This window comes from Sporosarcina aquimarina (assembly GCF_019748715.1).
Taxonomy (GTDB): domain Bacteria; phylum Bacillota; class Bacilli; order Bacillales_A; family Planococcaceae; genus Sporosarcina; species Sporosarcina newyorkensis.
Genome location: NZ_JACLBZ010000008.1, coordinates 173,015 through 230,685, shown reverse-complemented (window position 1 = coordinate 230,685; position 57,671 = coordinate 173,015). Strand labels below are relative to the sequence as shown.

Genomic DNA, 57,671 nt, shown 5'->3' with positions numbered 1-57,671 from the left:
GCTAAGGCGTTTTGACTATTTGAATCAAATTGTTTTGTCGCATCATCTATTCGTTTCTGCGTTGATTCTAACTGTTCTTTCAGCTGATTCAATAAATGGAGGCTAGGCGTCTCTCCCTTGTCAATACCTGCCTGAATGGCATTTACAATTTGCTGTGTTTTTTGAAGTTGAGACTGTAGCGCAAGGAACTTATTTTCCAGGTTTGCGATTTTTTCACTGCCGGTCAAATTTCCTGCGACTTTTAGTAAAGAGATGACCGTATCCATTTTCTCCAAATTACTCTCAAGACTGGAGGAGATACGATCCAATTCATCTTGGAATCCACTCAAATCCAATGATTCTCTTTGGTCAATCAAATGTTGTACAGATTTCAATGCGTTTTGGTTCACTTTACTTGCACGATCCAATAGACCGGTCAACTCACCGGAAAGCTCAGTCAACTGTTCAATCAGTTTTTGAGTCTGTGGATACAAAACGTTTTCATAGCTGTCGCTCATACGATCTAGATCCTCGGCTAGTTTATCAGAAAGTTTTTGAGTCTGTTGGATCAAATCGACAGCGGGATTCTCACCCTTTTTCAAGTCTGTGATAAGCGTTTGCACATTCTTTTTCAGTTGTGTTAGATCGTCGACACTTTCGTTCAATGAGCCTTGAAGATCCTTTATTTTGGTAGAGTTTTTCATTTTTTTGTCTTGTTCTTTTAGATAATCATAGATTTCGTCTAAACGAGTATTTACATCATCCAATTTGTCTTGTTTGTCACGAAGTGAATTTACAATTCGGTCTAGATCATCGCCTTTTTTAGAAAGATCACTGGTCAAATCAGGTATTTTTCTAAATGCATTTTGTGCACTCTCTAAATTTGTCGTGATTGCGTTAAGAGTACTCTCGACTGCTTTTTCATTATCTTGCAGTTTTGACACCAACCGCTCATTTAAGCGTTTGGCGTTTGCGTGGACACTATCTACCTCATCCAATGCAAGCCCTACTTTATCAATAGATGTATCTGCAAAATTCAAACCACGATCTACTGTATTGAGTTTGGAATAGATCTCTGGAATATTTTCTTCCAAGTCGTAGATTATATCGCGCATTCTTTCGATATTCGCTCGGTTATTCTCTAGTTTAATACCTGCATTATTAAACACTTTTAAAACCGCATTGTTCGCTTCTTCAACAAAGGTACTTTGAATGTTTTCAACGATGGCAGAAGCACCCTTGCTTGCTACTTTAGGTGAAATCGCGTTAATTTTTTCATTTATATAGTAATCCAGCTTCGGCTGGACCAGGTTATCAGTAGTTACACTACTCAGGTTTTCAGAAAAGTCTTTGGGAATAATAATTGCTGCATAGTAATCGCCATGCTCCACACCTTTGATTGCTTCTTCTTCAGAAACAAATTGCCAACCTAAGTCATCATTTTTCGTCAACGAAACGATGACCTCATCTCCGACGTTAAAATCTTTATCTTCTATAGTGGCTCCTTCATCCAGACTTGCTACAGCGACCGAAACCCCTTTTGTATTTGAATAAGGGTCCCAGGAAGCAAGAATATTCATCCAAGCATAAAGGGAAGGCAAAAATGCGAGAGCCGCAATTACAACCAACGCCGCCTTGTTCCTCTTTATATTTCGAATATCACGCCTAACGATAAAAAGGATATTTTTCATCTAACACAAAACCTCACTTTAGGATTACGTCTCCCTCGTAATCTATTAATCCAATTCGCCCTACATAATAAGGAATGATGATCCATCTTATACAAGGATGCTTGAGAAAATCGTCTCACTTATTAACTCCGTAATTTGTCCCTCTGTCAGCGGAACGGTATAAGTTTTATTCCAATCTACAACTAATGCAATATATGACTTGAATAATAGATAGGACACTAACTTGCTATCACATGGCTTTAATTCACCTTTTGCAATTCCTCGTTTGATCTTCTCCTCGATAAATTTAAGGATTTCTTTCTCGATAGATGCTAGAACTTCACTCACAGTAGGTGTACGTAGCTCTTTTTCCTCCTCGATCAGCTTAATATATAATTGATGAGTTTCCCGAAATGCTAACAATTGCATGAGTCGGGCATGCGCGTTTACTTCAAACGAGGCTCCCTTCACACTACATTGTTCAGAAACCAGTTTCATTTCTTCCACCATCTTCAAAACGATTGAATGAAAAAGTTCTTCTTTATTAGAAAAAAACGTATAGATTGTCCCTTTTCCTACATTCGCTATCTTTGCTACTTGATCCATTGTAGTAGCCTTATAGCCGAATAACGTGAACGACTTTTCAGCTGCTAACATAATTTCTTGCTTGCGATCCATTTTTGCACCTCATTTAATATTGACTATAATACTATAACGTTCTTTCGGTCACTACGTTACACAATTCTATTAAGAAATGCAAGCCTAACAGAATTTGTGTTAGACAGTTTATCCGCAATTCACAGTAAGAAGAACATCATTATCGAAATCCGAAACGGGTTGAATCAGCGACTAAGGCAAACCATAAGGAAGAGGCGGGAGAAACTCGGCGTCGGATAAACTATGTACTATACTCATCATGTTGCAATTATGCTAGACTAAGAGTAAATGCAGATGGCGCTTGATCTCCCTTGAGATTGGGCTCCACTTAACATGAGTTATAGAGGCTAAGGAGTGGAAAGATGATGTTGAAAAATGCGTTAGGTCGTTTTCGTTTGATGGGCATTTTGGAAGGTAGCTCACTGCTGATCCTGTTGTTCATTGCCATGCCAATGAAATACTTTATGGATATACCAGAAGCGGTACGTCTAGTAGGCATGATCCATGGTATATTGTTTACCATATACTGTGTGATGATTTTGTATGCGACGTTTGCGGTGAAATGGCCTTTACGATTTTCACTCGGGGCCTTCGTGGCGGCATTCATCCCATTTGGCAACTTTATTTTAGATATTCGTTTGAAAAAGTGGGCAGGGGAATCAGGTAGACAATTAGTCCGGATATAGAAAATTACCTAGTGCGTACTCCCTGTCGGGGAATGCTGATTCATTATAATGATAAAGGATTATTTCGTACATAGTGAAGTTACAAAGGAAAGTCTACTAATGTTCGTCCTTAAAACAAACTGCAAGGTTGATAAGAAGTGGCGAGAGGTTCAAGTAGGACTATTAACAGGCTGAAAGCAGGAGGAAGGCAAAAATGAGCAAAAAAAGAAAAATTGATAAACGATTTCTCGCAAGTGCAGTGGCGGTGGTGATTACCACGACAGCTGTTGTGCCTGTGGCAAGTGCAGCGTCCAGCTTTTCCGATGTATCATCTCAAAGTTCACATGCTGAAAATATTGAACAGGCAGTCGAAATGGGATTCATCAAAGGACAAAATGGAAAGTTTCATCCGAATGATTCCATTACTCGTGGTCAAGTAGTGAAAATTCTTGCACGTTATCTGGAAAATAAACATGGCAAAACAAGCACTTCGAAAGTAGAGCCTTTTGCGGATGTTTCCTCTAAATCAAAAGATAAAGAGTTGTACAATGCTTCGCGTGTAGTCAAATATCATGAAGCTTTTTTAGGAGATAGCAATTTTCTAAGACCAGGTGAGGTCATGACGCGTGAACAAATGGCAAGTGTGCTTGTCCGTGCTTTCGGATTAGAACGGGATGGGCGGAATGTGGAGATCAAGGATTTGAACCAAGCGGGTCCCCAGCACGCACCCAATGTCCAAACGCTCGCCAATTTAGGCATCACGAAGCCTGCAGATGGGCGATTTTTACCTAAAAATGCTGTAACACGTGCTCAATTTGCAAGCTTTTTTGTAAGGACGGCTGATAGTTATGGAGGCATACCGAACTCGTTAAAAAAACTAAAAATCAACAAAGTCGTTACACTGAACGATGCCAATCAATTTGTTCGGATCGAATTCAGCCATTCAGTTCCTAAGCTGGCGCCTGAAGATGTCGATATCCGTCATGCGAAGACGGGTGCCAATTATCCGGTGAAAGAAGTGAAGCTTGCGGAAAATGGTAAGAGTGTCGACATTGAGCTGTTTGATAATCCAAAGGTTGGTTCTGTTGATGTAGATGACTACCATCTGACTGTCAACATAGCGGGTGATGAATTAACCTACTCATTCAATCGTTCCACATACGCAAAAAGTTTTGTGACTGATGTGGACGTGCTGAAAAACAAGTTCACCATTTTTACGGACAAAGGTTCTACGAAGACATATGACGTGCCTGCTTCTATGAAGAAACAGGATCTTCAAGAATTGCTGGGTGAAACAGTCGGTATTTGGTATGACAACAAAAATAAACCGACTGATGTGGAACTGGTAACTCGGAAAGCGAAATACGATGCCATTGAGATTACGAAGATCGATGAAATCCGATTGCTCTCGGAGGGCAAGACATATAATGTATCGACAGCCATGTTTGAAGGTTCTTCTACTAAGAAACAATTTACCTTTTATTTAGATGGGAAGAAAGTAGAAATCGCTGATCGGGATGATCTGAAGAAAAAGGTAAAAGTGAAAGATCGATTTACGCATGCTAAAATCAGCTTTGACAATTTGGGAAATATCGTATTTATCAGTGCGTACAACTTACATGACTTTTTAATCGTCGATCGAGTGAAGGACCAGGAAGTAATCGGCTATGCTGGAGAAGGAACGGGGGGCATCTTCAACGCAAAAGATGCGCTGATCATGAAAGATGGCCGTGTGATCGAACTTTCTGACTTACGCCGCGGGGACGTTATGTTCTTTAATGAAAAAGGAAACAAAGGAAAAGGGATTGCAGAAGTAGTACAGCCGGCAGCCAAAGGAACAATCGATTCCGTCTCCTCTAAAGATATTCGAATCACCGGTATGACCTATCGCTTTAACGATACGGATTATGCAGAGGATTATAAGGTGAACTATGGAGCGGCGGTTTATCTCCATCCGGATGGTAAAACGGAATTTATTGATTCGGATGTAGCAAAGGAACTTCAGAAGTCTGGAACGGTAGAAGTCTATGCAGACCGAGCAGGGAATATGGTGTATATTGCGGGCGGTCCAGTTACTGTTGGACGGAAACAATCTGTTGCTATTTTGATCGATGATATTATTGGCGACAGGGAAGGAAGTAGAGAATTCCTTGAAGTTGAGGCTTTACTCGCGACAGGTGAAAAAAAGTGGTATACATCGGAGTTAGAAAACCTGAAAACGATCATAGTCGATGATGTCGTCTATACTATTAATCATAACGGACGATCCGATTGGAAGATAGAATTCGAATATAAAGATAAGAAAAACAGAAAAGATCCAACTGCTATTCTATTGACTGCTAAAACAGACAAGAAAACAGTAAAGGTACCACTCACTAAAACAAAAGGCAGTCTTGTCCGACTTCACATGGATCGAAGCAATGGGAAACTAGAAACAATTGAGTTCTTTAAAAAACGTTCTGCGAAGAAAAAAGTAGTCGTCAAATCTAGTGATAGCCAAATTTCAGGGAAACGATTGAATCCCGAAACAATTATATTTGACACAGAATACTTTTCGAACCATTCAAATGATATCCGAATTACTAAGTGGGGCGAACACAAAGGTTCTATACAAGTCACATTCATGATTTTTGATGAAAACAATAACATTCTTGCATTGATTACTGATTAACGACCGGAAACTTCCATTAGATATCTTGGTGTAGAACGCCTGGAAATGGTAGATTGCTACTCGTTGCAGAGAATATGACAACAACACCTTTCACGTCCTTTTGGACTTGAAAGGTGTTTTGCTGTCTGCGAAAATATGAAATTATCCTGCAATCTAGTCAGTCCTTACGAACATTCTGCGGATATCCATTTGAGAAGACTATATTCTCTCAGTGTGGTTGTTTCGTTGGAGTGACTATGATACTATCATTCTAGTGACCAGAGAACCGCTTTATAATTTTGGTCAAAACCAGGAGGTGGAAAAAGTGGATGAACGAAAAAAAATAATAATGGAAGCGGCGAAAAAGTCGTTTGCTCTTTTTGGCTATAAAGGGACAACCGTGGATCAGATTGCAAAGATTGCGGGGATTGGAAAAGGGTCTGTTTATATCTCATTTAATAATAAAGAAGAAATTTTGCGTGAAATTATTGTTTCTTTAATAGAAGAAATGAAACAACTTGCAAGTGAGTCCATTCGACCGGAACGGGAATTCTATGCAAATCTTCATAGCACGATCTACAATGTACTCATTTTCCGGAAAGAGCATCAACTTCTAAGGAAACTGCTAGATGAAATAGATAGCATTGGCACAAAAGTGGTGAGCGATGCGTTTCAATTGCTGGAATCTGAAGTGATTTCATTTATTAAAGAGCGATTAGATATCGCGATGACTAAAGGCTATATTAAACGATGTAACACCGAGCTGACAGCGTTTGTCGTGTTTAAGCTCTATATTGCGATTGTAATTGAGTGGGAACAGAAAACAAACGAAGAGATGTCCAACGAGGAAGTAGAACAGCTTTTCCGGCTATTTTTACTCGAAGGATTAATAAAAGAATAAGAATATCAGGAGTTGAGGAAATGAAACATCTTCGTCTAATCGTTTTGTCCGTCATGGGACTGCTAATTGGCGTTTGCATTTTTGTTTTATCGTCAAATATGGTGGAGAGTAAATTTGCTGGAAGAATGGAATCTGAACCGACAGCGTATATCGAGGCATCTCAATTGAATGCGAGTTTTAAAATGGGGGGACGCGTGAGCGAAATTCTTGTGGAAGAAGGAGATTCAGTTGAGAAAGGTCAAATACTGGCACGAATTGAAAGCGGCGAGCTTTTAGATAAAGTTGCCCAAGCAGAAGCGGCGGTGGAAGTTCAAAAAGGAAAGTTAGCGGAAGCAAAATCAGCCGTAGTGATGGCTGAGGGGAAAGTAGGCGAAGCCGAAGCATCAACAGAGGCTGCAGCGGCAAAGAAATCACAGGGGAATGAAGCAGTAAAGTTAACGGAGCAGTCGGTAGAGAAACAAGTGAAAGAAGCGAAAGCGGTCGTCAAAGCGGCGGAAGCTAAATTAGCAGCACTTGAAAATGGTGCAAGAACAGAGGAGAAAAAACAGGCCGAAAGTCAACTGAATGCAACGAAGAAGGCAAATGAAATTGCAAAAGCAAACTTCGAACGGTTCCAAGAATTACATAACGAAGGGTTAACTTCAAAAGCCACGTTAGAAGAGGCAGAAATGAAGTACAAAAAAGCGAGCTCTGAATACGAGGTAGCGGAACAGACATATAAAATGGTTACTAGCGGACCGCGAAAAGAAGAAGTGGATGCGGCAAAAGCACAGGTGGAGCAAGCGAAAGCAGTGTTAGAGCTGGCAGAAGTCAGTCGAGGACAAGTTGCGGTACAGCAAGGTGACGTGCTGGTGGCTGAAGCGGGTATCAACCAATCAAAAGCTACCATTGCAGCAGCGAAGTCGGGTATCTCTCAGGCAGAAGCATTAGTGATGTCTGCACAGGCCGGACTAGTGCAAGCTGAGGCGAACCTCGCTGAAGCACAAACTTATGTGAGCTATATGGAATTATTGGCTCCAGCAGACGGTATCGTTGTGTCCAAGTCAGCCGAAGTCGGTGAGCTGGTCAGTTCCGGATATCCAGTATTTACAATTGAATCACACGACGATAAGTGGGCAACATTTTATTTCCCTGAAACGGATGTGACTGAATTAGCCGTAGGTAAAGAAATGGGGATTCGATTGCTTTCGACAGGTGAAGAGGTAAAAGGAAAAATTGTTCAGATGGAACCAGCGGCCAGCTTCGCGGTTCGTAAAGCTTCCCAAAGCTTAGGAGAAACGGATATCCGTTCGTTTGGCGTGAAAGTCACGATGCCAGAGTTACCGAAGGGAATTATTAGTGGAATGACGGTTCAATGGAGTGAAAAAGGGGAAGAGGGTAATGAATGAGTCTGGATTAACGATTAAAGATATCATCAAAGAAGAGTGGATGAATATTTTCAAAGACCGGCGATTATTGGCTATGTTAGTGTTTGTCCCCGTTCTTTATTCAGCAATGTTTGCTTACCTATACTCTAATCATACGGTTAAGGAAATGGACACGGTTCTATTTGACCAGGACAATAGTCAACTCAGCAGGCAAATTGTTCAGTCTTTTGATCAATCCGAATCATTCAACGTCACGAATTTAGTGTATTCAGAATCAGAAATTGAACAAGCGATTGCAAGTGGAGAAGCAAAGGTCGGAGTTATCATTCCGAGTGACTTTTCTGCTCGATTAAACCATGGGGAGAGTCCATCGGTATTGACGATGATCGATGGAAGTAATATGATGATCTCGAATTTAGCGACACGTTCAGCTAATGAAATTGTCAGTACGATTGGCACGGGGGCATCAGTTGAACAGCTCCAGCAGCAAGGTTTCCGCAGTGAGGAGATCTCGAAAGTGTTTTCTCCAATTCCATTTAGTTACAGAGTTTTATATAACCCAACGTTTGACTATAGTGTATTTCTTGTGTACGGTTTAATAGGAACGGCCCTACAGCAAGTATTGTTATTGGGAATCGCCTTAACAGTTGCTCGAGATAAAGAATTGGGAATTTGGGGACGTTTTACCGGTTGGAAAGAACAGCCGTGGAAAATTGCGTATGCCAAATGTGCACCTTATTTTCTGATTGGTGTTTTGAATACATTCGTCGCTTATTTAGTCGGGATGTATGTGGTTCAACTTCCTTTCAGGGGAGACATACTCCCATTTTTTATATTGACAATCAGTTTTGCTTTTGCTTTACTTGGACTTGGTTATTTAGTAAGCTTGTTTTCAGAAAGTCAGCTGGCATCTACTCAATTAGCGATGTTAATTGCTGTACCTTCGTTTCTATTATCTGGCTTTACATGGCCGTTCGCCGCGATGCCATCATTGTTGTCAACAATCGGGCATATGTTGCCCCTTACCTATTTTCTAGATGGCGTTCGGGAGATTTTCTTGAAAGGGAATGGCTTCATTACTATCTGGAGAGATATCGTTGCACTGCTATTAATGGGATTGGTCACGTTTTTCATTGCCATCGGAGTGACAAGTCTCAATCGTTACTGGCATAAGAAAGAAAGCGCGGAAAAAGGAACATTGGCAAACACCGACACGATTTAAAACAATTGTAGCGGTGTTGAAAAACATTACATTTTATGAAGGAGGGTTATGATGAAAAAGTTATTGATTTTGTTTGTCGCTATGTTAGGTGTAGTACTTGCAGCATGCAGCGGACAAACGGATAAGGATACTCCGAAAACGCCGGAAATTTCAAAAAGTGCTATAGACGAGGCAGCAGCATCCACCAAGGACAATATGATGATTGAAGAAGCGTCAGCAACAGTCGAAGGAGATACCGTCCATTTTGTTGTTACCGTGTCGGATGATTCCATCAGCCAAGACTATGCCCAGGAGACAGGTGAAGAATTTGCCAATCTTCTTGCCTCCAATTATGCCGAAGAAAATGAGTCTGCTGATCCATTATGGGAGTCGCATGATTTGACCATTAAGATCCAAACGGACAAGGATCATACGTTATGGGAAGCTTCGAAAAAGAAGGATTCTGATTCAATCGAATGGAAATAAAATAGGTTAGTAAAGAATCCCCCAGGAGACAATCGTCTTCTGGGGGATTCTTTTAGTTTTTTATTAGCAAATTAATTTGCGCTGTATAGTTTTGTAAAGACTCTTCAAAGGAAAGTTCTAAAGCAAAGTCTTGAATAAGATTTAATAGTGTGATGGCATCTGTAACGCTTAGAAAATGAAGTAATTCCTGTTCATCGGTAATATGTAATTTGTCTTTATTAACAAAGCGGATTATTTCTGCACGGTGATTGATAAGATTGTCCAAGTCTTCATTATTTATAATGGTATTCGCTATTTTGTGGTTCATATTTAAGAAAACGTTTTTTATATATATACGATAGTCTGGGGTATGAAAAGCATTTAACATGAGTTTGTACATCTTTATGAGTGCATCAATTAAATCTCCATCATTTTCTTTTAGGAGGGAAATGAACTTCTCATGGTTTTTCTCGGTATGTTTTTCCAAGATAAAGAAAAATATATCTTCTTTATCCTCAAAATATTGGTAGAAGCTTCCCCGCGATATTCCTGCATGTTTGACAATATTTGCAATAGTTGCTTCGTGTAAGGGAGCCCTTGAGAATTCTCTCATTGCCGAATTAATTAACGTCTCCTGCTTATCTATAGGTAAATTTAAAAAAGTTTGTTTAGGCATGTGCACCCTCCTAGATATTCAACAAGTAATAAATTATAACAATTACGCTAATTTAATCATAGATGGCAATTTGTCACAAGTCAATATAAGGGTGACAGAGTGCTCGAAGCAGTGTACTGTACCGGTTTACTAAGAAACTTGTTCTGTTGGAGTTGAACGCTAGAAAGAAATAATGGCTTACTACATTAATGAATTGACATATGACGCCGCGTCACTTATGATGGGAACATATCCAATTGTAACATGTTGTCATTCGATAAAAGAAGAAAATTTTGGTAGAAGTTGGCTTTAAGAAAATGGAATATAAAGTCGAATAATCTTCTGGTACCACGTCAGATTATGTTGTTGATAAACAATGCGATCGAATTGTATCAACAACTCTTGTAACTACTTTATGCCTGGCACTTTTCCGCTACTTAAGTCATTTCGATTCCGGTGGATGTCCTGCCCCGAGCCCCTCAGCTAGCAAGAACCACTGTAAGTTTATAGACTGATTTTCACTTAATACATATGCATCCATTTTCTATTTGATTATTTTAATCACTTATACACGCAGCCTAATCAACCAATCTCTTAGTCTATAAATACTTCCCTTTAAGAGTTGTTTTGTTTGGACTGTAAGCATAGGAGATTGGAGCTGGATCGTTGGATGTGCGTGCAATGTAAAGTATAGCTAGGAAGGGAAAGGACAAGGGACACACCAACTTCACGGATGTCTGCTAATCTTGGGTTTTTTTGTTGTTTTATAGGAATATAGTATAGCAGTTTGCTATAATAAAAAAGATTTATGAAGTAATAAAAACTGAAAGGGATTGATTGTGTGAATAAGAAGGGCACTGCACTTGGACTAGCATTTCTGTTGGCGTTCCCAGGTATGTCAACTGTTGCATTGGCGGATGGAGTAGAAGAAGTAGAAAAAGACGGGGAGTTAATCGAAGACGTTGACAATATAGAAGAGGATGACGTTATTTTAGAGGGGGATGCCGAGGACGAGGATTCTGAGGATATGGAATTAGAATTGCTCGAAAGTCTCTCACTTGATACTGTTCTTGAACTTGCACTCGAAGATAACTATTCTCTATTGCTATCGAATTACCAACTCGAGCTTCTGAAGATCCAGACTGGCGGAACAGACAGTGACTATGGTGAAACAGCCTTCGATATTAAGGATTTGGAAAGAACGAAGAAACGTCTACAAAAGGCGAGCGGAAGCGGCTCATTTGCAGAACGTCTACAAATTCAAAATCAATTAGAAGCATTGCAAGATAAAATCGATGCGGTTGAAGCCGCCTTGGAACAGATGGAATCGCAACAAGTTTCGTTGATTTATACGGAAGAAGAAGCTAAAGAAAACATTAAAATGGCTGCGACAGCATCTTATGTGAAGTTGTTAATGACTGCAGAACAGCAGGAGTTGCAAAAGAAAGCACTTGAAGTAAAAGAAAAAGAAGTGGCAATCAAAAAGCGTCAATATGATCTAGGCATCCTTTCACGTGATGAACACTCGAAAGAATTACGTGAAATAGAACGTCAAGAAACGCAACTTGCATTAGATAAGAAAGACTGGGATCAGGAGCTGGCCGAATTCACATTTGACCTAGGTGTCGTTTATCATCCTGAATTGAAGCTTGAACCACTTGATTTAGATGAGTTGGAGTTGGTAGAACAACAAACCGAAACGCAAGAGCTTATCGAAAACACATTCAAATACAAGAGTCAAGTAACTGCCATTGAATTAGCTGAAAAACAGCGTACAAGAGTCTATGACGATGAAGATTCAAAAACTCACGATAAAAACGAAGCCGATCTTAAAGTGAAGATCGAAAAAGAAAAGCTTGAACAATTAAAAACAAATGGAGCAGTCACTATTCGTCAACTTTTCTATGACGTGGAAGATGGTTTTCAAGATATCCGTGACGCAGAACGTGAACTGAAGTTTGCAAAAGAAGACGATAAGACATTAAAACGCCGTTATGAGTTAGGACTTGTTTCTCGCGCGGATTATGAATTAGCTGGTATTCGAGTAGACCAAGCACAATTGAAACTCGATTTAGCGAAAGAATCATACTTCTTGCTGACAAAAAATGTAGAACTGCTTGAAGCGGGTGTTATTTAAATGAATTCAGCAGAAATGCCCACTTTTTAAGTAGTGGGCTGAATTGGTCGACTATCCCCTACTCCGTCAGGGTTCAAAACTTGGCTGAGTAGGTGAATTTGGACTAGGGCTCGATTACTAAAATTTCTATTAGTGGTGTTCCGATTGTTAGTGAGATGAATACGGTTTTATTTCCTATTCATCGGGTGTTCAAAGGCTCGATGACAATAGGAGAACACCTGCATGACCAACATTATGTAGTCCTCCAAGCTTCCGGCGGCGAAGGTTAACCGACTTACGTCACGTAAGCCGTAGCACAATTCAAAATCTGGACGCAATTCGCCGAGGTGTAATTGACCCTGTTGATAAAGGTAGTTGCAGTCTCGTATGAGGAAAGACGTACATATGCTCGTTTACTGATGAAAGTATACTGACCGTTATATCGTGGCAAAAGTTTGTTCGAAATTAGGCCAAGGTATATGGCGAAACCGGAGAGGCAGCTAAGAGGAAATTTATTACAACAGAAGGACTGCGCTAGTCATAGTCGGTCCCTCTATTTAGTTGTGCACAGAGTTATAAAGGGGGATTTGAGTTTAAGATGAAAAGGAAGAGTAATAGAAGAATCATAGGTCTTCTATCTAGTATAGCTGTTATGGCCATGTTGGCTGGATGTAATAAAGATAAGTCGTCCGGGGAAGAAGAAAAAGTTGAAAAGGAAATACCAGTCGAGGTTGCGAACGTAACGTTTGGCTCATTAAGTGATAGTAATCGGTTGACGGGTACAATCATTCCGGGAACGGAAGTGGATGTAGTTGCAAAAACAGCCGGCGAAATTAAAAAAATCGCGGTAGAAAAGGGAGACGTTGTGAAGACTGGTGACGTACTTGCCCAGCTTGATGACACCAATGAAAGAAACGCGGTTCAACAACAAAAAGCTGCCTTAAAACAAGCTCAGAGCAGTTTGAAAAGTGCTCAGAGCGGTTTAAGCAATGCGCAGAGTGGTAAGGCGAAAGCAGAAAAAAGTTATACTCAGTCTCAAGCATCTGTGAGACAAGTGGAGGCTTCCTTAGATGAAGCACGTCAATCTAAAAGTAATAACTTGGACAGCATTGAATTACAAATAAAAAATGCTAAACTTGCTTTGGATCAAGCGAAACAAAATCATGTTAGGATGAAAGCTTTATATGATGAAGGGCTTATTTCCGAACAAAATTACGAAGATGCCAGCAATGCAGAACAAAACGCTCAAAATTCTTATGACCAAGTCGTTTTAAATAAAAATCAAGCTGGCAGCGATCTCAGTTTGAAGTCATTGGAAGCATCTTTAGAGCAATCTAGAATTGGGGCAAGTATTGCTCAATCATCTATTCAAGATGCGGAATTTGGAATTAAGCAAGCGCAGGCAGGTGTAGAGCAGGCCCAAGCATCAGTAGAACAAGCACAGCTGGCTGTCGATTTGGCCAATGAACGATTGGCGGATAAAGTAATTGTTGCTACTGCTTCTGGCGAAATCACAGAGATGTCGGGTGAAGTGGGGGCAATGACATCCAGTCAACAACCATTTGCGACAATCGTGTCGATTGATGTCGTGAAAGTGAGTATGGATGTTTTACCTGATCAATTTACTGTTTTCAAACCTGGTTCATCCTTTCAAGTAGAAGTGAACGGGATAAAAGAAACATTCACAGGAGTAGTTTCTTACGTTTCTGCAGTGAGTTCAGGTTCCGGTTTATTTACAGTTGAAGCGAAAATTGATAATAAAGATCACATGATTCGCCCTGGGATGGTTGCTGCAATCATGGTGGATGAGATATTGATGTCAGATTCGACTCTTGTGCCATCGAATGCGGTGATCCAGAAAGAAGGAGCATCCGTCGTCTTTACAGTTACGGATGGGAAAGCAGTGCTAAAAGAAGTGGAAGTCATTCGATATGGAACCGATACAACAGCTGTGTCAGGTGATTTGAATGAAAATGAAGAAGTCGTTGTTAAAGGCCAAAACCTCCTGAACGATGGAGATTCCTTGAAAATCATGAAGGAGGACTAAGCATTGAAACTGATTAAAGGTTCAATAAATCGTCCTGTCGGCGTCATAATGATCGTAGTGCTCGCTCTCGTCTTGGGCGCAATCTCAGTGAAAAATTTGGCTGTAGACTTATACCCTAAAATGGATTTGCCTATTGCCGTCGTTGTCACCAGCTATCCAGGTGCCGCCTCGCAGGAAATTGAAGAATTGGTTAGTAAGCCAGTGGAATCGGCTGTGGGAACGATTGAGGGTATCGATACCATCCAGTCTATCTCACAGCCGTCTTCATCGATGGTCATTTTGCAGTTCAATTATGGAACGGATATCAAAGCTGCTCTAAATGATATTCGGGAGAAATTGGATCCTGTACGTTCTCAATTGCCATCAGATGCAAATTCACCATTGGTCATGCGACTCGACCCGCAAGCGATGCCGATTCAGACAATCAGCTTAAATGGTGCTGACTTAAGTGTATTACAAGAAGTTGCTGAAAATGAAATTCAGCCTGAATTTGAACGAGCTCCAGGAATCGCATCCGCCGATATAGCGGGTGGACTAAAACGAGAAATCCGGGTAAATATAGATCCTGGAAAATTAAAGATTTTCGAACTATCAGGATCCCAAGTTGTCCAGGCGCTAGGTGCAGAAAACCGTTCTATTTCAGCAGGGACTGTTGAACGGGGCGGCGAAGACGTTCAGGTACGAATTGACGGTGAATATACTTCCGTCAAAGATATCATGAACACAAAAATCGGGTTAGTCAGTGGTCAAACGATTAAAGTAAGTGATGTTGCCAAGGTAGTAGATACATTTGAGGACCAGACAACAATTTCACGGGTTAATGGAGAAGACACACTAACATTTTCTATTATGAAGCAATCGGATGCCAATACAATCAGCGCGGCAAACGAGGTCAATCGAATTATTGACAAAATGAATGCAAAATTTGAAGACCGCGGTTTGAAATTGACGACAACGTTGGATACATCTACATTCATCTCACAATCAATCAATTCTGTTTTGGTGAATATGGTTATTGGATTTGTTTTAGCGATGATTGTATTGCAGCTATTCTTGCGGAGTCTTCGGACGACATTAGTGATTGGGCTGACAATGCCGTTATCACTTCTTACGACTTTTATCCTAATGTATCTAACAGGTGAAAGTATCAACACTATTTCAATGGGTGGATTGGCGATCGGAATTGGATTAATGATTGACAGTGCGATCGTTATTTTGGAGAATATCTTTAAGAAACGGACAGAAGGATTACCAATCAAAGAAGCTGCTTTAGAAGGAGCTTCTGAATTGGCACCATCCGTTATTGCAGCAACGCTAACGACTGCAGCTATATTCGTGCCGATGTTGTTCATCAGCGGGCTTGCAGCGCAGATGATACGCCCATTGGCCTTAACTGTTGTCTTTGCTGTATCAGCTGCACTTATTGGTGCGATTACATTTCTCCCGATGGTTTCATCTAAATTACTAGGGAATGTATCCGCATCGTTCAATGATGAGGAAAGTAAAGGATGGTTCAATAAGCAGCTTAATAAACTTACAAATGGTTATGTTAAATTATTAGGTAAAGCTTTACGAGCTAGAAAACGAACAATTGGTATCGTCGTTGCCACTGTTGTTGGCAGCCTGCTTCTGATTCCGTTTATCGGATTTGTACTGATGCCATCAACTGATAGTGGTGAAATACAAATCGATGTAGAATTACAAACAGGGACACAACTTGATATCACGGAAGAAGCGGTTCAAGACATTAGCGATCGTTTGGTCCAATTCGACGACATTATCGAAATGACATCCGTGACGATCGGAGGAAGCTCGATCGGTATTGGGGGAGGAAGCTCGGAAAATGCAAGTTTTGCGATTAAGTTCGTCAAAGCAAGCGAACGAGATTTATCGACATCCGAATTGATTGGAAAAGTTGATGCATTAATGAGTGATATTCCTGGTGCTAAAATCACTGTACAGGAAAACTCCCAAGGAATGAGTACAGGTTCTCCTATTACAGTTGAAATCACGGGGGAAGACCTCGATATTCTATCTGATTTATCGCAACAAGTTGTTTGGATACTTAATGATATAGATGGGACGCTTAACATCGAAAGTACTTCTGGTGAAGGACGACCGGAAGTTCAAATCATTGTGGATCGTGAAGTTGCCAGTCAGTACGGTCTTTCTTATCAACAAGTTATGAACGGGATTAGCTTGGCATTTAGCGGGGAAGTCGCAACGAAATATAAAGAAGGCGGCGATGAGTTTGATGTTCTAGTGGCATTCCCGGAAGAAAGCACACAAACGATTCGTGACCTTGAGACTTTCGTTATCCAAAATAGTGAAGGAATACATGTACCACTTACCGCTGTGGCAGATTTGAAACAAGTTCAAGGACCGACTCAAATCAATCGTAAGAACCAAAAGCGACAGGTGGATGTAACGAGTGATGTGTTAAGTCGCTCTGCAGTTGAGATTACAAGTGATCTGAAAACAGAGTTAGACCAGCTGCCTTTGCCGGAAGGTTATGAAATCAGTACTGGCGGGGAAGCAGAAGATATTGCCAAAGAGTTCACTTCGCTCGGTATAGCATTAGTACTGGGAATTGTCCTCGTGTATATGGTAATGGCATTCCAATTTGAGTCATTCACTCATCCGTTCGTTATCATGTTCTCTTTACCTACGATGGTAATTGGAGCAATGATCGGATTATTTATAACCAATACTCCGTTAAGTGTAACGGCCTTTATGGGGATTATCATGTTGGCGGCCATTGTATTGAATAATGGGATTATCCTTGTCGACTATACTAATATTTTACGTTCAAGAGGAATGGACAGAACGGAAGCACTGATAGAATCAGGACGAAGTCGACTCCGTCCAATCCTGATGACGTCCGTTTCAACCATATTCACGATGATACCGATTGCCCTTGCATTTGGTGAGGGAGCAGAAGCGAACCAACCGATGGCGATAGTTGTTGTGTTTGGTCTGGCTGCTTCAACGGTATTGACGCTCTTGTTCGTGCCTGTAATGTATGTTGTCATCGATAATCTAGCAGAAAAGACAAAGAAACGATTGGGCGGTAAAAAAGACAAAGAAGCAATTCTCGACAGTGAAAGTGAGTAACTGAACTGAAGTCTGTGACCTCACATTTTTCAAGAGGAAAGCGAAAAAGAAAAATCTTAGGCTGACTTGATTCAATAATTTAAAAAGCAGTTTCTATGACCTGAGCTCGGGATTCTACAGAGCTCAGGTCTTTTTGGTGTTCCGGGCGTGGGCATAGCTTATAAGCTGAGAGACTCGAACTATTAAAGCGGAATTCATCTCTTCTCAAAAATAATTATTAACAATATAAGCAGCAGTACAACGAAACAACTTGTTATGACTCTTGTAGTTAAAGAGTGAAAGTATTATTTATTTTCCAAGAGTATATCTTGAACAGGGAATCTATCTATATTGTAAGGTGAATTGAAATATCCGCGGAAGTGGAAAAAGTGTCCGCTCAACCTCCTGAAGCTTCCGCTGAAACCCTTGGTGTTCGCCAAAAAGTCAAATGTGTCCGCTTAATTGCCGGATAACTCCGAATAAGAAGGTGAATTGTCCACTGAATGAGGATAAGTGTCCGCGGAAGCAGCCACTTTAAGCTCAACCTTGCGTAGTGTAGCTTTTATCAACCGCAATAAAGCTGTCTATTCAATTTGCAAAGTCATCAAAGAAGGCTATGTATCATGCGTACCATAGAGATAAACTTTTCCGAAGTTCGACACTAACATCTTACTTTTTACAAGTTTTTGCACCATGCAATTCAAGCTGTTTCGTGTATTGATATATTTTAATCTACTCACTCTAAATCTAGGTAAATCCCCAAATTGAATGCTCGTCTTAAGGATTCTCCATCGCTAAACTATTTAATTGACTGAGTAGTTTCCGGCTGTTTTGGTGCACAGCCAGCTACTTTCCATTTGAATGGAACAGGAAGCTATTTAAAATCCTGCTGCTCCTCAATCCGTCCACGGTCGTTATGGATGTAGACGATGAGTTGTGTGAGGACCTGAAACCTGTAAACCGTCTATTGCATTTAGCCATTTGGTTGTATATTATGAAGATTAGTTAAATAAAGTATTTTGGTTCTTTGCAGGGACTGCAAAGATGAAAAAGGAATCAGGTGAAAATCCTGAACGGTCCGGCCACTGTAATTGGGAAGCGACTTCAAAAAAACACTGGTGAACAACTGGGAAGGTTGAAGAAGCGATAGTACCCATAAGTCAGGAGACTTGCCAGAATGCATATGCGGAATACCTTCCGGAGAAAGGTTGCATTGTGTATATTTACAGACGGATTGTAAATGACTTTTATACATAGGCTCTTATCTCTCATTTGGGAGGTAGGAGTTTTTTATTTAATCAGAGCCTTACGTCACGCACTCAGGAAATCATTTTAGGAGGAGAAGAAATGAAGAAGAGGTATACGGGCTGGACTACATGGCTTTTCATGGCAATTTGCATACTGGCATTAGTAGGTTGCTCAGCTAAAGAAGAGGAACAAACAGGTAAAGACGGCAAAGAAGAAACTAAGAAGACAGCAACGTTAGCGTTTTCTTGGAGTCCATCCGGTTTAGATCCGCACAGTAGCGATAGCTGGGAAGTAATGCGTACCGGAGCCGCAGAAACACTAGTTAAATTAAGTGAGGATTTAGCTCCCGCGCCCTGGTTGGCAAAATCATGGGAGCAAGTGGATGCTACAACTTGGCTGTTCCATCTGCAAGAAAACGTAACATTCCATAATGGAAAAGCAATGGATGCAACAGCGGTAAAGAATTCTTTACAACGTGCCATTGAAAATAATCCAGGAACAAATGATTTATTAAAAATCAAATCAATGGAAGCTGTATCTGAAACAGAGTTGAAAATTGAAACGATGGAAATTAATGCTGCGCTCATCTCAAACTTAGCAGACCCGGGAACTATTATCGTAGATGTAGATTCTTTAGATGAAAAGGATGGCTATCCAGCGTTTACAGGTGCATATGTCATTAAGCAATTTAACCAAGACGAATCTTTAATTGTAAATCGTTACGAAGATTATTGGGGAGAAAAAGCAAAACTGGATGAAGTCACGATTAAGTTTATTATAGATGGCAACACGCGATTAATGGCTCTACAGTCAGGGGATGTCGATGGTGCGACCGATATTTCAGTTGACAATATTGAAGTTCTGGAGAGAAATAATAAATTTAATGTCTTAACAGCTATGTCGGTACGGACACATATGGTGATGTACAATATGGAATCTCCCAAGTTTAAGCAATTAGCTGTACGAAAAGCTGTCGATTCCTTAATTCCACGTCAAGAAATTGTGGAATCTGTTATGAAAGGTCAAGGTACTGCAGCAGTTGGTCCGTTTTCACCGGTACTGCCATTTGGACAAATAAGTGAAACAAAAGAAGAAGAACCCATTGAACAGTTAATGCAGCAAGATGGCTGGACTAAAAACAAGGAGGGGATGTGGGAAAAAGACGGAAAAGTGTTTGAAGCCACTTTCTTAACGTTTCCACAACGTCCTGAACTGACAGTTATGGCAGAGGTCATTCAAAGCAAATTACTTGACCAAGGGATGAAAATGAATATTCGCCAAGTGGAGAATATCGACGAAATACTCGTAAACGAAGAATGGGATTTATCGATGTATAGTATGCTCACAGCCCATACCGGAAGCCCGGACTTTTTCTTGGAGATTTTCTTTAAGTCGGATAGTTCCTCAAACATGAATCATTTTGCATCACAAGCAGTGGATGCGATGATTGATGAATTACATCAAACTACTGATATAGAAAAACGCAATGAATTAGCTATCCAAATTCAAGAGGAAATTGGAAAAGAAGTTCCTCATTCGTATATTGTATATCCGAATACTGTTTTTGCCGTAAACGATGAATTGAAAGGCTTTGAGGCATTTTCAATAGAGTACTATTATAATCACGCGAATGTCGATAAAGAATAATTAAACTCTATGGTTAAATTCGTACTGGAACATATTCTGCAATTGTTTCTCGTTGTTTTTTCTGTCGCAACGCTTACCTTTTTATTAGTTCGATTTTCACCGGGAGATCCGGCAACGATTATGTTAAAAGCCAATGATGTTCCCGCTTCCGATGAGGCTATTTATGCTATGCGGAGTGAATTAGGCTTAACAGATTCTGTTGGCGGTCAATATATTGAATGGTTGCAGCAAGTATTCACCGGACAATGGGGACTGTCATTTGTTTCCCAAAAGCCTGTAATAAGTGAGTTGTTCGCGAGATTACCAGCTACTTTAGAGTTGGCATTTGCAGGGCTTGGTATTATGTTATTGGTGACATTGGTTTTAGGAATCTCTACGGCTGTCTATGAAAATGGAGTAGTGGATAAAATAGGGCGTTTTTTGTCACTTCTAGGCTCGGCAATACCTACATTCTGGCTAGGGTTTCTATGTATGTATATTTTCTCTGTTAATTTTGGATGGTTGCCATCAATGGGAAGAAATGATTGGAAAAATTTGATCTTACCGGCTACAACACTTGGCTTAGGTCTAGGAACGGTATATGCGCGTGTTTTACGCGCGTATATGCTGGAAATGTTGCAACAGCCATTTGTTAAGGCATCTAGAGCAAGAGGGATATCGAAAAAGAGGATTTTAGTATTTCAAGTATTGAAGCATGCTTTATTACCCATTGTAACGATGGTTGGTACAAGCTTTGCATTCATGATGGGCGGCAGTATCATTGTAGAAACTATTTTTTCTTGGCCGGGTTTGGGACAATATGTTATGGAATCTATTAATATGCGGGATTATCCTGTCATCCAAGGATATGTTGTTTTTGCTGGCATCTTATTTGTAACAATTCATATGATAGTGGATTTTATCTATTTAATCATTGATCCACGTTTAAGGGTTCGATAGGGGGCAGGCAGATGAAGCTGAAAAGATGGAAGCAAGTAAATGTTGGTTTACTTGTAGGGCTTGGCATCCTGCTTAGTATTTCCTTGATAGGATTATTTGCTCCATGGATTGCGCCCCATGATCCTTTAGCAGTTAATTTGGCTGCTAGATTACAGACCCCGGGCTGGGCTTATCCATTCGGTACAGATCATCTGGGACGTTGTATCTTATCCCGTATTATTTATGGTATTCGTATAAGTGTTACGTCTGCTATGATCATTATGTTCTTCACGATGTTAATTAGTGTTCCCATTGCATTATTAACGGGATATGTCCGAGGGCGTACAGATCATATGATAATGAGAATCATCGACAGCACGCTGGCGATTCCGGATATTGTACTAACGATTGCGATTGTAGGCTTATTAGGTCCTAGCTTAGTAAATATGATTTTCGCGATTGTGGTGGTTCGTTGGGCAAGCTATGTCCGCTTTATTCGGAGTCTTGTTGTTAAAATTACTCAAGAGGAGTATATCTTCTCAGCAAAAATGGCTGGAAATTCTAATTTTCGTATAGTAAAACGTTACATACTTCCCCAAATCGGGATGCCTATTATTGTTTTTAGTGCGTTGGATATGGGCAAAATTGTTTTAAATATTGCCGGCCTTTCTTTTTTAGGATTAGGTTCTCAGCCGCCGACGCCTGAATGGGGTGCGATGCTGAATGATGCGACTGATTACTTCCAAGTTACTCCCCATGTTATGCTTTTTCCTGGATTAGCGATTGTTTTGTTTGTCTTAGCTTGCCAATTAGTAAGTGAAAAACTAGGGAAATACGATATAACTGCAGGCAAGGAGATGTGAAATAGTGGAAATAAGCCCTATATTAAATGTTGAGCATTTAGAAGTTACATATACATATGGACGAAAGCAGAAGGCGATTATACAAGATGTATCTTTCAGGTTATATCCGGGAGAAATGGTTGCGATGACTGGTAAAAGTGGTGCTGGTAAAAGTATCGTTTCACATGCAGTTGTTGGTTTGCTGGATAAAGGGGTAAGTGTAACAAATGGACAAATTATGTTTGAAGGTAAAGATATAGTGCAGTTTAATGAAAAGCAATTTGAACATTTAAGACGAAATCATATTGCGATTATGATTCAACATTCATTAAACGGATTAGACCCGATCAGGTTAGTGAAAAAGCAGATGTTGGAGACAATCCGGCAGAGGAAGCCGGGTTCGAAAAAAGAGGTTGAACTGCTATTACATAATTTGCTGACTCAAGTCGGTTTCAAAGAACCTGAACAAATTCTTGATTCATTCCCATTTGAATTAAGCGGTGGAATGAGGCAGCGGGTATTATTGGCGATGATGTTAAGTTTACAGCCCAAAATTTTAATTGCGGACGAACCGACAACTGCTCTTGATGTAATAAATCGTGAAAAAGTATTAAGCTTATTAAAGCAATTACAACGTAACCTGGATTTAACGATACTTCTCATTTCACATGATGAAAACAGTGTGAGAAAGTATGCAGATCGTGTCGTCTATATAAATGAAGGAGGGGTACTTTTATGACCTTGCTGGAATTAAAGCAAGTTACGAAAGAATATCCTTTACGATTGAGAAGGGGAAATATCAAGAAAAAAGTGGCGGTTCACAATGTAAGCTTTACTATTTCAAAAGGTGAGAGCCTCGCGCTTGTAGGAGAGAGCGGCAGCGGAAAAAGTACCATTGCAAAATTAATAATGCGAATTGAAAAGATAACTTCCGGGCAGATTTTATGGAATGGGCATAGTATTCATTCGAAACAATTGAAGGATTTTGCATTCTATAAAAATATACAAATGGTTTTGCAAGATTCTTCGGCGTCACTGCATCCTCAAATGCGGGTTGAAGAAATACTTGCAGAACCCATTCGAAATTTCTTTCCAAATAAAAAGACGTGGCATGAAGAGTGTATTCGACTATTGGATTTGGTCGGTTTGGACAGGTCATTTTTGAAACATGTTCCTAATCAATTAAGCGGCGGGCAAAAACAACGTGTATGTATTGCTAAAGCCTTAGCTGTTAAGCCGGAACTCATTGTCTTTGATGAATCCATCGCCAGCTTAGATAGTCCATCACAAACATCGATTTTAGAAATATTACGAACGATTCAAATGCAAAATGGAATAAGTTATCTATTTATCACACATGATTTACAGTCCACTAAACAACTATGTGATCGTGTAGCGGTAATGTATCAAGGAGAAATCGTGGAGACATTTACTCATTGGGAACAAAGCCAGCTTACGCACCCATACTCACAATTACTCTTTGAGACAATGAATCACCAGTGTACGGATGTATCAGATGGTGTTCCTGTCTTGTCATGACCATTTGGATGATGGAAAAGCAAGGTTCTTCAAGTAGTTCAAAGAGCTATAACCTGCACCAAAATCATCAATGCTGATGCCGACACCGAGTGATTTCAGTTCCTTCAAAACTTGAACGGAATACTCATACTCTATTGCCATGTTCCCGGTGATTTCGATTACGAGGTACTTGGGACTTAGCGATGTTCGTTCCAACACTTCCTCTACGTATTCCGCGTCAGTTAATTATAAGATCGTTCAACGGGGATGGCAAAGGTTCTAAATGCCTTCTATGAACCTGTCTTTCTTGATTGTTCATTTGGATTTAGATCAAATCGACATTACAGTGAACTAAAAGGAATACTGAACATTGTCGAACGGGATGTGAAACACGGATCCACTCCCTGATAAGCCGTACGCGCGGCTTCTAAAACAGGCATCCCGATGGTTCCAAAAGCTCTCCCAACCCATCAACCGACACCGTATACTCCTGATAAATATCGCTGAACAACGCCTCGTCAATCAACTCCCGCAACACACCGTTAAAATACCCCGGCAAATTCCGAATCGTCTTCTTCTTCATCGCTAAAACACTGATCCGCATCGCCCGATAAGCTAAATCCTCGAACAACTCTCCTTTGTCCTTATGAATTTCAAACTTCAGCATACGTCCCGCCAGTCCTCTATAAATTCCAAAGAACTCCCGGGTTTTCGAATCGTCTCCGGTCAACGCCAATATATTCTTCATCTTCGCAAATAGGGATGTGGATAACTTTTCACCTTCAGGGTGAGACGTCTTTATAGGATCTTTAATGTTTTGAAATTTATAGAAAGAAGGTTCGTTTTCCAAAACCGGCTTGGAAACCGCGGCAGTATTAGGTCCATCCGCCTCGATGCCCCTGTCCAAATTCCCCTGGTCATTGATGGGCAAAATAACATATATGTTCGCTCCCAGCCCGCTCATAACCGGTCGGACATAATGGATCCGCTCGATGATCTGCAGTTTCTCCAGTTTGCGTAAAGTGCGTCTAACCGTTGAATTCGATACGTTGAGTTTCGTTTCGATCGTTTGATGTTTCAAGTGAGCTGCCAGATATTTCACTGAATAGCAACGAATCATCTCGAGTACAGTACGATCCGTCTTGTTCATTGCATTCCAATGAAGGTCTACATGCTGACGCGCGGCTGTATCAATTTCGATTTTTTTTTGGAATCTTGCGTACTGAGAAAGATAATGTGTCATAAGAAAAACCCCTTTTTCTTTCTATATAGAAAGGAGGGGGCAAAAGGGATACAGTTAGCCTGAATAGTTTTTAAAAAATGTTTTGTGCCTTCTTAGCTTTTGGATTTTTATTCAATATACAGAAACAAGGAAAAAGAGGCCGTCACAGAAAGTCATGTCTATTGATCTTCTGCAACAGCCTCTATTCTTATTTACTGAACATGAAAATCTTTTGTCTTCGATTCTTTTAAAGGAAGCCCTAGTTTCGAACTAACCTTTCGTACTGTCAATGTATAGTTTTGATTGGTGTCGTACCCGCCTGTTGGTGCATAGACTTGTACCTTATGCGCATCTGTACGATCCAATTGAATCGTGACGGGAACAAAATCACCAGTTGATGTCTTCACAAAGATATTCTCTTTCGTGAGAGAAAGGGGATCTACTTCTTGATTAAACGTGATAGTCCAAGTTTTAGAAGGCTTTACCACTTCGCCAACGGGCTTTACTTGCGGGATTTCATCCGGAATTTCAATAGCTAAAGATGTTTCTTTACCTGTGACACGATCAACGTAATATAACGTCTTTCCCTCAATCCGTAAATCGGTGGAATGATGATCGTTCAATTGAGTTTTGGAACTGCCATCCTTTTTCATCTTGAACAGATAACCGGAATGGGAGTAATTGCTGAAATAAATCCAATCGCCGGCAAGCGCAAAATATGGAGCCTGCACGTCATTGATTTTTTGTTTGGCGGTGCCGTCTTTATTCACACGGTAAAGCTTCGCATTGTCTGAGTTGCTGCTGTAATAGTAGGTATTACCATCTTCAATCAACTTACCGAAATCATTGAAATAGGCGTACTTGGAACTGCTTGCGACCGGCCAACTGGCTTCGTTCCAGCTATGATCTTTTCGTAAAACCTTGGAAGTGACCAAGAAATAATCGTAGCGTACGTTACCTGGTGTGTTTGGCACGGGATCATCCCAAGTGATATCCATAAAATAATACTGACCGTCCAGTTTCACTAGATTCCAAGAATGTGCGCCGCCATTACCATAGCCGAACACATACTGATTCTCGATGCCGAGTTGGTTCATAAGCAGCTGAGCCGCTTTCGTATAGCCGTCACATACGGCAATTCCGGTGATCAGTGCGCCGTATGCTGTATAGGAATCGGCAGGCACGGTATTATTCCGGAAGTTGTCATAATCGTACGCGTTATGTAGAGCCAAGTAATCGTGGATTGCTTTTACTTTATCAAAGTCCGAACTTCCGGGTTTGATGATGGAAGAAAGAACTTTTGACGTTTCATTTTGTACTGCTGATTGATTCGCTCGCACGACAGATGGAGGCTTGGAATACTTAAATTCGATTTTTCCATTTGACCATAAAGTAGCTCCGCTATAGTACATCACTTCTGGATGTTCGTTCGTAACCGCTTTTATGATGGAACCGACTTCTTTGTAGGAGACTTCAGCGGTGTCAAAATAACCAGTTTCCTCTCCGTGTAGAAGTGCTTCCAGAATCATGTTATACGAGTTGGATGCCACTCCAGCAGTCTTGGCGATAGCAGTCTCTTCACTAATAGAAAGTTTCGCGGTTGTATTCACATCTGCATCTGCTGGATGGACGAAAAGAAATAAAGACAATAGAAAAGTGAATGAAATGGTTAGTGATTTATTCATAGTTCTTTAGTTACGCCTCCTTTTTGTTTATATCGGTACGGTGAAGGAGGAGTTGAAGCAGCTTAAAATTAAAACTGGAAATGGGAATAGTGTAAGCGAAAGTCTGTTGATATTGTGAAGGAAAGTTTACTTACAATCATAAGTGGTTTGTTTGCCGTATGACGGTGGAAGAACAGGAGGGGAGTGTCCAGCTGATATATATAATTAATGATTCCTATGTAAATAAGACGAACGGATATGAACGTACGCTTCACTACTATCTAGAATGTAAGAGGTATTTGAAAGATCGGTAATTGTGGAATTCATCTGAAATGTTTATAGTGATATCCTCATTCGAATACCTCATATGTAGAAACTACTGTTCCTACAATTAAAGACTGTGTTAGTTGGTAGAAACGTGGCTTTGGGGAGGGGGAAATCTTTGCAAGGCCTTTTTATGTTTCAAGAAAGCTGCTAAAACACTCACCTTAAAAGCTGTCCACAATTTACCTAATGAATTAGGCTGAATATTGGCGAACGATAATCGGGATAATCTTCTTGGTAGATGAAAATACAATTAGCGGTGTGAGCAGTGATAGTTACTTCACACCGCCTATAAAGGTTTTCTCTTTAAAAATTCATTACAAGCAAGAAAAAGTAAGCTAACGACCAAATAACAGCTATATCTGTGCCTCTAGCTCCATCAACCGCAACTTCAATTTCTTCAGAAGCCGCTCCCTTCGTTTCTTTACACCGGCCACCGTAATCCCGAAAAATTCGGCGCATTTTGCCTGAGACCAGTTGTCCACGAACAATATTGAAAGCAGTTGGCGTTCTTCGAGGTTCAGCTCGGCCACCACCTGTCCTAAATCAGACTCATCCGTTGTTTCCAACGAACCGGTTCCCATCAATTCCACGATATTGTCTTCTACAGGAGTATGCACTTCACTGAAGCGATTTTCCTTTTTTAATTCATCCAACAACGCTCCGTGAATCGACCGATATGCAAACGGTGTGAAGTTGCCTTTGCGTTCGTCAAACCGGGTCCATGCCTGCCATAAAGCGACTCTGCCTGCCTGGCGGAACTGCTCGAAATCTTGGTAAATATTCAATTTCCGAATGACTGCCGAAATCATCGGCTCGTATTGTTCCAGCACTTCGTCAAACGTATTCATTTTCAGCGACCTCTTCAGGCCGTGCACGGCATCCTGTATTCCCTGGGTGCCTTTATCATAAATAGGGCAAACAGAAAAAACGAACCGCCATTTTTGCAAAACACCCGGTAGGATTAGAGATATTGCCCGGGCATTTTTGTCGTTTACGCAGTAGGAACGTTAAAAGTTCTATTAAAATGAAAATGTCAAAATATAGACCAATAACATACTTTTTAAGATTTGTAAAGAGTACAAGAAAATCTGGACTAGATACAACTATTAGTATTAAATTGAAATAATCATAAAATTAGATAGACTATTTTGAATACTTGGGCTATACTGGTCAAAATGGCAGGGGGAGGAAATAACCATGGTGAACGCGGGGGTTACTGCAACAATGAGCGGGGTCAGCTATGAGCAGTTCGGTAAAGAAGTTCTTTGTACTCAAACTCGTTTTTCAATGCTGGAAGCGATGTTTGAAATCGACCATGAGGTACAACGGCAGCTGGATCCCCGAAAACGTAAAGATATCCGTAATTTCATTATAGAAAGTTTAGAGAAGGAGGAGCCGTTCTATTTCTCACCGTTCGTGTTTTCCAGCCGGCAAAATATACAGGAAACCGAGGATGGATTTGTCTTAAAGCCAGGCTGCAATATGTACGTCCTGGACGGCCAACACAGGCTTTCCGCCATTGCTTCGGCGATCAGTCAGCTGAAATCACAAAAAGAAGCGGCAGAGGAATTCGGGAACTGGGAGGAGGCACGCCAGGCGGGAGAATATATTTACCGGCTTTCCAGTTATCCGGTATCGATGCAAGTCTATTTGGATTTGAATCAGCAGCAGGAAAGACAACTGTTTACAGACCTAAATACAGAACGCAGAGAAGCGCATTCAGGATTGATGTTGCAGTATGATCAGCGGGATCCGTACATTGAGTTGACGCGAAGTGTGGCGGAACAGCTGCAGCTTGTAATGGAAATTGACGACAAACATTCTCGTCTGACGGAGAAAAGCACAGCCGTTACGTCACTCATCACGATGCGGAAATGTTTGATTGCACTGTTTGAAGGGATATTGACAACCAAGACGGGGGACCCGTATTACAGAGGTTGCAAGGCGAGTGAGGTGCCAAAGATCTCGAAAGCTTTTTTTATGTCTTGGCAACTATTGTTCCCAAAACGAATGGCGGATCGCAAAACATATGCCTGCGGGGTGACCGGTGTGCAAGTGGCGCTGGCCTACACCGTCTTCACATTAATGCGCGAGCAGTCTTTGACGCATTTGGAAGCGATTCAGCGGTTGCAGTTGTTGAAAAAAAAGTGTACGTGGAAACACAATGACCCGGCTTTTAGCCATATGTACGACAAAAGCTCCGGACAAGTGCGCAATCATTCGACTTCCACGGCGGTTAAACGGACTATGCTGAAGTTTTTATTGCTCATTCACGAGGAGGGGAAGCGATAAATGATCATTAATGAAGTGTTTTCTACAAGGCAGTCGATGTTCGTGTATTCGGTGAGTGAGTTGGCGGAAATGCTCGAAGATCACCGTCTGCACTTGAGGGAAGTGAATACCGGGCAGGTGCGGATGATTCGGCGTTACATTTTAGAAAATGCAGAGGAAGGACAGATTTACTTGCCACCGATTGTCGCGATGATCCAGCAAGGCAGCCTTGATGACGGGAAACCCAAGTCGCTGGCAATCATCGATGGAACGCAAAGGGTGAAAGCGCTTGCGCATCTTGAAGCGGCGGTTTCCAAGTTAATTAACAGCGACGATCCGAGTGAGCAGAAACAGGGGTTTACGTTGCATTACATGCTCCCGAACGTCCAGGTTGCCGTACAGGTTTTTGAAGGGTTGGAGCAAAAACAAGCGGATCAGCTATACATAGATCTCAACACGAAAGGTAAAAAAGTATCGCTGTCTAAAAGGATTTCCTATGATTCGAGAAACGAGGTAAACCAGCTGACAAACCGGATATTGGAAGGTAATGAGCAGTTGCAGAAGGCGGGCGTCGAACTTGAAAAAACTGCGATCATGAGGCCGCGCAATAAAAACTTGCTTTCCTTATCTCAATTGAGGCGGCTGGTCGGCTTTTTTATGACTGGGAAAACCGTTACAGGCAAGCTGTCGATGTATGCGGAACGTCAATTGCCGACTGAGGAGAGTTTTGAGTTGATCAACAGCTGGTTTGATGAGCTGTTCAGCTTGTATCCACCGGAAACGATAGGGGATTATGAGCATTCGATGCTCGCAAGTTTTCCTTTGTTGTCGGCGATCACCCAATATGCCTATGAAGGATTGGATCAGGAAACGTTTCGGGCGAAGCAAGAGATACTCCAGCAGCGCATGAGGCGGCTCGCGCATATCGATTGGTCGCGGGATCAGGAGGCGTGGAAACAATTTAGCGGAAGCACTCGGGGCAAAGCGAAATACTATTATTTAAATAGTGATAAAAAAACGAATGACGCACTCGTTCAATGGTTGCGCCTTGAAGGAGGTGAGTAGAGAAGGTCAGTGGAAAATGAAGAATCCCCGAGTGGATACAGTCCTGCCAGACTCACTCGGGAATAACCGATTGGAGTATACCAATCTATCCTCAGTATACTCCTTTTAAATTGAATCCAAAAGAGATTGAGAAAAAAGGGGGAAAAGAGATGGGAAAGCAAACGAACTTTATGATGACGAAACGAACAAGCATTATTTATCCGGAGTACACGGAAGACGGCGAATTGCATGCGAAGGTTATGGAGAACAATATACTGCATTCGGTAGCACTCACACCTACGGGAATTATTGACTTGAACCTCCGTTATCACGGATCAAATTTGCGGGGAGCCTACGATGGATCCCGCACCATCTTAGACGGACCGGACCTCACGATGCTGCCAGTTATCATTAATGAGAAGCTCGGTATGTATTGGTTTCCGAGCAAATCCCCTTACAAAGAAGATTGTGTCTGGTTTGGACTGCTCTCAATCAAAAACTATCACAGCTTTCGGGAAAAGCAGACACGCGTCGTATTCGAAAACGGGGCATTGTTCATTCTCGACAGCAGTTACAGCTCTTTCGATGAAAAATACAAACGGGCATGCAAGTTAAAAACTGCGAATGACCGGCGGACCGATTTACTGATGGTCTGTGAATCAGTTGAGTCGGCTGAGTACTTGATCAGCCGAGATCGGAGGAAGAGGAATTATTTTGTGGAGTAATAATACGATGACGAAGGAAAGTTAGGATTGATAGTGCTGCAAAACGGCGAACGACTATATGGGCGCCTTTAAAACTGGAGAGGAGGATTAGGAGAATGTTCTTATCACCGAAAAGAAAAGATGCATTAATGAGCGTCATTTCGTTGGCAAAGGAACGGCGTGAAGTGATGGCTGAAGAGGGAATTGCAACGCTATCAGCAGAAGCGATCCAAGACTATATGGACTCCGAAGAATATAAGAAAGAAAGGCAATTGAATAGTGCGATATATGAATACCTTATGCAATTGCCGATCGAAGAAGTAAAGTTCATACAGACTGTAATGTATATTGGCAGAGATGAATCGCTTGAAAAGAACACCAGCGCGGAAATACTATTTAACGAAGTATACACTTCCTTACATTGGGCTACGAAAAAAATTGAAGCGAAACAAATTGTGGAAAAGATGCCTTTGGATGAGTATTTGAGCAGGGGAATGGAGTTGATGGCAGGATCTTTAAATAATATTTGAATTGAATTATATGAAAAACCAGGTAGAGTGCCTGGTTTTTGTTTGAAGTTTATTGAGGTTTTGTCTAATCCTACTGGTTGCTAGGTCTCCAAACAGTTAAACTTGATGCATTTCTTTATTGAAGGAGTAGTTCACTGATCTCAAGTACACTCCAATACAAAAGGTGAGCCGCCCACTCTATATAATCTGCAGTACCTGTAGTAACCGTCTAGTTGGACATAGCTGATTATGAAAAATAATAATTTTCAAAGAAACTATAGCAATGCGATGTTGCTAAAATACATGTAGCAAAGCAGGTAGTGAAGACTGCAAAGCTTAATATCTTATATACGAAGCTCTCTTCCCTATTTAAGAAGCCGCCCCTTTTAGTTTTGCCATTCTTTCATAGGATAAATATTCTAATAATGATATAATTGTGAAAAAATCATTCTGAAAGGAGCAAATACATGTTAGAGAGACTTGAATTATCCGACTGGAATCAGTTCGACGAGGTAGAGATCAATTTTCACCCTAGAGTAACAATATTAACAGGGGCCAATGGGGCGGGGAAAAGTTCTATCCTTAGGTTATTGGCAAAACAAATTGGCTGGGATTATGAAGAGGTGGCAAAATTACATATCAAAAATAGTAAAAGTTCGTTTTTGGCGGGGCTAAATTTGCAGAAAATATTAGCCTTCTCAAATGCCAATAAAGAGCTAAAAAATTCATTGTTGGAGGAAATTAATAATAGTGGAAACTATATAGATACTTTTAATATGGATAATTTAGTTATGGGTACGCTTAGAACAGATAAAGGTGTTTTTAAATTCTATGTTCCTGAAGAGGTACACAGTGCCTCTTACCAGGTTGAAACAAGATTTAAGTATTTTGACTCTGATGAAGAGTTTTATCCCAGTGAAGAAATAATTAAGGGTGTAAATATATCATCACATAGGCAACCATACTCTTATGTTAGAGTTGAAGAAATTCCATTAAGGATTGATGATACAAAGCAGTTATATAGAGAATACTTAGACTCCTTACAAGTTAGAACATTAAATAAAGTATATTATAATAATACAAGTTCCCCTGTACATTATATGAAAAAATCTCTTATGTCGTTAGCTGTATTTGGTGAAGGTAATTCATTGGTAGAACCTAATCAGGAATTTCAAAAGAAGTTCGATGGATTTGCAGAGATATTGAGAAAGTTATTACCTAGGCATATAGGCTTTAATGCAATAAAAATAGAATCAGGGGAGGTTGTATTGAAAACTGATAGCGGAGATTTTTTAATCGATGCTGTTTCTGGGGGTCTTGGAGCCTTGATAGATTTAGCTTGGCAGGTATTTATGTTTAATGAAGATGATTCGGAATTTACCGTTTTAATTGACGAAATTGAAAACCATCTTCATCCCTCTATGCAAAGAGAAATTCTCCCTAATTTGATAAACGCTTTTCCAGAAGCGCAATTTATCATAAGTACGCATAGCCCATTTGTTGTTAATTCAATCAAAGAGGCCAGTGTTTATGCTTTAAAATATAATGAAAATAATAGGGTCATTTCTTTAAATTTGGACTTTGAAAATAGCAGCAAAGATGCTTTTGATATATTGAAGGATGTATTAGGCGTAACTGTCACTATGCCTGTTTGGTTAGAAAATGAGCTTGAGGAAGCTATAAAAGGTTTCGATACTAAAAAGTTAGATTTGAATTCTTATAACCGTTTGAAATCCTATTTACAAAGTAAGGGATTAGAAGATTACCTATCAGAAATGTTGCAAAGGTTTGAGGTGTAAGTTGGATGATTAAGTTAACAAAATTAAACGAACCTGGAATCCTAGAAGAAAACGCAGAGAATTGGAAAAGTTTATACTTGGCGTATAAAACAGGTGATAAATCTGTATCTAAAAATATCGGGACCAAGTATTCACACAAAGAAGTAAAAACAGCTTTAATTAAGGAAACACATGGTAAGTGTGCTTATTGCGAATCGAAGATACTACATACTTCATTTGGTGATATAGAGCATATTCTTCCTAAAAGTGAAATTCCGGAGAAGTGTTTTGAATGGAGCAATTTGACCCTTGCTTGTCCAGTTTGTAATAACAGAAAAAGGGACTACTATGATAATAATAACCTATTAATAGACCCATATGAAGATGAACCATCAGCACATTTATTTTTTGCAGGTCCTCTTGTATCTTATATCTCGGAAAGAGGAAATTTAACGGGTCTAAAAATAGATTTGAACAGAACAGAACTTGTAGAAAATAGAACTAAACATTTAAAAAGTCTAGACGGTTTCATTATGCAAATTCAAAACACTACGTTGCCCGAATTAAGAACTGCGTTGTTTGATGATTTAAGGAAAACAGCTTCGATATCTGAAGAATACAGTAAAATGGTAAGGGATTTTATAGAGGTGTTTGAATCAAAAGTAAGTACCGTTAATGGGTGACAAGCCCATCCTATATTCATTGAGATCATTCGAGTCATTGAAAACTACTAGACTTTTAAGTAAAGCCAGACTCTCGACAAAAACGGAGAATGTTTGCTGGAATTTCCCCTTAGTATAAGGTGGCTATCACACAACTACCGGACCGTTTCGAATCTTCTACAATACTGAACTTGAACCAATATTTATTCAATGGGACACTGGTTTGGTTTGATATCGCAACGGTAGCGACTATAGCCATAGGTGTGATGATTGCTTTATTCATAAACGGAAAAAAGTAACCATCCTGGCTATTTGAATAATTTAGATATAATGAGTCACATTGAGTACTTTTGAGCCGCTATTGCGGCTAATAGGACCAGTATGTGGGAGAGAGAGTCACTGTTTATAGAAATCAAAAATAACAAGAACCATAAAAAGCTTTCTGATCCATACATAACTCAGACAATACGTTGAAATTTATACGACCATTCATAGGGGAGAAAGCAGGAGGAGGTTTTTTACATTTCTAAAAAACTAATGACGAAATCGGTTGATCCTCATCGCTTATTTTAATCAATAGACTTAACTGAAAGCATGTTCATTTGTACTATAAAAAACTCGCCATAAATTAGAAAGTCTAACAAACAGTAATTGTGTGACGCATAAGTATCTCCAGTTCATTGCGGATACTGTTGGTTACTATTTGTTTGCCATGCATATAAACTAGCATTGTTTATGTGGAGTTTCATATCTCTGTCCAAAAATGTTGAAATGAAAAATTACGTTTCGGGCATTTGCCTCTTTACAGTATAGCCGATTCTTGATAAAATGATAACAACAGAACCCACCACGCCACTTAACAATGCGGACCAAGGTGGGTCGTTTTTTTTTTATATTTGGGGGAGATTTAAATTGGACCCTACAGAAATAAACATTAAAGAACCAACGACATACGAGCAGCAAATGGAAATTTTAAAAGAACGAAATTTAATTATACACGACGAAGGAGAAGCATTATCCTTTTTAAAGCGAGTGAATTATTACAGGTTTTCAGCTTATGGTCTTACGCTCAGACATATCAGTAATAGAGATGTGTTTCAAGATGGCATAACTTTTCATCACATGAAGATGCTATACAATTTCGATCAAAAGCTACGGGATCTTTTAATGAACCAATTAGAATTTATAGAGATTGAATTTCGTTCTAAAATTGCCTACCAGCATGCACATGAGTTTGGGGCTTTGGGCTATAGACATACTGAAAATTTCTCCTCCGAAGGGGCGCACAATAGTTTTTTAGAAGAGCTTGATAAACAAATTGACAGATCCGGAAGAGAACTTTTTGTCATGCATCATCGACAAAAGTATGGCGGAGAGTTTCCTTTTTGGGTAGCAATCGAAGTGATTTCTTTTGGAGAATTATCCAAACTGTTTAGGAACCTAAAAGAAGATACCAAGAATGAAGTCGTTAAAGATTTTAACATTCCATACTATTACGTAGAGAGTTGGCTTCATTCACTTGCTTACGTGAGGAATGTGTGCGCGCATTACGGAAGATTATACGGTAAGAAGCTCACCATTAAACCAACCCTATTTAAGAAAAAAAGAAGCTTAATAAGCAATAGCGGTGTGTTTGCAGCTATATATGTTCTGAGTAGGCTTTTGCACCAAGAAAATCGTACAAACTTTATCACTTCTTTGCAAGCCCTTTTAGAAGAATATGCAGAGTATATTGATCTTGGAGAACTTGGTTTTTCAGAGGAATGGGAAAAAAGATTACGTGAGCGGTAAGAATAGATTTCCAAAGATTTCTTGAACATGGTCAAGTCCATTTATTTACGTGTAAGTAGCATGTTTTTTAGCAGTAAAGCATGCTACTTCCATATTAACGATTATACATGGAAAGAAGAAGCCGCTCTTTGATGTGCACCCGGAAAGTTAAAGTAACAATCTAACTTTCCGGGTGTTTTATTATAGTTATATATAGCGAGGAATTCAAGGCAAATAGTTAACTAACATCTATAAAACTTTATCAAATCTATCTTATCGAATTAGACAAGGCTGGAAGATTTAAAACATGCTCTAAACCTTCCGTCGTAGCCTCCTCAATTGTTCGAGGAGCTAGACAATCACCAATTTGTAGTACAGTTGGTGCCAAATGTTTGATGCTTTCGTAAAGCTCAACATTGGGTACGCGTCCAACTGCTAAAACAATATGGTCCCATTCTTCAATTTCCTCTTTTGTCTGTGTAAATAGATTCCGTATAATTACCTTATCTTCTACAATACCGCCAAAGTCAAAATGGGTTTTCATTTTTATCTTTGATTGATAGAGCTCCTTCATATATTCATTACGAAGATATTGGTGTACTCCTTCTCCTACATGTAACCTCGCCGTAATGAGGGTAACTTCACAGCCTTGTTTTGCCATATAAAGAGCTGCCTCTATACCTGCCCAGTCTCCGCCAAAATCAAATACAATTGTACGGTTGCCGAGCTCTTCTTTAGTCTTCGTAAACAAATGATCGACCAGAGTAATTCTTGTATCGTCTATACCCGGTTGCTGGGGGAGGTAAGTTTTTGACCCTATGGCGCAAATAATGGCGTCAGGTTTTAAATCAGTAATGGCTTTGTTATCAATTGATATTCCAAGTTGGACATTGACATTGCTCATTGAAAGTTGGCGTGAAAAATTATCAATCATCGACTCTGCCATTTCATGCCTCATCGGTGCTTTGCGCAGAGTGTTTAACATACCGCCAATGACCTGTTGCTTTTCAACAAGTATAACCTCATGTCCTTGTGCATCCGCTGTAAGAGCTGCCTGTAAACCGGCCGGGCCTGCCCCCATAATCAGAATGCGTTGTCTTTTACTTTTTTGTTGAATTTTTTCTTTCAGTTTTTCTTCCTTTCCAGCCAATGGATTTTGAACGCAACCTATTGCAAGTCCTTTGTGATAGTGGCCAATACAGGCCTGCAAACATCCAATGCAAGCTTGGATCAAATCTGTTTTATTATGTTTCGCTTTATTTGGCATCTCGGGATCAGTAATCATGGCCCGGGTCATCCCCACTACATCCGCTTTGCCTGTAGAGATAATTTTTTCTGCTTCCGAAGGATCTAGAATCCTTGATCCTATAAAAACTGGTACAGCCCCAGCCATTCGAACTTTAAAACCTTGCGGCGATAAATAGCCATGTTTCACTGGTGAAGGAGGAGCAATGTGCGTGGATCCTGCATAGGTACTAGAGTCGCCCGCGGTTACATCGATAAAATCAAGACGTACTCTTTCTACAAGGTATTCCACAATTTGAGTGGCATCCTGAATAGTGGTACCATCCATTGTCATTTCATCCGCACTAATCCGGATACCCACTGTAAAGTCTTCTCCAACTGCTTCCCAAACTTTTTCAATGATTTCAACAGCGAACCTCATCCGATTTTCAAATGTTCCACCGTATTCATCAGTTCGGAGATTTGTATAGCTAGACCAAAATTGTGATGGTAGATAACCGTGCGAACAACAGATTTCTACTCCGTCAAGTCCTCCTTCTTTCGCAAGCTTGGCTGACCGTGCGAATCCCTCAATTACTTCTTCTATTTCTTCTTTATTCATGGGTTTTGGCATAGCGCCGAACCGCAGGCTGGGGACGGCTGAAGGCGCCCATGCTGCATTGCGGTAATCACTAGTAATCACTTCACGCCCGCCGTGAAAAAGCTGAGAAAATACCTTTGTACCATATTGATGAAGTGTATTTGATAAGTCCTTGTATACGTCCACAATCTGTTCATCGTAACCAGCAATTGTCTTTGTCGTTAACATTCCAGATGGATGTACCGCTGCAGCCTCAAGGATTATTAATCCAATCCCGCCTTTTGCACGAGCTTGATGGTAAGCAGCCATATCTTTTGTAGGAATTCCATCTAAGACATGATTCGTTTGATGGGCAGTACTGAGAATCCGATTATTTAAGAGAGTATTGCCGATTTGGACACGGCTAAATAAGTGTTTAAACTCTGTCATTTGATCATCGTTCCCTCCCTAGTATAAAAACTGCTGCGATTGAGATCTTGTATGTGTTTTACTACTCTTGAACAGGCCCCGCCTGCAGACGTTGATGTTTTTTTCGTAACCCAATGCCGCCCATAACTTCAACAATACATCTGGCAGCTAATTGGGAACCGAGGCCATTATAATCGTATTTTGGAGACATACAACAAATGTCAAAACCCAGCACTTTATTTTTTGAAATCATTTTAAGGGCCGTAATAATTTCTCGCGACGTTAACCCGTTGGGATCGGGGAATTTCTGTGCAGGCGCTAAGCCGGGTTCCAACACGTCATAATCCAATGAAGTGTAAATCCCGCTAGTTCCATCTGAAGCAATTTCAACCGCTCTTCTAGTCACTTCTTTAATTCCGAGTTCCTCAACGTCTGTCATTGTAAAATAGGTATAGCCTAATTCTTCCGCTGCATATTTCCATTGATAGGATTGTCGGAAACCCCGTATTCCAATTTGTACAAAGTTTTTCGGCTTTACGATACCTAATTCAAAAATCCTTGCCCATTGCGATCCCGCCCAATATTTAGGTTCCCATGACATATCCAAATGAGAATCAAATACAATAATCCCTATATTGTCATTCGATACTTTTGATAATCCGTGGATGATTGGAAAAGGGACAAGATGATCTCCACCCATTGTCATTGGAATCGCGCCATTGCCATAGATTGTTTCATAAACTTCAGTAATTTGATCCATAGTTTTTTGTGTATCTTGCTTTATATCAATCTCAATATCTCCGTAATCTCCGGCCTTGATTTCGTTCATTAAAATAAAATCTTTCTCCATTTCTGGGAAAAATCCATCACAATGATTGATCGAGTAATAAATTGAGTTTCTTCTAACTGCTTCGGGAGCTTCATAGGCACCTGATCGCGAGTAGATTTTTAACTCCTTCTCATCAATTGGTGTGGCGATAGGTGGAATAAATGTTAATGGGTCTTTGATTTTGACCCCTTCATAAGGCACCCCTAAAAAAATAATGTCTTTTTCTTTCATTTGTTCTTCAGTATTAATAATTGGTAATTCCATAAACGAAGGAATATCTCGTTGGATAATAGATTCCATTCTTCGTTCATATCTAGCACTATGTTGTTGCGCTCTATCTTTTGCAATTAAAAATTCCTTCATGTGATCCCTCCAAGTAAATTTTTACTCATCAATTTCTACAGAGTCATTACTACTTTTCTGTTTAAAAAAGTACTTAGTTTTTTCATCCGTAGGTCGGACACTTGTTAAGCTGCCAATTACAAATGCAGCCAAAGACAGGAGAAATGCGGTAACAAGTCCATAAGCTGAATCTGGCCAAGGTATTGGTTTTCCGACTTTTAGCAGGATAAAATCAAAGAGTACAAAAATGGTTCCTGCTAAAGCACTCCAAGTGGCACCTCTCGCAGTAGCCCTTTTCCAATAGAAGGCACCTATAACTGGTACGAACATTCCAGCAAAAGCAACATTAAAGGCTAAATATAGTGCATCCAGAATTACATCAAAGGTAGTTGCAAATATAAATGCAAGTAGCCCCATTAGAATGGTTGCCAGTCTGCTTATAGTGATAACTTGTTTTGGACTTGCGTTCTTATTTACGTATTGTTGATAAACATCCTTTGTTATATTTAAGGCCCCGGAGTTAATAGTTGTACTAAGTGTAGACATAATAGCCGCTACTATGGCCACAAATAAGAAGGCAGATAAGAAAGGTGAAAACATATTTTTGGCCGTCCAAGCAACGAATTGATCAACAGGGACGGTTTCGGAGGTTTGTAAAGGTAACCACACTTTTCCTGAAATACCGGCTATCATCGGAAGAATATATAGTGGAATAAAGATCACCAATGCAAACAGGCCGCCAAAGAGTGCATTTTTTTCGTCTTTGGCACTTGCATAGCGTTGAAAGATATCTTGTTGAGGTACTAGAGCCAAACCAAATGCAGCTACATACACAATTGCTAAGAGGGGATGTATAGATGTTGAAAATAGATTAAAGAAATCAGGAGTTGTTGAAGTTATAGTTTCTGATATGTTTGACCATCCATTTCCCCAAGATAAACTTGAAAACGCTAATATTACTAAGCCGACAAATAAAATAGCAGCCATGATGGTATCTGTAATAACAACTCCCAAAAATCCACTTACTGTTGCATAAATAAGCACTACAATAAGGGCGATACCCATTCCGGTAATCACTGAAATTCCACTAAATCCAAAAACAAACTTTCCTATTGCAAGGAGCTGAGATGTTGTAAAAGCGATGTAGAATAAGACAGTAACAATCATAAAAACATTTCTTGAGACTTTATCGTAACGCAATTCAATGAGGTCTGGTAACGAAGCTACACCGGGCAAACTTCGAACTTTCCTAGCAAAAAAGATTGCAGAAACAAATGCGCCTATCCAAGAAGGGATGGCTAAAATCCAAATTGCACTTAAACCATCGGTCATGGCATTACCAGCTACGACCAGCATGGATGTCCCACCGAAAAGACCGGCAGCAATAGTAGGCCCGAGTACCCACCAAGGCATTCTTCTGCCACCCAAATAAAAGTCTTCACCTGTTTTAACAAATCTAGAAAAGAACGCACTTACGCAAATCATAAGGAGAATAAATACTGAAATCATTATTAAAAGGACCATAACTTCCCTCCATTTTTTTGGTTTTTATTCTCGCTACCGTAACCCCCCTCTATATCAATTTCACAAAGAAAAAAGTATTAACGGAAAAAGAACGTTTACACTGGAGTGCATGTACATTTGGCTCTGTCCCAATGTTCCGTATTTAAACTATATGTAGGCATTAAGTGTAAAAATGAGTACTTTTCATGATTAGTGTTGGAAATATATTTTGGGAGAGGTACTGGACACTAGTAATCACGAGGTATAACAAAACTATTGGTAAGTATAGGAGCTTGATCTGTGGTGAAGGGACTAGATTTATCGCTGTAATTAAAATTAATCTCATTAGTCATCTAGGTTTCGGATTTGTCAATACGGGAGAAAAAGACCATTATGGAGGGATTAAAGAAGGGGGAACTGAGATGTTTAGAAAAGGTATTAGTCTTGTATGAATTTACAGTTATTTATGCTAATTGGACTAGTAAAGTGGGAAATTTCATGTAGAATATAGTTCAAGGGGGTTATTAAATGAAAAAGATGCTATATGTTGTATTGGCATTTTCGTTGCTTCTTATAGTGGCGGGATGCAGTGGAGAGAAAGCACAAACTATGTCGTCGAATGAAGCGAAAACGAAAGAAAGCGAATCAGTGGGGAAGAGTAAATTAGATCGAGAAGAAAAAATTGCACAAGATTTCTACGAAAAGCTAGTAAATGGTTCAGCAGAAGAGCAGGAAGAATTTATAAATGAAAATGTACATAGCGAAGGTGTAGAGTATTTCGAAGGGATAAAAGAGTCGGCTCAAACGCCGGAGGATAATCAGAATTCTAAAGTTATTGAAAGCGCCAAAACAACATTTAATGATGGAGAAGAAGGAAAGCTAGTATTAATGAATGTTGAAAATGCAAAAGGCGATGTTCGAGAAACGATACTTGCGTTCGCAAAAGAAGAGAAAGAGTATAAGTTATTATATAGCATCACATCAGAGAATGAAGGAGAAGCCTTAGAGGACTTCAACTCTTTACGTAGCGAGTTTAAGGCGAAAGCCCCTTCTGAAATGGTGAAACGAAAAGAAGCAGAGGCTGCTCAAGTTGCAAACATAGAAGTTCATGACCAGGCGCTTTATTCATGGAAAGATAGCATTGACTCTATTTGGGTCAACTATAATGCCGAAATTAAAAATACTGGTGATGCACCAGCGAAAATTGGTTCGATTCAAGTCAATTTTGTAGATACAAATGATTCAGTTATCGGCACTGCTGATACGATTGTTCCGGTACCTAATATCCTTTTGCCTGGGGAAACAGCTTATATCGGCGAGACAGCACTTGCGCAAGCAGCAGACAGTCCTGAATCAATTGTCGATGCGACAGTGAATATTGATTTTAACAAAACAACAGAAGATCCGAGTTTATTGGAAACAGAGAATGTAAATGTTAAAGAAGTGAAGAATGGATTCGGAGGTCCTTATGTGGTGACCGGAATTGTGAAAAATCCTTACGAAGCGCAAATGGATGATATCCGATTGGCATCGGGTCTATACGATGCTGATGGAAAATTAATCGCAATTCTTAAGGAATCACTACAAGTTAGACTAAATCCGGACGGTACTGCCGGTTTCGAAATGAGTTACCCAGAGTTATCAAAAGAGATTCAGGGGAAAGTATCAGATGTAAAGGTGAAAGCTTATAATTGGAGTTGGTAATTGAATAAAGGTGATGCTTACTTTTGCGTCATATATTAAACTTTTATATTCCAAAGGTTAGATTCAAATTCTAGCCTTTGGGATGCTTTGTAATGATTAACTTTCATCGAAATTAAAACTGATGATAATAAGCGTCATTGACGAATGTAATGTAAAGTTGGTGACCATATATGTGTTTCACGTCACCCAGTATAATATTGCCAGGCTTTTCACGAATCTTACTTCATGAGGTTCTCAAAATGGATTACTGAGAATATCCCAGTTGGGTGATTTCATATAAAATATATATGGTTTTAATACTAAATATATATTTTACATCTATATTTCTTGCATATAAAATAATGTTAGCTTACTCAAATATCTTCATTATTTGGAAGAAGGAGAGCGTATATAGATGAATTGTTTACAAGAAATCACTCAGTTTTTGAAAGAGCGAGAGGCAGAAGCAAAAGAATATTTACAGCGTTTGGTTAACACGGATAGTAATTCATTTGACAAAGCTGGAGTTAATCAAGTTGGTTTAATTATTCAAGAAATCTTGGATAATTATCAAATTCCATTTATAGTAAAGAGGAACAAAGAATTTGGAAATCATATTATCGCGACAGTGAAAGGGCAACAACCGGGAAAGATTGTATTAATGGGCCATCAGGATACGGTATTTCCTAAAGGAACAGCAAATGAACGACCTTACTCTGAAGATCAACAATTCGCATATGGACCAGGGGTCTCTGACATGAAGGGGAGCTTAGTAAGTATGATTATGGCTGCTTCTGCAGTAAAAACATTTGCTATGGATGAAATGTGCGATATTGAATTACTCTTCACCCCTGAAGAAGAAATAGGTTCACCAATCTCTTGTACAGTGATCGAGCAACAGACAAAGAATGCATTAGGTGTATTTAATATGGAGCCGGCGCGCCCAGATGGTTCAATCGTGACAGCCAGAAAAGGCTCTGCCCATATGCAGGTTCGTATCGAAGGTAAAGCAGCTCATTCGGGATTGGCCATTGAAGAGGGAATCAGTGCAATTGATGAATTGGCACATAAAATTATTAACATAAAAGAACTGATGAATTTGGAGGAAGGAATAACTGTTAATGTAGGAACTGTCCAAGGAGGAGTAGCGAATAACACGGTGGCTCCACAAGCCAAGGGGACCATACACACAGGTTTTTGGCGAATGAAGGATTTTGAACAATTAAAAAAAGATGTACAATCAATCGTTGATAACAGTTATGTCGAGGGAACGAAAGCGGTATTAACATTAGGTGCTGGGATTTTGCCTATGGAAAAAAATAAAGAGTCTCAGAAAATGTATGAAGTTGTCAAAGAAGCAGCTGATTTAGTAGCAATTCCTATTACAGAGACTGCGACCAAAGGGGCTGCGGATGCCGGCTTTTCTTCCACAATAGGAGTACCGACAATTTGCGGGATGGGACCTGTTGGAGGAAAGTGGCATTCCGAGGAAGAATATTTAGTTCTCGGATCATTCGTACCAAGAATGCAGTTATTGGCGGTCAGTATGGTGCTGTATAGCCGTTCCTGCCGGTAAAGGAAACTTTCTATGGATATCGGAGTTGTCTTTCAATCTATCGCCATGATAACAATATTGATTGTCATCGGGGCCGTGGCGGCCAGGTTTTATGTGTTTAATGATGAAACGAAAAATATGTATATTACACTCATTACGAATGTCGCGATGCCTTCCATTATTTTATCGAGCATTTTCACGGTGGAAATTGATCGCAATATGTTCAAAACACTGATTCTCATATTTGTTTTTTCGGTGTTGATTAATTTGATTGGTTTACTGATTGGATATGTCACAGCTTCTTTATCTCCGAAGTATTCGGAGAAACGGATAGAAGTGGCAATACTTTCTGCGTTTGGCAATACCGGCTTTATCGGCATTCCGTTATGTGCAGTATTATTTGGCGCAGAGGGTGCCTTATATGCCGCAGTGTTTGATGCGGGCGTAGACTTTACGATCTGGACAGTCGGTGTTTATTTGATGCAGAACGAAAGAAAAATCAGTTGGGCATTATTGAAAAATATGATCAATATACCGCTTATAGCGATTGTACTAGGAATAGTGGTTGCACTGACAGGAGTTCGTATCCCTTCTCTGTTTATGAATGTGACAACCAGCTTAGCTGCATTCGCGATTCCGCTCGCTATGTTTTACATTGGCGCGACGTTTTACAATTTTCAAAGTTCCAAAGTACGGGTTGGCTACTTCGTGGCTGCAGTGCCGGTACTTATTAAGTTGATTGTACTTCCACTCACTATAGTTGTTGCAATAAAATTTGTCCGCCTGGACGGATTATTGATGAACGTTTTGATCGTTCAATCTACGATGCCAGCTTTGACACTATCTTCAGTTCTGTTTGCTAAATACTCCAGAGATTACAAACTGGGCGCGTTAGTGACTATTATTTCAACGATTGCTGCGTTATTCATTATACCGGTGATGTTATATTGTATCGATGAATACTTTTTGAATTAACTAAGCTATGATAGAAAGCATGCAAATCTGGCTTTCTACCATAGCTTATTGTTATATTGCAATATCAAAAAGACGGAGCTGTCCAGAAAGTCATTTTTCCATGACATTCTGATCAGCCCCTTCAAAGTACTACATATTAATTTATAGATTCCTTCACTTCTGTATCGTTCTCCAATTTGGCTATTCCGATTCCTGTATACCCTAAAATAATTGCGAAGATAAAACCGGTGTAGCATAGGATTGCCCAAGGAAGATAACTGAATGTAGAGACGCCTAATGTTCCGGCTATGAAAACACCTGAAGTGGACCAAGGTACAAGCGGAATAACGACCGTTCCTGAATCTTCTAACGTTCTCGACAGATTTTTTGCAGCCAGATTTTTCTTTTTGTAGGTTTCTTTATACAATTCACCTGGTATGATGAGCGGCAAATAAGTATTGGCTGTTACTAGAGCAGTTGTAATACATGATAACACAGTTACTAAAATTAAATCTCCTGTGCTTTTTACTAACTTGACCAATGAATTGACTAGTACTTCTAAACAACCGGAAACGGAAACAATGCCGGCAAAAGAAAATGCACACAGAGCAATCAAAACAACTCCTGTCATGGATTGCATGCCGCCTTGATTGACAAGCCGTAAAACTTCCGGGATAACGGTTTCCGGATTAAATCCTTCCTTTTCCACCATGATGACATCAAAGCCCGAGACTGTCGCCAAGAAAACGCTTTTAACGGAAAAGCCTTGCACAAAAATGGCGATGAAACCGGCAACGAAAGAAGAAAGAATAACCACAGGCAATGTAGGCAGTTTTTTTATAGTACCATAAAGAATTATAATCGCAGGGAGCACTAACCAAATGCTCCACGTAAACATTTCTTCTAAACTTTTTAGCATAGCTCCTGTTTGTTCGCTAATCCCTGGTTGAGTAACGGATGAGTTGAAACCAACGATTGTGTAAACAATCATTGCAACCACAGCAGCCGGAATTGTTGTATACAGCATATGTTTAATGTGTTCATGTAGTTCAGTTCCCACTACTAAGGGAGCTAAATTGGTAGTGTCAGAAAGTGGAGATAATTTATCACCAAAATAAGCTCCGGATACGATGGCTCCTGCAGTTGCCGCTAATGAAACATCCATTCCTGTTGCTATCCCCATCAGAGCGACTCCAACAGTACCGACAGAGCCCCAGGAAGAACCGGTAACAATGGATACAATTGCTGAAACGATAAATGCGATAAGGACAATAAAAGAAGGATGTATAATTTTTAACCCGAAAAAGATCATTGCGGGTATTGTACCGGAAATGGTCCACATCCCTATTAATATTCCAATAGAAATAAGAATTAATAAGGCGGGCATTGCTGCATCAATTTTCTCACGTATACCAGTCATCATCTGTTCCCAGGTTACCCCGACCCGTAATGCAATGATCCCTGCAAACAGCGAGGCAAGAATTAATAACGGCTCGATTTTGATTCCATAACCTGCAAATCCAATCGAAGTCAATAAAAGCATGACAATGATAGGAAGAATAGCTTCGAAAAAGGTAGGTTTTCTCTTCATGTGTTTCCCTCCATTACTAGTTTTTTAAAATTAATCATCTCCTGCTAAGTAATTATAGAAGTGAGGAAGTAGCTTTTGATTAGAGCGCTTTCAATGGACTAGAAAAGCCTTGACTCAGCTGAAGTATATAAAGCGAAAAAATATACTTTTAATTATAGTCAGATTTTCGTATAATTGAAAATATATATAAAGTGTATAGTTGATATGTAAAACGTATATGATAGATGAATGGAAATCGGAGGTAAAGTCATTGAATTTACATCGTTTACATTGCTTTGTCACGGTTGTAGAGGAAGGAAGTGTTTCTAAAGCAGCCAAGAAATTGAATATGTCACAACCTCCATTGAGTATGTTAATCCGCAAACTGGAAGAAGAGCTGAATGTCACTCTTTTTGAGAGGTATAAAAAACGTTTATTAGTAACCGAGGTAGGAAATCTCCTGTACGAGAGAGCGAAGGAGTTACTTATTTCCTCAGAGAATGTTGTGAAAGAAGTCGCGGAGTATAGCGAAGGGATAAAAGGGACGGTCCGAATTGGTACCTCTACATCGGCCAACATTACATTTATCCCAAATGTACTTAAAGAAATTCAAGAACAGTCGCTGGATATTACGCTGGATGTAAGAGAAGGGAAATATACGGACATATTGCGGGAGATTAGAAATAATGAGATTGACGTAGGATTAGTGCGCAATACTTATCAGCCAGATGATTTAGAAATTATAAAGCTTGTTAAAGAGCCTTTATTATTAGCATTGCCCCCCGGTCATCCGTTATTGAATAAATCTTCAATCGAACTAAGTGATTTGCGGAATGAAAACTTTTTAATGCAACGAACAACACAAGGACAAAACATATCAGATTTTATAATGGAAGCTTGTCATGCAAGTGGCTTCACACCTAACATAGTTTACTGGGGAACCACTTCATTGCCTATTTTATTAATGGTGAAAAAGGGGATAGGTGTTTCCTTTGTACCGCAAAGCTTTTTGCAATTGAATGATGATGTTAATTTACCTACCATGGTGAAGGTGTCATCTCCTTATTTGTTCAGCTCACAGAGCATGATTATGTTGCAGGATCGTTTTCGAACATTTTCTACGAATCGAATAGTAGAGATCATAAAAAAAGTCGCAGGAGTGTCGAACAAATAATCATTTTGATGTCGGAAAACGCTGAGAGACAAAAGCTTAGAATAATGAGTATTTACAGGTCTAGTAATCTGACACAACAGTGGGAGATTGTGCAATACTTGTGGGTGTATTATTTATGGAAGGTTTTTTTTATGAAAAGGGGTAGGAGAGATGTTCAATGAACAGGAAAAAAAGAATACGGGTGAATATGTTGTATGGAGTTTTATTCGCAATGCTTATCGGTATTGGCGGCTGTGCAAACTCAGAAAAGGCAGAAGAAGAGCAGGCGGACCTAGAACCGGCAGCAGTCTCGGCAAAAGAAGATATGCAGAAAGAAGAGACAAGACAGGAAGTACGTCAGCCGATCCATGTAAAAAAGACGGATACTTCGCAGGCTATTTCGGAACTAGAAAATCAAGCCGTCTTCACGGACAAAGTATCTTATGAAGAAAAAGAAGTCCGACTGTTCGTTTTGCCTGCGGATAAAGAAAAAATACAGATGGTGGCGGCTGACGAAGGGTCTGCTTTCGGACAACCAGGAGATCAGCGTTATGAAGGAGAGCTGCTATTCTACTTAGCGGATGCAGCAGGTGAAGAAGCGTATTTGCAAGACACGGATTCGACTTCCTATTTGCTGAATTTATCGAATGATCCTTTTACTGTGCAGAAAGTAGGTAGCCAGTCTATTCTGCAGATCGCTGAAATTGTTCAATCGAATGGCAGGGAGCTGTCTTTATTTGTGCTCGATCAAGGACTTTTGCACGCTGTCTCGGTAGATGAGGAGCAGGTGCTTTACGCCAGTACAGATAAAGTGAAAGTGGTGGAGGACCGGTATCTCCAAACATATCAGTATTTCAACGGCGAACCGCTCGGCTGGCAGTTTCAGACGTATGAGTGGCATCCTGATGAAAAAAATTTTCCTTGATCAATGAAAGGGAGCTATTCATTGAGGATGAATGGAAGGAAGACAGTGATTGGTACGGCGAGGGATTCGCAGACGAAATGTTTGATACGTTTAAAGGTCTTATTGACAAATGGCACAAAATTGACAGCTATGTTGACCAATTCCCATACCGTACATTTCCTGATGATTTGGCAGATCGGTTGAAAAACGGATACATTCTAGACGAGCAGTTGAAAGTCGGGCAGCCCATGACGGCTTACGAAGCTAAATATCCTTTGCATCTCGGTGAATACGAGGCAGAAGGCGGATCGTATTTTTCCTTTCCGGACGGCCAAAATGTTTTCCATGACGACTATAACGGTAACGTCTACGGTATTGAGTTGAGAGGTTCCTACTACAAGGATTCAACTTCCAGACTGAAGCAGTTATTAGGAGAGCCCGTCAGTGATTCTGCAGATTATCCAATGAGTGATGAGGAAAAAGAAGCAATAGCCGGCTCGAATTATGATACCGGTGATATTTTGGATTATGAAATAGGCGGGTATCATGTGAAGGTGGAATATGAAGGCGAAGAGATTATCGGTATTTATTTGCATGGAGGTGGGTGAATGTTTAAGACATGTATTAGCTCCTTACGAGGATCAGACGCAATTAAGCGAAAAGTACTGCATGTTATTAACTTGTCTGTTTGCCTATTAATAGACTGTGAAAGAGATTATGAAGAAACAGCCAATTGTCCCTCGGGATAGTTGGCTGTTTTCCGTTTCAATTCAACTTTATCTCATCTATTAACTTTTTCATCCGCTGATCCCGATAAGTTCAGTTTTTTGAAAAATGCCTGCCCATTACCACTTCCAATGTAACCGACGATGCAGATATATGCTGAATAGTGTCCGGATAATTTGGGAGACTAAAGATCAAGTACATGATCTGCCACATAAATCTGCATACTGAGAGAGAAACAAAATTAGCAATCATCAAATGCTGATTATCAGGTATCTCTCGGTCTCTATCCTCCTTTTAAAAACTTAACCAAAATCCAGTGAAACCAAAGGTCATTCAATTCGTAATTGATGTAATAGTTCATTTATTCAATTGACTTTCCGAGGAATACAAGTGTACTATTTATTTAATACAGTAAAGGGGGAATTTACCAGTGAAAAAACAAGCATTACTTGGAGTGATGGCTTCAGCGCTTCTCATGTCCTATCCATTAGGAGCACAAGCCAACGATTCGGTTCGTAGCATTGATCCGGAAACTGTACGTATTGCCGAAAACGTAAAAGCGGAGGCGCCCGTAACCACCGCTAAGTTTTTCCAAGCTGCTTTGGATGAACTGACGTATCAGCACGGATCGAAGGAAATGAGAGAGGAAATTGCCAAGCGTTGGACTGGAGAGACTATCAGAGCCGGGTCTGAAAAAGAAATTACCAAAGGTGAAATTTCTAAAATACTAATTCGGGCTTTAGGCATCGAGGAAAAGGAAAAGACGGCCTCCGATTACTTGGAATCCGCCAAGATTCATAGACTTATTAAAGTCTCCAGCCAATTAAATGAAACGGTTACAGCAGAGGACATGGAAGTGATCCTCAAGAATGCAAAACAGTACAAAGGTATCGATGACAAAGGGGTAAGTGAAATTTCGGTCGAAGATTTCATGAAAAACCCTGGAGATTTCGGTTATGAAATGTCGCCGGATGGAGAGTATATTTCATACAGTTCCGAGTGGGAAGGCCGTATGAATGTCTTTGTTAAAAAGATGCACGGTGAGGACGAGCCTATTCGTGTAACAAGCTCAAAAGATCGGGACGTTGCTGCATCGTTTTGGAAAGATGACAATATTTTATATGTAAAAGATAATGGCGGTGATGAAAATTATCATATTTATTCATCCGACTTTAACGGACAGAAAGAACGTGACTTAACTCCATATCCCGGTGTCCGTGTAGAAATGATCAGTAATTTGACAGGTGTCAAAGATGAAATCCTTATCGGCATGAATAAAGAAAATCCGACGGTCTTTGATGTGTACCGGCTAAATATTAAAACTGGTGATCTGGAACATGTAGCGAAAAATCCGGGGAACATCGCCGGTTGGCTTGCAGACCATGACGGCAAGATCCGAATCGCGCTCGAGTCAGACGGGGTTGATAGTACGGTTCTGTATCGTGAAACGGAAAAGGATGTATTTAAACCACTTGTCCAGACGGAAAAAGGAGACATGATTTCACCGATTGCTTTTTCGAAAGATAACCAATCGATTTATGCATTGTCCAATAAGGATCGGGATAAGACGGAATTGGTCGTTCTTGATTTGAAGGCAAACGAAAAAGTCATTCATTCCAACCCGCAGGTCGATATTTTGGGAGCGGTGTATGATCCAGTGAAAGACGCCATTTTGGCAAGCGTCTATATGACAGATAAAATTCACTACGAGTTCTTTGATAAGGAATTGGAAAATATCTTCAATGATTTAAAAGAGAAACTGAACGTCGATGAAAGTCAGTTATCGATCGAAGATTACAATAAAGAAATGAGCAAGTTTATTGTAGCGGTGTCGGGTGACAAAGAATATGGAACCTATTATTACTACGACGCAGAAACGAAAGAACTGACGAAATTGACGGAGCTGGCACCATGGATCGATCGGGATTCGCTGGCGGATATGCATCCGATTTCGTATAAGAGCCGGGACGGTCTCACGATCCATGGTTATTTAACGTTGCCGAAGAATAAGAAAGCTGAGCAATTGCCGTTAATTGTAAATCCGCATGGCGGCCCTTGGGCACGTGATATGTGGGGCTATAATCCGGAAGTACAGCTGCTTGCCAATCGCGGATATGCAGTTCTCCAAGTAAACTTCCGGTCTTCCACAGGATACGGAAAGGAATTCATGGATGCGGGCAATAAACAATGGGGATTAAAAATCCAGGATGACATAACAGACGGTGTTCAATGGGCTATCGATCAAGGCATTGCGGATCCTGACCGAATTGGTATTTACGGAGCATCGTTCGGAGGCTATGCTACACTGGCGGGCATTACGTTCACTCCTGATTTATATGCAGCGGCCGTGGACTATGTCGGAGTCTCCAATTTATTTACACTGCTCGATACGATCCCGCCGTATTGGGAAACGATGAGAAATAATCTTTACAACCGAGTTGGCCACCCTGAAGAAGATAAAAAATTACTGGAAGCCGTCTCTCCTGTATTCCACGCCGATAAAATCAAAACGCCTCTGTTTGTTGCCCAAGGTGCAAACGACCCTCGAGTCAACAAGGCAGAATCTGATCAAATCGTGGAGGCGTTGAAGAAGAGAGGCATCGATGTCGAATACATGTTAAAAGATAATGAAGGACACGGATTCCAGAATGAAGAAAACCGTATTGAATTTTATCATGCGATGATTGAGTTTTTAGATAAGCATTTGAAGTGAGATAAAGGTACTTGTCTGAGTTTAAACTGTACCCTTTGTAAAGGACAGTTAAAAAAGCCTATGCTAGTTGTTGAAGTTGCTGCCTATATTTTGAAGGCGGCAACTTTTTTAAATTCCATTGTCCATGATAGATTCGCAAGTACCAGGTTCCCACACAATTAATCGGGTACGAAGCAGAGGCACCAGTTCCGCACACTATTCACCCCGAGATTAAACTAAAGAAATATTAAACACCGTCGAACGAGATGTAAAAATAACGTATTCATTCGTAATTAATCGCACGAACTGCTTCTAAAACAAACATTGCGACGTATCTAAATGCTCTCCCAACCCATCAACCGAAACCGAATACTCCTGATAAATATCGCCAAACAGCGCTTTATCAATCAACTCTCGCAACACACCACTAAAATACCCCGGCAAATTACGGATTTTCTTCTTCTTCATCGCCAGGACACTGATCCGCATTGCACGATACGCCAAATCCTCGAACAATTTCCCCTTGTCCTTATGAATTCCAAACTTCAGCATCCGTCCCGTCTGTCCTCTGTAAATTCCATAGTACTCCCGAGTTTTCGAATCATCTCCGGTCAATGCCAATATTTTCATCATCTTCGCAAACAGGGATGTGGATAACTTTTCACCTTCATGGTGAGACGTCTTTATAGGATCTTTAATGTTTTGAGATTTATAGAAAGAAGGTTCGTTTTCTAAAATCGGTTTAGAAACCGCGTTTTTACTGAGCTCATCCGTCTCGATGCCCCTGTCCAAATTCCCCTGGTCATTGATGGGCAAAATAACATATATATTCGCTCCCAGACCGCTCATAACCGGACGGACATAATGAATTCGCTCGATGATCTGCAGCTTCTCCAGTTTGCGTAAAGTATGTCTGACCGTGGAATTCGATATGTTTAGTTTTGTTTCGATTGTTTGATGTTTTAAGTGAGCCGCGAGATATTGCACTGAATAGCAACGTATCATATCGAGTACCGCGCGATCGGTCTTGTTCATTGCATTCCAATGAAGGTCTACATGCTTACGTGCGGCAGTGTCCATTTCGATTTTATTTTGGAATTTCGCGTACTGAGAAAGATAATGTGTCATGAGAAAAACCCCTTTTTCTTTCTATATAGAAAGGAGGGGGCAAAAGGGATACAGTTTGTTTGAATAGTTTTTAAGAAATGTTTTGTGCCTTCTTGGCTTTTGAATTTTTATTCAACATAAAGAAACAAGGGAAAAGAGGCTGTCACAGAAAGTCATTTTCATTCCTGTTTACGACAGCTTTATTTTATATAAAGGAAGGACGTTTCAGGAAGTGGACCAGAAGTGTATATCATAAAATGCACTCGCTTTAATCGGGAAGCGCATATTATGCGTGATAATGACACTCTGCAATAGGATTTCACCTCACTCACAGGCTGCATTGAAATAAGGTGCGTAGAAGAAAACTATGTGATTTTATCGAAAGAAGGAATATAATGACACGACTGGATGGAGGAAGAAAGTTCACTCTGGGTATGGATATTGACGGCAAGACCCAGTAGTAATAGATAGAGTGGTCGATCAACTTCCCTGATGAAGCGGGGCGGATTCTATGTTTTTATTTGCTTTGAAGAGTAGATACACAGGAATTTGAAGTCACAATCAAAGGAAAGTTGATGAAATATAAACTTTGCTTTTATAAAGAATTATGGGGGCTACTTTTAAGACTTTAAAACTATTTGGTAGTTGGAATCTTTAGTCTTCCCTGTGGTATTAATGATACTAGCGAACTTTCAGATACGGTCGAATGTGGAATGGATGGACCAGGAGGCAGGGTTATTTCGCGTAAGAAAAGAAGATATGGGCGGTTTAATTGAAATTGGAAACTATCCTTTCGATCAGATGGTTCGCTATACCATTGGACGGCCGTCAAAAAAGTCTCCAAAAGAAACGATTTTGACAAAAGACTTCTATTACTCTCTGACTGAGGGAATAATGCCAGGAGCAACAGTCAGTTTTGATACTAAACGAGAAGATATTTATAAGCAGCTAGGAAAACCCGATGAAGAATTTGGCTGGAAAGGTGCCAATTACTTACGGTATGGCGATTATGCCTATTCTGTAGCCTTCCCTTTTTCCGATGACTACGATGGTATTTATACTGTATTTCGTGAAATTCCACCATCATCCGATATTGCAGGCATTGACATTATTAGGGCATGGGGAGCGCCTGATGAAGAATCTTATGGAGAAGATCCGTCTAGGGGTATCCAAATACTTACTTATTACAAATACGGAGTAGATGTTTATATGAAAGGTCCTGATACAGATAGCCTTGTAACAGGGATTGAGTTATGGAACGTTGACCGTTAAAATGGCGTAAATTCTTAGGCCAAGATACCACTATCATTATTTTTTGAAAATATTAGCAGGTTTGGTATGACTCATTACTGTGGCATCTAAGAGAATTATCTTATCATACTATAATAGGTAATTTTGCTAAATAAGTAAGTACATATGCCGATATTATAGAAGTATTGAAATTGGTTGAAAAGAAATGGTACGAAAACCATCGACACTATCGACGTTTTCGAATTAATGAGAAAAGGGAGAGAAACAGATGAAATCAACGAATCATCATAAGAAAAGATGGAGAACTATTCTAATTCCTATTTTAGCAGTGATCGTTATGTTTTCAACGACTATGCCGGGATTGGCATTGGCTGTGGATGCTGGGGAGACAGAAGTTAAAAGTGCAACAAAAGTAAATGGGAGTGCTGCTATTATTACTGAGCAAAAAATAAATTCGGCATCTTCAAGTATAGAGGTTGAGCTGACATTGGAAGATGAAATGTGGGCAAGCGACATTCTATCAAAAAAACAAGTTTTATTGGATGGTATAAGTGCAGACAAGGAAATGTCTATTTGGGATGATTATAAAAGTAATATCACTATTAAAAAGAATTCATCCGGACAGGACATACTGGATGATGTGAATAGAAAAACTTTAACTTTAGTTCTACCAAATAATGCATCCAACTTATCTCCATTTTATGAGATAGCCGAAAATCAAACTATAACTATTGATCTCTCTCCTATCTTAATTGAGAAATGGCCTGGCACAGTACAATCAAAGGAATTTACAATCTATGCTACGCCTCATATTTCATTGGGAGGAAATATTGAAAAGGGAACTACCTTAGCAGATCTCAAAAAAGGTGGAAAGGAAATCGAAGTTTCATTAGTGAATGCGGCATGGGATGAAAGTAAAATATCAGAAGTAACTCATTTCAACGCTTTTTTAGAAAGTTTTACAATCAATTCAGTTACCTGGGACGTTGCAAAAAATTTAAAGAACACAGATCCAAACAAAGTAGTTTCATTTTCGGATGATATGCGAACACTAAAACTTAAATTACCACCTCTTCCTAACATCGTTGAATTTGGAGAGGTTTCATTTAAACTCAATAAAAGTGGTTCGGTTCCACTTTATATTGTGGATAAATTAGATCTGGATGGAAATGTAGATATGACAAATGGGGAAGAATTGATTGGTCATTCCATTGATACGGAACCTATGGAATTTAAGATAAGTAATCCAGGGACCCCTTCACTTGATATTACTCCTCTTTCTACATCAAAAGAATTTGAACTTAAAACCAACAGTAATACATTACAACTTACACTTCATAATACCAAATGGGATGTTGGTACAGAAGCCAAGAAGCGGGTATTAATCGATTCACTTTCTACAAAAGATCAGCCGGAAGAGTTAAATAAAATAAAAGAAGCTATGGTTGAATCCGTCAAAAATTCAAGTAATTGGACAGTCGATAATACAACGCTTAACACTAGCACTTTAACAATTACTTATCCGGCGGTAGATGGCTCATACTCACTCCAAAAGGATCAAACCATCACGTTAAAAGTCCCACACCAACTTTTAGAAAATGATGTGAAACTTGCTGACGCGAAATTTACAATTACAGCACAGCCGAAAGTATTGATCTCGGGAAGCGCAACTTCTATAACTTCCACCGATCTTGCAAAAGGCGGAAAAACAATCAACGTTACATTAGTGAATGCGACTTGGGAAAATGATATTGCAACGAATACGGGAAAAAGAGAGGATTTAATAGATGCTTTCACATGGTCAGGGACAATGGGAGATGAGGTCAAAGCAAAAGCTACTGTCAAGCGTACAAACGATAAGACAGTTGTAATTACCTTGCCTAGTATAACCGGAAAGGTTTCCACCGATATACCTTTTAAACCTGAAAACTTAGAAAGTCCGTCTAAGTTAGTAAATTATGACCCTGCTATAGGCGGTAGTTTAGTACTTACCGTTCAAGATAAAGCAATAGAAATCGAGGAAGTAGATATTCCTATCCCAACCGTTTCCGGCTCAATTACTGCCAACACAAATGAATTTGATATCGCAAATGGCGGTAAAGAAATTACATTAACATTGAAGAATGAAGCATGGGTAAAAACGCTAAGTTCTGGCGACGTAATAATCACTAAAAATGGTACTTCTGAAAAGTTAGTTGTATCCTCCTTTAAACGCGTTAGTGATACAGTGGCTAAAGTGATACTACAAGCGGATTCTACCTTCGTTTTAACAGAAGATGCAACGTTCGATATTGAAATTTTGTCGGAAGCGGTAACGGTGTCGCCCAATGATATCAAGGTGCCTTCCGCTTTCAAAGTATCCGCAGTAACAGCTGAGTTATCTGGAACCGCTCAAAAAGGTTTGGATGCACAAGAAGTCCAAAAAGGCGGAAAAACAATTATCATTACATTGAAAAACGCTGAATTCGATTCCTCAGAAACACCTACCTTTGCAGATATTTTAGAAAGTGGACACCCTTGGAATCAAGTAGGAACGTCAAATGATATTCAGGTTAGTAAAAATAAATTGACAATTAAATTGCCTGCCGTGCCGAACTATAGCTCAAATGGTGTATTTGAAGTGAAAGTTCCTTATAAACTCATAAAAGACGCACCAAGCAATGGCGTTAAAGACGCTGGTAAAATCACTGTCGGTGCTATAGCTGGTGTAACGGTTAACGCTACAAACTTTACGGAAGGCGGTATCAAAAAAGGTGAAAGTTCTATTAGGCTAACACTGAATTCGGCAAATTGGGACCCTTCTATTGCAACCGTGAAGAGTAAAAAATCAGCTTTATTAAAAGGTTTTTCGGTTACAGATCAAACAAAAGAATGGAACTTGGTTACTTCTTCGATTGCAGATAACGGTATTTTCACAGTATCAGGAAGTATCCTAACGATTTCTATCCCAGCAACACCAAACTATGCAATTGTTCGTGATCAGAAAATTAATGTATCGATACCGAAAAGTGTTTTATCCGATTATAAGTATGATATCCCTGGAAGTTCAATCACAGTGAAAATCCCTACTATGGATGACGATACCCTAACATCCTTTGCAGACGAATTAAGCAACTTGACAGATTTGATTAACGAGAATGGGCTGGATGCTATTCGAGTCAAAGTTCCTGAGAAGGACATCCATGTAATTACGACGAATACGAACGTAATCAATGGGAAGATGATTTCGACTGTAGAAATCCAAACAACCGAAAAAGTAGATACGATCAAAGCGACACTTTCGCCAGGTAATGGAGAAATAGAGATGCAGAAGAATGGTACGAATATATTCACTTTCGTATTTGACGAAGTATATGATGACAGTACATTGGAAATAATGGCATTTGCTTCTGATGGTTCAGAGCTTGAAACGGTTTATAAGAAAATCGTTAAAGGTAAGAAGACATATACAGAAATTCCGAAAAGCCCACTACACGGGTCTTACTCGCTCTACACATTATTAAATGATAACTCCTTACTGACGAATATCTTAAAGTACTATACGCTAAATGATTTGAAAATCGGGATTACGAATTGAGG

Annotated in this window: 41 protein-coding genes, 1 pseudogene and 1 riboswitch (1 of these 43 cut by a window edge); of the genes and pseudogenes, 30 read left to right on the top strand and 12 right to left on the bottom strand. The window is 39.9% G+C overall.

Going from position 1 to position 57,671, the window contains the following annotated elements; genetic code table 11:
- Both H7J92_RS04435 and H7J92_RS04430 read right to left on the bottom strand, forming a co-directional pair.
- Nucleotides 1-1,670 carry the 5' portion of a YhgE/Pip domain-containing protein gene (locus H7J92_RS04435; RefSeq protein WP_221835574.1) on the bottom strand. The gene continues 1,387 nt to the left of window position 1, outside the view, so 1,670 of the gene's 3,057 nt are visible here — the first part of the coding sequence; its start codon is at nt 1,668-1,670; its stop codon lies off the left edge, out of view.
- An 87-nt stretch (nt 1,671-1,757) separates the two neighbouring features.
- Nucleotides 1,758-2,327 carry a TetR/AcrR family transcriptional regulator gene (locus tag H7J92_RS04430; RefSeq protein WP_009766089.1) on the bottom strand — a complete coding sequence of 190 codons (570 nt, stop codon included), beginning with the start codon at nt 2,325-2,327 and terminating at the stop codon, nt 1,758-1,760.
- 344 nt (nt 2,328-2,671) lie between these two features.
- Here H7J92_RS04430 and H7J92_RS04425 point away from each other — a divergent pair, with 344 nt between their 5' ends.
- From H7J92_RS04425 to H7J92_RS04400, 6 genes are all read left to right on the top strand, one after another.
- Nucleotides 2,672-2,992, top strand: coding sequence for a DUF3817 domain-containing protein (locus H7J92_RS04425; RefSeq protein WP_050804663.1), 321 nt, complete (start codon nt 2,672-2,674; stop codon nt 2,990-2,992).
- A gap of 193 nt (nt 2,993-3,185) precedes the next feature.
- Entirely contained in the window at nt 3,186-5,642 is a 2,457-nt protein-coding gene (locus tag H7J92_RS04420; protein ID WP_009766086.1) for an S-layer homology domain-containing protein, read from the top strand.
- Between the two features lie 304 nt (nt 5,643-5,946).
- On the top strand, nt 5,947-6,522 hold the full coding sequence (locus tag H7J92_RS04415; RefSeq protein ID WP_252989958.1) for a TetR/AcrR family transcriptional regulator: 576 nt from the start codon (nt 5,947-5,949) through the stop codon (nt 6,520-6,522).
- A gap of 20 nt (nt 6,523-6,542) precedes the next feature.
- Nucleotides 6,543-7,910, top strand: a complete 1,368-nt coding sequence (locus H7J92_RS04410; RefSeq protein ID WP_009766084.1) for an HlyD family secretion protein — start codon at nt 6,543-6,545, stop codon at nt 7,908-7,910.
- The gene (locus tag H7J92_RS04405; RefSeq protein WP_009766083.1) at nt 7,903-9,111 is read left to right on the top strand and encodes an ABC transporter permease; all 1,209 of its coding nucleotides are present in this window, start codon (nt 7,903-7,905) and stop codon (nt 9,109-9,111) included. Before H7J92_RS04410 ends, H7J92_RS04405 begins: the two co-directional genes overlap by 8 nt.
- A gap of 51 nt (nt 9,112-9,162) precedes the next feature.
- The gene (locus H7J92_RS04400) at nt 9,163-9,576 is read left to right on the top strand and encodes a membrane lipoprotein lipid attachment site-containing protein (protein ID WP_040758443.1); all 414 of its coding nucleotides are present in this window, start codon (nt 9,163-9,165) and stop codon (nt 9,574-9,576) included.
- A 52-nt stretch (nt 9,577-9,628) separates the two neighbouring features.
- Here H7J92_RS04400 and H7J92_RS04395 read toward each other — a convergent pair whose 3' ends face one another.
- Nucleotides 9,629-10,231 (bottom strand): TetR/AcrR family transcriptional regulator, encoded by a 603-nt coding sequence (locus tag H7J92_RS04395; RefSeq protein ID WP_009766081.1) that lies wholly within the window; start codon nt 10,229-10,231, stop codon nt 9,629-9,631.
- An 820-nt stretch (nt 10,232-11,051) separates the two neighbouring features.
- Between H7J92_RS04395 and H7J92_RS17920 the strand changes: the two genes are divergently transcribed.
- From H7J92_RS17920 to H7J92_RS04355, 8 genes are all read left to right on the top strand, one after another.
- Nucleotides 11,052-12,347 (top strand): TolC family protein, encoded by a 1,296-nt coding sequence (locus tag H7J92_RS17920; RefSeq protein ID WP_040758441.1) that lies wholly within the window; start codon nt 11,052-11,054, stop codon nt 12,345-12,347.
- 577 nt (nt 12,348-12,924) lie between these two features.
- Entirely contained in the window at nt 12,925-14,373 is a 1,449-nt protein-coding gene (locus H7J92_RS04385; RefSeq protein WP_009766079.1) for an efflux RND transporter periplasmic adaptor subunit, read from the top strand.
- Nucleotides 14,374-14,376: 3 nt separating this feature from the next.
- Complete coding sequence (locus H7J92_RS04380) at nt 14,377-17,487, top strand: efflux RND transporter permease subunit (RefSeq protein ID WP_221835573.1); 3,111 nt, start codon at nt 14,377-14,379, stop codon at nt 17,485-17,487.
- A 982-nt stretch (nt 17,488-18,469) separates the two neighbouring features.
- Nucleotides 18,470-18,657: riboswitch (cobalamin riboswitch) on the top strand.
- Nucleotides 18,658-18,813: 156 nt separating this feature from the next.
- Nucleotides 18,814-20,361 carry an ABC transporter substrate-binding protein gene (locus tag H7J92_RS04375; RefSeq protein ID WP_040758439.1) on the top strand — a complete coding sequence of 516 codons (1,548 nt, stop codon included), beginning with the start codon at nt 18,814-18,816 and terminating at the stop codon, nt 20,359-20,361.
- A 9-nt stretch (nt 20,362-20,370) separates the two neighbouring features.
- Nucleotides 20,371-21,300 (top strand): nickel ABC transporter permease, encoded by a 930-nt coding sequence (nikB, locus tag H7J92_RS04370; RefSeq protein ID WP_009766076.1) that lies wholly within the window; start codon nt 20,371-20,373, stop codon nt 21,298-21,300.
- A 17-nt stretch (nt 21,301-21,317) separates the two neighbouring features.
- Nucleotides 21,318-22,142 carry a nickel transporter permease gene (gene nikC, locus H7J92_RS04365; RefSeq protein WP_425516842.1) on the top strand — a complete coding sequence of 275 codons (825 nt, stop codon included), beginning with the start codon at nt 21,318-21,320 and terminating at the stop codon, nt 22,140-22,142.
- 4 nt (nt 22,143-22,146) lie between these two features.
- Complete coding sequence (locus H7J92_RS04360; protein ID WP_009766073.1) at nt 22,147-22,860, top strand: ATP-binding cassette domain-containing protein; 714 nt, start codon at nt 22,147-22,149, stop codon at nt 22,858-22,860.
- Nucleotides 22,857-23,660, top strand: a complete 804-nt coding sequence (locus H7J92_RS04355; RefSeq protein WP_009766072.1) for an ABC transporter ATP-binding protein — start codon at nt 22,857-22,859, stop codon at nt 23,658-23,660. Before H7J92_RS04360 ends, H7J92_RS04355 begins: the two co-directional genes overlap by 4 nt.
- On the opposite strand, the pseudogene H7J92_RS04350 reads toward H7J92_RS04355, so the two are convergent.
- From H7J92_RS04350 to H7J92_RS04335, 4 genes and pseudogenes are all read right to left on the bottom strand, one after another.
- Nucleotides 23,655-23,861 (bottom strand): annotated as a pseudogene (locus H7J92_RS04350) (EAL domain-containing protein); the annotation flags it as partial. The gene H7J92_RS04355 and the pseudogene H7J92_RS04350 sit on opposite strands and share 6 nt — an antisense overlap.
- Before the next feature lie 205 nt (nt 23,862-24,066).
- Nucleotides 24,067-24,882 carry a DeoR family transcriptional regulator gene (locus H7J92_RS04345; protein ID WP_221835571.1) on the bottom strand — a complete coding sequence of 272 codons (816 nt, stop codon included), beginning with the start codon at nt 24,880-24,882 and terminating at the stop codon, nt 24,067-24,069.
- A 191-nt stretch (nt 24,883-25,073) separates the two neighbouring features.
- On the bottom strand, nt 25,074-26,546 hold the full coding sequence (locus H7J92_RS04340) for a DUF5050 domain-containing protein (RefSeq protein WP_009766069.1): 1,473 nt from the start codon (nt 26,544-26,546) through the stop codon (nt 25,074-25,076).
- 659 nt (nt 26,547-27,205) lie between these two features.
- Entirely contained in the window at nt 27,206-27,700 is a 495-nt protein-coding gene (locus H7J92_RS04335; RefSeq protein WP_040758434.1) for a sigma-70 family RNA polymerase sigma factor, read from the bottom strand.
- Nucleotides 27,701-28,049: 349 nt separating this feature from the next.
- On the opposite strand from H7J92_RS04335, the gene H7J92_RS04330 reads away from it, so the two are divergent.
- The 7 genes from H7J92_RS04330 (at nt 28,050) to H7J92_RS04300 (ending at nt 35,611) form a co-directional block, all read left to right on the top strand.
- Nucleotides 28,050-29,144 carry a DNA sulfur modification protein DndB gene (locus tag H7J92_RS04330; protein ID WP_009766067.1) on the top strand — a complete coding sequence of 365 codons (1,095 nt, stop codon included), beginning with the start codon at nt 28,050-28,052 and terminating at the stop codon, nt 29,142-29,144.
- On the top strand, nt 29,145-30,188 hold the full coding sequence (locus H7J92_RS04325) for a DNA sulfur modification protein DndB (RefSeq protein ID WP_009766066.1): 1,044 nt from the start codon (nt 29,145-29,147) through the stop codon (nt 30,186-30,188).
- Nucleotides 30,189-30,337: 149 nt separating this feature from the next.
- Nucleotides 30,338-30,892 (top strand): competence protein ComK, encoded by a 555-nt coding sequence (locus H7J92_RS04320; RefSeq protein ID WP_221835570.1) that lies wholly within the window; start codon nt 30,338-30,340, stop codon nt 30,890-30,892.
- A 95-nt stretch (nt 30,893-30,987) separates the two neighbouring features.
- Nucleotides 30,988-31,401, top strand: coding sequence for a DUF3775 domain-containing protein (locus H7J92_RS04315; RefSeq protein ID WP_221835568.1), 414 nt, complete (start codon nt 30,988-30,990; stop codon nt 31,399-31,401).
- A gap of 446 nt (nt 31,402-31,847) precedes the next feature.
- Nucleotides 31,848-33,179 (top strand): AAA family ATPase, encoded by a 1,332-nt coding sequence (locus H7J92_RS04310; protein WP_221835566.1) that lies wholly within the window; start codon nt 31,848-31,850, stop codon nt 33,177-33,179.
- 5 nt (nt 33,180-33,184) lie between these two features.
- Complete coding sequence (locus H7J92_RS04305) at nt 33,185-33,841, top strand: HNH endonuclease (protein WP_221835564.1); 657 nt, start codon at nt 33,185-33,187, stop codon at nt 33,839-33,841.
- Nucleotides 33,842-34,732: 891 nt separating this feature from the next.
- Complete coding sequence (locus H7J92_RS04300) at nt 34,733-35,611, top strand: Abi family protein (protein WP_221835562.1); 879 nt, start codon at nt 34,733-34,735, stop codon at nt 35,609-35,611.
- A gap of 247 nt (nt 35,612-35,858) precedes the next feature.
- Here the strand turns inward: H7J92_RS04300 and H7J92_RS04295 are convergent, their stop codons facing one another.
- The 3 genes from H7J92_RS04295 to H7J92_RS04285 all read right to left on the bottom strand — a co-directional run bounded on the left by H7J92_RS04295 (nt 35,859) and on the right by H7J92_RS04285 (nt 40,518).
- Complete coding sequence (locus H7J92_RS04295; RefSeq protein WP_221835560.1) at nt 35,859-37,844, bottom strand: oxidoreductase; 1,986 nt, start codon at nt 37,842-37,844, stop codon at nt 35,859-35,861.
- 61 nt (nt 37,845-37,905) lie between these two features.
- The gene (locus H7J92_RS04290; RefSeq protein WP_221835558.1) at nt 37,906-39,015 is read right to left on the bottom strand and encodes an agmatinase family protein; all 1,110 of its coding nucleotides are present in this window, start codon (nt 39,013-39,015) and stop codon (nt 37,906-37,908) included.
- Between the two features lie 21 nt (nt 39,016-39,036).
- Complete coding sequence (locus H7J92_RS04285; protein WP_221835554.1) at nt 39,037-40,518, bottom strand: sodium:solute symporter family protein; 1,482 nt, start codon at nt 40,516-40,518, stop codon at nt 39,037-39,039.
- 507 nt (nt 40,519-41,025) lie between these two features.
- On the opposite strand from H7J92_RS04285, the gene H7J92_RS04280 reads away from it, so the two are divergent.
- The 3 genes from H7J92_RS04280 to H7J92_RS04270 all read left to right on the top strand — a co-directional run bounded on the left by H7J92_RS04280 (nt 41,026) and on the right by H7J92_RS04270 (nt 44,710).
- A complete protein-coding gene (locus tag H7J92_RS04280; RefSeq protein ID WP_221835553.1) occupies nt 41,026-42,201 on the top strand; it encodes a hypothetical protein in 1,176 nt (391 codons plus the stop codon).
- Nucleotides 42,202-42,595: 394 nt separating this feature from the next.
- Nucleotides 42,596-43,756: a M20 family metallopeptidase gene (locus tag H7J92_RS04275; RefSeq protein ID WP_221835552.1), complete on the top strand. Its 1,161-nt coding sequence runs from the start codon at nt 42,596-42,598 to the stop codon at nt 43,754-43,756.
- A 12-nt stretch (nt 43,757-43,768) separates the two neighbouring features.
- The gene (locus H7J92_RS04270; RefSeq protein ID WP_221835551.1) at nt 43,769-44,710 is read left to right on the top strand and encodes an AEC family transporter; all 942 of its coding nucleotides are present in this window, start codon (nt 43,769-43,771) and stop codon (nt 44,708-44,710) included.
- Nucleotides 44,711-44,846: 136 nt separating this feature from the next.
- Here the strand turns inward: H7J92_RS04270 and nhaC are convergent, their stop codons facing one another.
- Nucleotides 44,847-46,280 (bottom strand): Na+/H+ antiporter NhaC, encoded by a 1,434-nt coding sequence (gene nhaC / locus H7J92_RS04265; protein ID WP_221835548.1) that lies wholly within the window; start codon nt 46,278-46,280, stop codon nt 44,847-44,849.
- 250 nt (nt 46,281-46,530) lie between these two features.
- Between nhaC and H7J92_RS04260 the strand changes: the two genes are divergently transcribed.
- From H7J92_RS04260 to H7J92_RS04245, 4 genes are all read left to right on the top strand, one after another.
- Nucleotides 46,531-47,433 (top strand): LysR family transcriptional regulator, encoded by a 903-nt coding sequence (locus H7J92_RS04260; RefSeq protein WP_221835546.1) that lies wholly within the window; start codon nt 46,531-46,533, stop codon nt 47,431-47,433.
- Nucleotides 47,434-47,590: 157 nt separating this feature from the next.
- Nucleotides 47,591-48,337 (top strand): hypothetical protein, encoded by a 747-nt coding sequence (locus tag H7J92_RS04255; RefSeq protein WP_221835544.1) that lies wholly within the window; start codon nt 47,591-47,593, stop codon nt 48,335-48,337.
- Nucleotides 48,334-48,924 carry a hypothetical protein gene (locus H7J92_RS04250; protein ID WP_221835543.1) on the top strand — a complete coding sequence of 197 codons (591 nt, stop codon included), beginning with the start codon at nt 48,334-48,336 and terminating at the stop codon, nt 48,922-48,924. Before H7J92_RS04255 ends, H7J92_RS04250 begins: the two co-directional genes overlap by 4 nt.
- A 548-nt stretch (nt 48,925-49,472) precedes the next feature.
- Nucleotides 49,473-51,755, top strand: coding sequence for a S9 family peptidase (locus tag H7J92_RS04245; RefSeq protein WP_343228069.1), 2,283 nt, complete (start codon nt 49,473-49,475; stop codon nt 51,753-51,755).
- Between the two features lie 291 nt (nt 51,756-52,046).
- Here H7J92_RS04245 and H7J92_RS04240 read toward each other — a convergent pair whose 3' ends face one another.
- On the bottom strand, nt 52,047-52,862 hold the full coding sequence (locus tag H7J92_RS04240; protein ID WP_221835542.1) for a hypothetical protein: 816 nt from the start codon (nt 52,860-52,862) through the stop codon (nt 52,047-52,049).
- 696 nt (nt 52,863-53,558) lie between these two features.
- Here H7J92_RS04240 and H7J92_RS04235 point away from each other — a divergent pair.
- A complete protein-coding gene (locus H7J92_RS04235) occupies nt 53,559-54,113 on the top strand; it encodes a hypothetical protein (RefSeq protein ID WP_221835541.1) in 555 nt (184 codons plus the stop codon).
- A 247-nt stretch (nt 54,114-54,360) separates the two neighbouring features.
- Nucleotides 54,361-57,669 (top strand): hypothetical protein, encoded by a 3,309-nt coding sequence (locus tag H7J92_RS04230; RefSeq protein WP_221835540.1) that lies wholly within the window; start codon nt 54,361-54,363, stop codon nt 57,667-57,669.
- Nucleotides 57,670-57,671 lie beyond the last annotated feature (2 nt).

What these genes read in the sequence shown, in the direction of transcription:
- H7J92_RS04430 (WP_009766089.1), bottom strand. Translation starts at nt 2,327, where the DNA reads ATGGATCGCAAGCAAGAAATTATGTTAGCAGCTGAAAAGTCGTTCACG.
- H7J92_RS04425 (WP_050804663.1), top strand. Translation starts at nt 2,672, where the DNA reads ATGTTGAAAAATGCGTTAGGTCGTTTTCGTTTGATGGGCATTTTGGAA.
- H7J92_RS04420 (WP_009766086.1), top strand. Translation starts at nt 3,186, where the DNA reads ATGAGCAAAAAAAGAAAAATTGATAAACGATTTCTCGCAAGTGCAGTG.
- H7J92_RS04410 (WP_009766084.1), top strand. Translation starts at nt 6,543, where the DNA reads ATGAAACATCTTCGTCTAATCGTTTTGTCCGTCATGGGACTGCTAATT.
- H7J92_RS04405 (WP_009766083.1), top strand. Translation starts at nt 7,903, where the DNA reads ATGAATGAGTCTGGATTAACGATTAAAGATATCATCAAAGAAGAGTGG.
- H7J92_RS04400 (WP_040758443.1), top strand. Translation starts at nt 9,163, where the DNA reads ATGAAAAAGTTATTGATTTTGTTTGTCGCTATGTTAGGTGTAGTACTT.
- H7J92_RS04395 (WP_009766081.1), bottom strand. Translation starts at nt 10,231, where the DNA reads ATGCCTAAACAAACTTTTTTAAATTTACCTATAGATAAGCAGGAGACG.
- H7J92_RS04385 (WP_009766079.1), top strand. Translation starts at nt 12,925, where the DNA reads ATGAAAAGGAAGAGTAATAGAAGAATCATAGGTCTTCTATCTAGTATA.
- H7J92_RS04375 (WP_040758439.1), top strand. Translation starts at nt 18,814, where the DNA reads ATGAAGAAGAGGTATACGGGCTGGACTACATGGCTTTTCATGGCAATT.
- nikB (WP_009766076.1), top strand. Translation starts at nt 20,371, where the DNA reads ATGGTTAAATTCGTACTGGAACATATTCTGCAATTGTTTCTCGTTGTT.
- H7J92_RS04355 (WP_009766072.1), top strand. Translation starts at nt 22,857, where the DNA reads ATGACCTTGCTGGAATTAAAGCAAGTTACGAAAGAATATCCTTTACGA.
- H7J92_RS04345 (WP_221835571.1), bottom strand. Translation starts at nt 24,882, where the DNA reads ATGACACATTATCTTTCTCAGTACGCAAGATTCCAAAAAAAAATCGAA.
- H7J92_RS04340 (WP_009766069.1), bottom strand. Translation starts at nt 26,546, where the DNA reads ATGAATAAATCACTAACCATTTCATTCACTTTTCTATTGTCTTTATTT.
- H7J92_RS04335 (WP_040758434.1), bottom strand. Translation starts at nt 27,700, where the DNA reads ATGAATACGTTTGACGAAGTGCTGGAACAATACGAGCCGATGATTTCG.
- H7J92_RS04330 (WP_009766067.1), top strand. Translation starts at nt 28,050, where the DNA reads ATGGTGAACGCGGGGGTTACTGCAACAATGAGCGGGGTCAGCTATGAG.
- H7J92_RS04325 (WP_009766066.1), top strand. Translation starts at nt 29,145, where the DNA reads ATGATCATTAATGAAGTGTTTTCTACAAGGCAGTCGATGTTCGTGTAT.
- H7J92_RS04320 (WP_221835570.1), top strand. Translation starts at nt 30,338, where the DNA reads ATGGGAAAGCAAACGAACTTTATGATGACGAAACGAACAAGCATTATT.
- H7J92_RS04315 (WP_221835568.1), top strand. Translation starts at nt 30,988, where the DNA reads ATGTTCTTATCACCGAAAAGAAAAGATGCATTAATGAGCGTCATTTCG.
- H7J92_RS04310 (WP_221835566.1), top strand. Translation starts at nt 31,848, where the DNA reads ATGTTAGAGAGACTTGAATTATCCGACTGGAATCAGTTCGACGAGGTA.
- H7J92_RS04305 (WP_221835564.1), top strand. Translation starts at nt 33,185, where the DNA reads ATGATTAAGTTAACAAAATTAAACGAACCTGGAATCCTAGAAGAAAAC.
- H7J92_RS04295 (WP_221835560.1), bottom strand. Translation starts at nt 37,844, where the DNA reads ATGACAGAGTTTAAACACTTATTTAGCCGTGTCCAAATCGGCAATACT.
- H7J92_RS04290 (WP_221835558.1), bottom strand. Translation starts at nt 39,015, where the DNA reads ATGAAGGAATTTTTAATTGCAAAAGATAGAGCGCAACAACATAGTGCT.
- H7J92_RS04285 (WP_221835554.1), bottom strand. Translation starts at nt 40,518, where the DNA reads ATGGTCCTTTTAATAATGATTTCAGTATTTATTCTCCTTATGATTTGC.
- H7J92_RS04280 (WP_221835553.1), top strand. Translation starts at nt 41,026, where the DNA reads ATGAAAAAGATGCTATATGTTGTATTGGCATTTTCGTTGCTTCTTATA.
- H7J92_RS04275 (WP_221835552.1), top strand. Translation starts at nt 42,596, where the DNA reads ATGAATTGTTTACAAGAAATCACTCAGTTTTTGAAAGAGCGAGAGGCA.
- H7J92_RS04270 (WP_221835551.1), top strand. Translation starts at nt 43,769, where the DNA reads ATGGATATCGGAGTTGTCTTTCAATCTATCGCCATGATAACAATATTG.
- nhaC (WP_221835548.1), bottom strand. Translation starts at nt 46,280, where the DNA reads ATGAAGAGAAAACCTACCTTTTTCGAAGCTATTCTTCCTATCATTGTC.
- H7J92_RS04255 (WP_221835544.1), top strand. Translation starts at nt 47,591, where the DNA reads ATGAACAGGAAAAAAAGAATACGGGTGAATATGTTGTATGGAGTTTTA.
- H7J92_RS04240 (WP_221835542.1), bottom strand. Translation starts at nt 52,862, where the DNA reads ATGACACATTATCTTTCTCAGTACGCGAAATTCCAAAATAAAATCGAA.
- H7J92_RS04235 (WP_221835541.1), top strand. Translation starts at nt 53,559, where the DNA reads ATGGACCAGGAGGCAGGGTTATTTCGCGTAAGAAAAGAAGATATGGGC.
- H7J92_RS04230 (WP_221835540.1), top strand. Translation starts at nt 54,361, where the DNA reads ATGAAATCAACGAATCATCATAAGAAAAGATGGAGAACTATTCTAATT.